This window comes from Chloroflexota bacterium (assembly GCA_014360825.1).
Classification (GTDB): Bacteria; Chloroflexota; Anaerolineae; order UBA2200; family JACIWT01; genus JACIWT01.
Genome location: JACIWT010000015.1, coordinates 1 through 53,734 on the forward strand (window position 1 = coordinate 1; position 53,734 = coordinate 53,734).

Genomic DNA, 53,734 nt, shown 5'->3' on the forward strand with positions numbered 1-53,734 from the left:
CACCAAGACTACGCCGTAACGACCGTACTCTTCCAACAAGTCGGTCAAGGGCTTGATGTAAGGCCGGCTGAAGGCGAATACTCCGTTGCTGACGGGTACAGACAGAGGGTAGGCGCGCCAAAGGCCCTCTTCCTGACTGGAGAAGATAACCACCCCCTTACTCTGCCAGTCATATTCAAAATCGAAAAACCTTTCCACACGCTGACGGTCTGCCTCATGAATGCGGTTGCTGACGCGATCCAACAGGTCGCGGAGCACGAGCCTGACCCTTTCCTTTGCTTGCTGGGATAGGTCCGTATCCAGATAGAGGCTCAAGATTGTCCCGCCTTCTGTTTGGAATTCCAGCAGTTCTTGCAACTCAGCTTCTGTGATCATTCTTGGCTCCTTATTCCAAGGTAGTTTTGCTTTTCAGTTCTCATTCTGACCCTTCCAATTGGGCCTGTAAACGGGCGATTTCTGCCTCCATCGCCAGGCGCATCTCTTCCATCTGGCGACGCATCTCCTCCATGCGCTCGGTCATATTGAGGATAACCTCTACTCCGGCCAAATTCACCCCGAGTTCGTCGGTAAGACGGACGATTTTCCGCAGTCGCTCGACATCTTGCGGAGAGTAGAGGCGCACGTTCCCTCTGGAGCGCGACGGCCTAATGAGACCAATCCGTTCGTAATAGCGCAGCGTCTGGGGGTGCAACCCCACTAGTTTGGCAGCTACGCTAATGATATAGCAAGGTTCGTCAGGCGGGTCGTGTTGAAGAACCATTAGACTGCTCACCTCCACCAGACCACTTATTCTGTCTGAGGCCTCTCGCCCAAAGTCAAAGTTACGGTTCTCTCGCGGCCATCGCGCAAGAACGTTACCTGCACCGTCTGGCCCACCGTCGTCCTGGTTTCCAGAAACTCGATCAGGTTATCCATGCTGTTTATAGGCGTGTCGTTTATCGCAACGATGATATCGCCCCCAACCGGCACCAGGTAGTTACCCACTTGCACTTGATGGGTAGCGCCTCGTAGCCCGGCTTTGTCTGCAGCACTGCCCCTTGAAACTTCGATGATCAGCACACCGCGATCCACTGAGAGGTTCAGTTCCTGTGCTAAATCTGGGGTGATGGAAAGAGCACGGATACCCATCCAAGGATGGCTATAGCGCCCCTTGGCAATGAGTTCAGGTATGACGCGTTTCACTGTGTCTATCGGAATAGCAAAGCCCAAGCCCACCGAGCCACCGCTCGGTGAATAGATAGCGGTATTGACACCGATAACGCGACCTTGCGAATCGAGAAGCGGACCACCTGAGTTGCCGGGATTGATGGCAGCATCCGTCTGTATGACATTGTAAAGGCGACGGCCATTCTCCAGGTCTAAAGGTCGGTTCAGGGAACTAATGACACCGGTCGTTAGTGTACGGTCCAGGCCAAAGGGATTGCCGATGGCGATAACCCGTTGGCCTACTTTCAGGTCGCTCGATGTGCCGAGTTCGACGGGATGAAGTTCTTCGGCGGGCACATCAATTTTCAGGACTGCCAGGTCGTTGGCTGGATCAGTACCCACGATCCTGGCATCGGCTTTCGTGCCTGTAGACAACGTTACTTCGACTGATCGCGCGCCTTCAATCACGTGATTGTTGGTAACAATGTGGCCTTCTTTATCAATGACGAAGCCCGAGCCAGTGCCTTCCTGTGGGTAGGGCCCGAAAAAACCCATCACCACAGTGCGGCTCGTGATGAAGACCACCGCTGGGCTCACGCGTTCGTAAGCGCTGATGACGAGTTGCTCTTCGATGTCCACTATCTGGCCCGTCACAGGTGGCGAAGAAGACAGCGGCCCCGGCGTCGGTGTAACGACGATGATCCACGGTGTTTGGGTGGGTTGTGGTGATAGTTCTTGACGCGGTAGCAAAAGGTTAGGCAGATAGCCACAGCCCACGAACAGTAACAGCACCATCATGGCCACTCCCACGAGGATGAGCCTCTTCGTATTGTTCATCTTCGCCTCCTCTTCATATCCAGATTCAGGCCAGCAAGCGTTCGCATTCCCTTCACTGCCGGAGTGCTGCTAGCTGGCGGAACAACTCTTTCTCTTTGCCACTCAGGTTCTGGGGCAGCATAATCCGCACCTCGGCATATAAATCGCCGAAAGTATTCGGATCATGAAGTTTGGGCATTCCTTGGCCTCTAAGTCGGAAGGTGCGGCCACTCTGCGTCTCTGGCGGGATTTTCAGCATCACCGAGCCCTTCAGGGTGGGCACTCGCACTTCGCCCCCCAGCACAGCGGTATAAAGGTCAACTGGCACTTGGACGTGTAAATCATCGCCCTGGCGTTGGAACGTGGGATGGGGCAACACATTGACCACTAGGTACAGGTCGCCCCTAGGACCGCCACCATAGCCAGGCCCGCCTTGACCAGCCATGCGTATCCGCAGGCCAGAGTAAGCACCGGGTTGAATCCTGACTTCCAGGCGGCGCCCGTCACCCATCTGCAGAACACGAGTGGTGCCACGATATGCTTCTTCGAGAGTAATATCCACTGGGTGCTCAATGTCTTGCCCTCGCTGGGACATAGTTCGCCATGTTGTCCGCCCAGCGCCCATGTCGCCGAAAATAGCGCGGAAAAAGTCGGAGAAGTCCCCCCCACCCAAAATGTCGCCTAGATCAGCGTATTCGACGCGTACTCGGCCACCGCCAGGCTGACCCGCAGCATACCAACGACTCCAATCAAAGCCACTCGGATCGCCCCCCATACGCTGCCAGCGCTGCCAGTCGGCACCAAGTTGGTCATATTTTCGCCTTTTCTCCGCGTCCGAAAGCACCTCGTAGGCCTCATTGATATCTTTGAACCGTTCTTCCGCTGCTTTGTCGCCTGGGTTCACATCGGGGTGGTATTTGCGGGCCAGTTTCCGGTAAGCGCTCTTTATTTCCTTCTCACTGGCATTCCGGCTCACACCAAGGATCTTGTAATAATCCTTATACTCCATAGCCTTCCGCGCTCCAGTCAACTCTAGTTTAAGGGACTTTCGCTCACGACCGATTATTGCTGTGCGTCACCTGTACACGGGCAGGACGCAGCAGCCGGTCTCCACACAGATAACCCTTGCGATATTCCTCCGTAACCACCAATTCATCGCCTTGACCGGGAATGATCTCGACAGCCTCATGCACATTAGGATCAAATGCCTCTCCGACGGCAGGGATGGACGTGATACCTTGCTCGCGCAAAAAACTTTGGAGTTGTGCATATGTGGCCCTTAAGCCCTCTCTCAACCCAGTGGGAGAATCTATATAAGAGAGGGCCCTCTCGATATTGTCCGCTACCTCCAAGAACCGGCCCAACAAGGAGCGTTTCTGCTCCCACATCCGCTCTTCACAGAGGCGCTCCAGGCGCTTGCGCATATTCTCGGACTCGGCAAGGGCGCGCAAGTACTTATCATGCAACTGTGCTGCCTCCTCTCGAGCGGCCTGTAACTGGGCCTGCAAGTCTTCGGCAGATGCCCCGGTTTCTGATGAGATACTGGCTTCATTGCCCATAACAGTCAACCTCTTTATGAAAATCACCTAACAACATTATATTCTTTGAGTCAACATTGTCAAGATTTTTGAGTGTTATTTCGCAAATATCTAATAGATGTCTAACGCTGCGGAAAGGGAACCGCTCTGAGGAGTGAGGACGCGGTGAACTTCCACTGTTCGTTCACCCGTTTATGACAGTGATCGAGCCCTCATAGAATCAGTCGATAGGGATCAGAAGCATTGTTCGCATTCGCTAAAACCCACAAGGCCATGACAAAATAAAAGCCCCCTCAACGGAGGGGGCCTTTATTTCTCGGCATAATTTAGTACTCTGGCATTGGCGGCGTGGGGGTCTTTTCTTTCTCCGGGATCTCGGTGACCAATGCTTCGGTGGTCAGGATCATCGCCGCGATCGAGGCCGCGTTCTGCAAGGCAGAACGGGTCACCTTCGCTGGGTCAATGATCCCTTTCTCGTACATATCACCAAAGTCGTTCGCGATCACATCGTAGCCGATATTAGGGTTATTCTTCTCCTTCTGGAGGCGACGCACCTCCTGAACGATCACCGCACCATCCTGGCCCGCGTTCTCGGCGATCATGCGCATAGGCTCCTCTAACGCACGACGCACGATAGTCACGCCGGTCTGCTCATCCGGCAGTCCCATTTTGATGTCGTCGAGCGCGGGCATCGCGTTGATCAGAGCCACGCCACCGCCAGCCACAGTGCCTTCCTCGACAGCGGCGCGGGTTGCGGAGAGAGCATCCTCAACGCGGTGTTTCTTTTCTTTCAGTTCCACCTCGGTCCCTGCGCCAACTCGGATAACCGCTACGCCGCCAGCCAGTTTGGCAAGGCGCTCCTGCAGTTTTTCCTTATCGTAGTCAGAGGTCGTGGTCTCGATCTGGGCCTTGATTTGCTCAATGCGGCCTTTGATCTCTTTTTCGCTGCCCTTGCCTTCCACAATGGTCGTGTCGTCCTTGGTGACAACAACCTTGCGGGCCTGGCCTAGATCGGCGATAGTCGCGGTATCCAGTTTGCGGCCCATCTCCTCGGTGATCACTTGCGCGCCAGTGAGGACAGCGATATCACGCAACATCTCCTTACGGCGGTCTCCAAAGCCTGGAGCTTTCACCGCGCACACGTTCAACATGCCACGCAACTTGTTCAACACCAGCGTCGCCAACGCCTCGCCGTCCACATCTTCTGCAATGACAAGCAATTCACGCTTGCCAACTTGAACCAGTTTCTCTAAGATGGGGACGATGTCGGTCACAGCCGAGATCTTCTTGTCGGTGACCAGGATGTAGGGATCTTCCAGGACGGCCTCCATCCGCTCGGGGTTGGTAATGAAGTAGGGAGAGATGTAGCCGCGATCCAACTGCATGCCTTCCACGTACTCGGTTTCGAAAGCCAGCCCTTTGGACTCCTCCACCGTAACTACACCATCTTTGCCCACTTTGTCCATGACTTCAGCAATCAGGTCACCGATCTCCTTGTCGGCTGCTGAAATTGCCGCAACGTGAGCGATATCCTTTTTGTTCTTGACTTCGCGGGCTGATTTCTTAATCGCCTCCACAGCGACCTCAGTGGCCTTTTCGATGCCGCGTTTGATGAGCATGGGGTTTGCCCCGGCAGCCACGTTTTTCAGCCCTTCATTCACGATAGCCTGGGCCAACAGGGTAGCGGTGGTGGTTCCATCACCGGCCACATCGTTAGTCTTGGTTGCCGCTTCTTTGAGCAACTGGGCGCCCATGTTCTCATAAGGGTCTTCCAGTTCGATCTCCTTGGCCACGGTCACGCCGTCATGAGTAATCGTAGGCGGACCGAATTTTTTGTCTAATGCTACGTTGCGCCCCTTGGGCCCAAGGGTAGTGACTACAGCGTTGGCCAACGTATCCATACCAATCTTGAGCCTCCGACGGGCATCCTCAGAAAAAACTAACTGCTTAGCCATGTTCCTTCAGACCTCCTTCAATCTAGGGATTGTTATTTGGTGATAATGGCGAGGATATCCTTTTCGCTCAACACCAGGTATTTCTTGTCATCCATCTTGACTTCTGTCCCAGCATATTTGGCGAAAAGGACCTTGTCTTTGACTTTGACCTCCATGGGAGCGCGCTCGCCATTGTCAAGCAATCGGCCAGGGCCCACCGCCAAGACAACACCTTCTTGCGGCTTTTCCTTGGCCGTCTCTGGCAGAACAATGCCACTGGCTGTGGTCTCCTCTTTTTCCAACGGTTCGACCACAACGCGGTCTGCGAGGGGTTTGAGTTTGATCGCCATATTTGGTGTACCTCCTTTGTGAATTTTGGGTGATATGCTTCTGATTAGCACTCTCAATCATAGAGTGCTAATCACGTGCATAAATATAGCGCAAATCGTTCGAAAGTGCAAATTCGCAGAAACAAGAAAAAATCCGATTTTGAAAAAAATTCTACTGTTTTTCTTTATTTTCTCTTAATCTTTCGAGTTTTCATTTGCTATCGTGAGAACACAAATTGCGACGAACTATCGCCCGGCCCTTGCAAAAGGAAGACCGTGGTCAGCACGCACCAACCACGGTCATCGGACGCCCAAAATCATTCTCTTAACCACTACTCATACCGCAAGGCTTCGATTGGGTTTAATCTTGCTGCACGAGTGGCTGGGTAGATACCAAAAAATAGCCCCACCGCTACAGAGAAACCCACGGCTAGGAAAACCGCATTTGGCGATACTCTCGTGACCAAGACGCCAGTTCGATTGACCATAGCCGCTGCGAGTACGCCAAAGATAATTCCTAATAACCCGCCGATCACACTGAGGACCACTGCCTCAATTACAAACTGCACCAATATGTCACGGCGCTTGGCTCCTACTGCTTTGCGGATGCCAATCTCGCGCGTCCGTTCTGTGACGGAGACCAGCATGATGTTCATGATGCCAATGCCACCTACCAGAAGTGAAATGGCAGCAACTGCCCCTAGGAACAGGGTGAGAATACTGGTCACTTGATCCAGCACACCCAGGATATCCTTCTGGCTGGTGACCGTGAAATCATCTTCTTCGGCAAACCGAATTTTGTGGCGCTGACGCAAGAGGTAGGTGATTTGTTCTATTGCAGCATCCACACGTTCCTCGCTCACTGCCGAGGCGTAGATCAACGTCACCCGTCGCCCACGACTAGAGGTGATGTCACCAAATAGACGATTTTGTGCTGTGGTGATGGGCACGAATACCGAAGTGTCCACCCCACCACCGCCATGACCGCCGCCACCTCGTTCTTCCAGAACTCCAATGACCCGAAAGGGCACGCGGTTCACGCGGATGGTCTGGTCCAGTGGATTCTCACCAGCGAACATCTCTTGGGCCAGACGACCTCCTAGAACGGCAACGCGAGCGCCAGAGAGCAAATCCTGTTCAGTGAAGAAATTTCCATCTCGGATGCTCAATCTACGCACGAAAAGAGCCGCTGGGGTTGTGCCGGATACAGTGGTGTTGCTGTTTTGGTTGCGGAAAACGACGGTGCCAGAGCGCGATAACTCCGGAGCCACGGCATACACATCTGGGCAGTTAGTCGGATCAGCGATAGCTTCGGCGTCCTCCAGGGTTAAGATGGCGCTGGCCGCTGTCCCGAAAGAACTTACTCGGCCTGGAACGAGTCTGCCTGGCAGAACGAAAATGAGATTAGAGCCGATGCCTTGAATCTGCTCGGTGATGGCCGCTTGAGCGCCCTCACCGATAGAAACGAGCGCGATAACCGCACCCACGCCAATGATGATGCCCAACATAGTCAAACCAGCGCGCATCTTGTTTGCGGAAAGACTGTGCAAGGCTACGCGGATGCTTTCCACTAGATTCATATACCCCCGCTACCTTTCTGCTACTGCTCGTCCGAAATTGGGGAGGTCAATTTTGGCTCCGCCTCGAGAAAGGCACTCTGTGAACCCACCGTCACAGAGAACACCATACATACACCCCTCTGCACGACCCATTTGACAGGGATCGCGATGCCGTTCACACATTCAATGTTGACCCTGATCCCCTCATTGCCCAAAAAGGCGTATCTCGCTCGAAAAGAGGCCTGCTCGCGGCACGCTCGTCACAACCCAATCTCCTTCACGCACACCGCTAACAACCTCCGTCATCTTGTCATCGCTCAGCCCAGTGGTAACATCTCGCTCCTCGATCGACTGGCCGATCACGACTTCAACGTATTGTCGATCTCGATCACGCCGGATAGCACGATTGGGTACCAAGAGCACGCCCTGCTTCCGGGCAACGATAATATCCACAATAGCCGTCATATCTGGTCTGACCGGTTCGGCTGGATTCACGAGTTCCACGCGGACCATATAGTTCACAACACCCTGGCTGATTGTGCCAATGGGCGCTACAGCGGTAACCATACCAACAAACGAGGCCCCTGGAAAGGCATCGAGAGATACACGGGCCTCTTGCCCCACGGCTACGTGGCGGATATCCGTCTCGTCAATAGCGATGTCAATATGGTAACCACTTAGATCTGCCAGAATTATGGCGGGTGTAGTACTGGAAACCAGTTCGCCTTCGGCAATATGAATCGCGCCGACCGTCCCGGTGAAAGGCGCAGTAATAGTCGCCCCCTCCAAACGCAGCCGCGCTAATTCCAGCGAGGCCCTGGCCTGGTCCACCTGGGCTTGCAATATGGCCAGGCTCTCGGTGGTGGGATTGTTCTCCAGTTTGGCAAGAGCAGCCTTGGCCTGAGCCAATTGGGCTTCCGCTGCCTTGATCTGCGCTTCTCTGGGCCCTGCAGCGGTTTGTTCGTATTGCAATTGCGCGATGCGTACGGCTACTTCCGCTACAGCGACCCGCGCGTTGGCAGCGTCATATTGATGCCCCCCAACGGGACCTAGCCCGTCGCGGTCAATCTGCGCTGCCCAAAGCGAATTCTTGGCTTGTTCCCAATTGAGTTTCGCCAATTCCAACTGACGAGCGTCCGGGGTGTTGCGTAGTTCGTCCAGACTTGCTTGAGCGCTGGCGAGCGCAGCCCGCGCCGAGGCGAGTTCCTCTTCGGTTGCACCAGCCTTAGCCTGCGCCAAGTTCGCCTCGGCGATAGCCAAGGCAGCCTCCGCCTGGCGCACGCCCAACTCTAATTCCCGCTTGTCCAAAGTAGCCAAAACCTGTCCCTCACCCACGAGTTCACCCTCGCTGACGAAGATGGATTGCACTCGTCCCGCTACCAAGAAAGTGAGATTGATGCGGCGATTAGGTGTAAGGTTCCCTGATGCACTGACTGTGGCCTCGATGTCACCGCGTGTAACTTGAGCGGTCTCCAACTGGGCCGCGATGGTAGCGCTACGGCGCGCTTGCCAGGCGCGAAAGCCCAAAAGAACCAAAGCAAGCAAGACTATAGTCGTAGCAGTGAGAACATATTTCCTAATGCTATCACTCACGCGTGATGCTCCTTTCACACATTTCGAACCTGCACGCAAAACTCGTGAATAAATTATTTAGCAGTGCTAATTATATGACCTTGCGAGGATTTGTCAAATATGTGACCCGCGTTTTGTCGAATGGGCCACTTATTGGCTCGGGAGCAAGTCTGACATCTAATTTGCTCTCCGCGCACAATTGCTGCGAGTTGCGTAAACAGGTGCACCGTGATTAATATAGTATTATTGGTAAAGAAGGCTTGGACAAGGGGGTATTCCAGTATGACAGTAAGGGAAGTCCCTGATATTGTAGTTCGCCGACTGCCACTCTACCTGCGGACTCTGGCTCACTTTGTTGAGGAGGGGTACGCCATCATATCCTCGCAGGAACTGAGCGACCGGTTAGGCGTGCCTGCGGCTCGAATTCGCAAGGACTTCAGCCACTTTGGCGGATTTGGAAAGCAGGGTTCAGGATATAACATCGCCTACCTCTGCGAGCAATTACAGCGCATCCTCCAGGTGGATCGGATTTGGGACATCATTTTAGTTGGCGTAGGCGACCTGGGCCACGCTCTTCTGCGTTACAATGGCTTCCACAACCGCGGTTACCGCATTGTGGCCGCTTTCGACCAGGACCCTGCTAAGGTGGGACAGCAGGTCGGCGCTGTAACCATACAGGAAATGTCGCAATTAGCCAATGTCACCCATGATAGAGAAATCCAGATCGCCATTATTGCGGTCCCCGCTTCGAGTGCCCAGCAGGTGGCTGATCAACTGGTAGCAAGTGGCATCCGCGCCATTCTCAATTACGCACCCATTACACTTCAACTGCCCCCAGATGTACAAATACGTTATATTGATCCCGTCGTCGAATTACAAAGTATGACTTACTACCTGAAAACTGGTCGATGATCGTCAGCATAAAAGGCGTATAGCCACATTGGGCTGTACGCCTTCTGATTTACCTGGCATTCAAAACTAAAGGCTCGGCAGGCTGCGCTTCAGCATACCCAAATTGTCGAGTGCCCGTCCAGCACCAATAGCAACACAACCTAACGGGTCATCGGTTACATAGCAAGGAACGCCAGTTTCACGGGTGAGAAAGCGGTCAATGTTCCTCAACAGAGCTCCACCCCCTGCGAGCACCATGCCCCGATCTATAATGTCCGAAGCCAATTCAGGCGGTGTTTTCTCTAGCACGGCCTTCACCGTGTTAGAGATGGAGTCCAATGGCTCCACAATAGCCTCGGTGACCTCATCAGATGTAAGGCGAATGATCTTGGGCAGCCCTGTTACTTGATCACGGCCACGCACCTCCATGGTGAGTTTCTCTTCCAACGGCAAGGCGCTACCAATGCTGATCTTGATATCCTCAGAAGTCTGTTCACCAATCATAAGGTTGTATTTGCGCCGGACGTAGGCAGCGATGGCCTCATCAATTTTATTCCCACCAACGCGCACTGAACTGGAGACTACAATGCCACTCAAAGAAATCACAGCCGCTTCACAGGCGCCGCCACCAATGTTCACAATCATGTTGCCGGTGGGGGTATGGATAGGCATATTGGCGCCTATCGCGGCGGCCAGGGGTTCAGGAATCAAGTACGCAACCTTGCCACCTGCCTGGATGGCCGCGTCGCGCACAGCACGGCTTTCCACACTGGTGACTCCCACGGGCACACTGATCATGACCTCGGGTTTGAAAAGTCGCACCCGCCCGATCACCTTGCCAATAAAATAGCGTAGCATGGCTTCGGTGACCATGTAATCAGCAATGACGCCGTCGCGCATCGGTCGCACCACCTCAATGGTGTCGGGTGTGCGTCCCATCATTGTTTTCGCTTCCTCGCCGACCGCCAAAATTCGATTGTCGTTGAGAGAGATGGCCACGACTGAGGGTTCCCGCAGAACGATACCCCTGCCCTTGACAAACACCAATACGTTCACAGTGCCGAGGTCAATGCCAATCTGTTTTGCGATCATCGATCCTCCTGAGATGCCGGGAAGGCGGGCCGCTCTTCGCGCCACACTCGTGCTCCCAGGCAACGCAATTTCCCATCAATATTCTCGTAGCCGCGATCCACGTAAAGGATATCCGAGACAGTAGTAGTGCCTTCGGCAGCAAGTCCGGCCAGGATGACCGCCGCCCCCGATCGGATGTCCAGTGCCCGCACCTCCGCACCACGCAGGGGTGTGGGTCCTTGGATGATCGCCGTCTGGCCGGCAACGGTGATTTGCGCCCCCATCTTGCGTAGTTCGCCTACATAGAGCAGCCGGTCATCGTACATTGTCTCGTGAATGGAACTGATGCCGTTGGCCTGGGTCATCAGCGCGCCAAAGGGGGCCTGCAGATCTGTAGGGAAGCCAGGGTAGGGGAATGTCTGAATATCTACGGGTTTCAGGCCTTGTGGTACCGAGATTGTATAGTGATCTTTCGCGGCCTCCACTTCTGCCCCAGCCTCGATTAACTTGCTCGTTAACGCGCCGAGATATTGGCTCACGCGGCCGCAGATTGTTATCTGGCCATGGGTGATAGCCGCGCCGATGGCAAAAGTGCCGGCTTCGAGCCTATCGGCCATCACTCGGTAGACAACCCCATGCAATTTAGGCACTCCTTCGATGTAGATGGTGCCGGTCCCAGCCCCGTAGATCCGGGCCCCCATGGCACGCAGAAAATTCGCCAGGTCCACGACTTCTGGTTCCACCGAGGCGTTCTCGATTACAGTCGAGCCATCGGCCAGACACGCGGCCATCAGCAAGTTTTCGGTGCCAGTGTGACTGGGGTAATCCAATGATAGTCGTTCGCCTCGCAGACGACGCGCGCTGAAGATGTAATTGCCATCGAGCCGGGAGACATCCGCGCCCATAGTCTCGAAGCCTTTTAGGTCCACACTCACCGGGCGTGTGCCAATGGCGCAACCACCTGGATGGGGTGTAGTTACTCGACCGAAGCGGCTTAGCAGGGGTCCAACTACCAGAAAACTGCCTCGCATTCGGGTGGCCAGGTCAGGGGGCACAGCATCGGAGGAGATTTCCTTGGCCCTGACGGAGATGCTGTGGGGTCCTTCGACCCGAATCTCGACACCTAATTGCTCGAGGACCTTCGTCATAGTTCTGACATCCTCGATGCAAGGCACATTTTCTAGCAGACACTCATCGTCCGTGAGCAATGTCGCGGCTAATATCGGGAGAGCGGCGTTCTTTGCGCCGCCAATTTCGATCTCACCTTGAAGAGGATGACCCCCCTCGAGAAAAATCCGCATAGTCCGTCCAAATAGAGTCGAATATATAGTCCCTCACCCATAACGCCGGGAGGGGGTTTGATGTTCCTTTGCTATAGCCAGATCGTCATCTATCTGACGGGGCAACATACGCTAACGAAACTCCCCCGTCTCATTCCAGCCACAATTGCCTTGCGGCTGCCCAAGTATTAATATTACTTGCACCCAGAGCGTTTGTCAAAAACTGCAGCACAAAGATTTCGGATGACTCCGAAGATGGCATTACTGCGTTAGATGCGATTATGAACTTACCTGACAGTCTTGTCCGAGCAACTTTCCTGAGCCGACCCAATCGGTTCCTGGCCCAGGTGCGCACCCCGGGTGGCGTAGAGTTCGCTCATATCCCGAACCCCGGGCGCATGCTGGAGTTATTCCTCCCCGATGTGCCAGTGATGCTTCAGCCGCGATGTGGGCGACGGAAGACCCGCTATGACCTTCTACTCGTATGGCATAACCAGACCTGGGTCGGCGTAGACTCCCGTCTGCCGAATGCCCTATTTGCCGAGGCACTCGACGCTAGGCGTCTCCCACCTTTTGCTCTGTATATGCACAGGCAACAGGAAGTGCTCTTCAACTCAGTGCGCCTGGACTACCGGCTCTATGGTGAGTCGCAGCCGGATTGCCTGGTCGAAGTGAAATCGGTCAACCGTGTTGACGACGGCTGGGCACTCTTCCCAGATGCGCCCACAGTCCGTGGCGTCCGACATCTGCTTGCATTGCAGGAGGCAGTCAACAGAGGGTTGCGTGGCGCTTTGGTTTTCGTCGTACAGCGCCATGATGCGAGAGCAGTGACACCTTTCGGATCCAACGATCCACTGTTCGCACGCACGCTAGAGGAAGTCGCGCAGGCTGGCGTTGAAATATACGCCTACGTCTGCCAAGTCTCGCCGCAGGCTATCGGCATCGAGCGAGAGTTACCCGTAGTGTTGGGACCTCATTAGCAACACAAATAGAGACTCTTGGTTCAGAGGGAGGAGCAAGAGAGCGCCCGCTTCTACTAAACGGACTCTATTTCGGCATTGCCTTCAACGCCTCGTAGGCTGGTCGTGGGCTGAAGGTCGGGTAACTTGGGTTGCTGATGGCCCACCAATACTGCTCGTTGGCCTCAGTCCAATCTGGATCACAGATATAGATCAGGCTCATCAAGCCAATCCAAGGTGACCAATGTTCTTTGGCCCACTTATACGCCCGAACAAAATAGTCGGCTTTGGTTTCCTCACTTACCGCATGCCAGTGATAAGGCGAATCGGGGCGTGGATCAGAAGTCCACCCGAATTCAAGGACAGCAATCTGTTTACCGCCGTCGCCATATTTCTCCATGATAGCCCGCAAATCTTCCACTCGGCGGAAGCAGTTAAAACGGTGGCCGCCGTACTCAGGTCGGCTTGCCGCCTCGTCCGGGCTCATCTCTGGCGGCGCTTTGTAGCCAGCAGCGTGCGCACCCAGGACGTCGAAATAACCATCGCTCCTGCCGCCCATGGCAATGTACATTTTCTCAAGATAAACATCATCGGGCATAGCTTCGGGCGAGTAAGTCTCGGTCGGTGTCAACCCAGCGCTGATGACCATGGCATCAGGGTCAGCCTCTTTGATGCGCCGGTAGGCAATGCGTAGCAAGCGGACATAGGCGTCGGGGTCAGGTGGTTTGCCGCCCCACTCGCGAGCGAGGTTGGGTTCATTCCAGATCTCGTAGGCTCGGATACGGCCTTTATAACGACTCGCCATTGCGTACAAGAAATCGCCGAAGTCCTCATAGTTGTCTGGCGGGCCGTTCGTGGGGAATCCGCCTCCTGCCCATTGCGGCTGGTGATCAATGCGGGCCAGTAAATCCAGTCCCCGTTTGTTGCACTCGGCCACGATCCAATCCACCCGGCTCCAGTCGTATTGACCTTTAGCGAACTCGATATCACGCCACCCAAAGCCCTGTTTCACCCAGGTGAAGCCTGCGTCGAGGATGGCCCCCATGTCGCGGGACGCTACTTCAGGCCGCCACCACAAAAACGCCTGCATCCCGTATTCTGGCGAGTTCATACGCAGCGGCTTGCGGGGTGGCAGAGGGGGCCAAGGGGTGTCGGTCGGCTGGGGCGTATTAGTAGGCGAGGCCGGTATAGGAGTCGAGATGGGCGTACTCGATGGCTCCACAGGAGTATGGGTAGGAACAATACTAGGAGGAGGTAGCGTAGCGCTGGGCTCGACGAATCCACTGGCTGAGGTAAACGTCGGCTGGGGTGTGCGAGTGGCGATGCTGACAGTGGGGGGTACCGCAGGCTGGTTGAAGATCAGTAGCCAGGCCAGCCCAATGATCCCGACTGCCACAAGCCCGATCGCAATGCCAAGCAGGATGGATGAGTTGCCTTGGCCGGATGGCCTATTTGTTGTCATGTGAGATCTCCACTTAGATACCAGATTGCAGAAACAGAGCACGGGGACATCCCCGTGCTCTGCATACCACGTGAGGCGTCAATTTCACTTTGGCATATTACGGATAGCATCGTAGGCAGGGCGAGCACTCCAGTTGGGTCGGAGGATACCAAAGGCTGCCTTTTCGTCGGCAGGCCCACACAGAGGCCCGAAGTTCAGGTTCCACAGGAACATCGGCCCTACCCAACCCCAATTCTTAGCCATCTGAAAGGCGCGGGTGATAAACTGGGCCTGTTCGGTCTCCGTGTTATCGGCGGCGTATTCGTAGCCTGGTGCGGGTGCCACGCCCAATCCCTCCACGCTTGCCCAACCGAACTCGGTCGGCCAGATGCGCTTGTTACCATCGCCGTACTTGAGCATGATATTCCGGTAACCTTCCATCGTGTCGCGGAAGAACCAACTGGGGTGACCTTTGGCCGCGTTGGTAGCTGGATCCGACCACGATTGCCAGGTCGCGTCGGGTGGGTTGTTGTAGCCACTGGGATGTGCACCAACGGCATCGCAGTAGTTCTTTAGCCCAGCCTGATACATCTGCTCCAGATATACGCGGTCATCAATAGCCGTGTCACCGTCATTCCAGCCGGTTGGGGTCAGCGCTCCGGAGACTACGATAGCATTTGGATCCACGGACTTGATGGCTCGGTACGCGACTTTGAGAAGTTCTACGTATTTGGCTGCGTTCAACTTGTGTCCTTTGCCACCCCATTCGTAGTACAAGTTCTGCTCATTCCAGATCTCGTACGCTCTGACTCTGCCTTTATACCGTTCGGCCATAGCGCGCAAGAACTCGCCGTACACGTTCGGATCGGCGGGAGGGCCTTGGTCGGTATCGCCAGCAGGACGAGACCATTGCGGCGCTTTAACCACGCTGAACAATACGTTGATGCCATAAGCATTGGCCGCGTCCACGATGCGATCCAACGCCCCCCATTCATACTGTCCGGGGGCAGGGTGGTAGCGGAACCATTCCACCTGTTGCTTAACCCAGGTCATGCCCAGTGCCCGGACATGTTCCATGACTTGTACAGGGTCACCCATGATCATATCGGCCTGGATGCCATAGGCGAAGCCAGGGCCCGCAGTGGCTTTTGCTGTTACCGCTGGCGCTTGGGGCTTAGGGGTCGGCGTCGGTGTCGGGAGGGGTGTGGGCGTTGGCGTGGGCGTTGGGACCACCACGTCCACACGGCCGCCCCGAGCGCTCACTGTCCGGCCGCCGTCATCAGAGACAGCCGCTGCTATGGTGTAACACCCGTATTGATCGGGAGCAGTCCACTCCAGATGTGGTTCATCGAGCGGTAGGACTTGGGTGCTGATCTGTGTGCCATCATCACACTGCACTGACCATACAACCGTGAACTCACACGAGATGGGCTGCGTTGCCCTCTGGCGGTATTGCTCGAGCACCGTCCAGATGCGCGGGTCATTCTGACTGCCAATGAGATTCTCGACGGTCACTCCCCCCAGGCCATAATTGAGGCATTGCTGCAACTTATGGGCAACACTCGTAGCGTTCTCCAGCCAGAACTGGGTCTCTTTGCCCTCCGCATCGGTGATAGTGAGCCAATACGTATGACTGTCTTCATGGTACTTCACGCCCGTCGAAGTCAGCAGCCCGGATAACGCAGCAGTGACCTCCTCGCCAGGGTTCACCATGGTTTTGTCAACGGTTACCTGACCAGCCTCCGCGAGTGCATCGGAATAAGACAGTTCTTGCACTGTCCCACCGCTCACCTTGCGGCTGTTGGCCGAGATAACCAGGCGCAATTTACTGCGATTCACCTCGCCTACGGCCCACTGAAGCAATGCTTCCATCTGTCCGCCAGGCCCGTAGGCTGCTGGATCTGCCAAGGCAGGTATTTCTACCACGTCGGCAGCGAGCCCGATGGCCCGCCAGTCATAGGCACCCGTTTCCCAGCGGTCAGCGGCAATCTGTTTTGGCAGGCCTACACGGACGGTGAGCGACTTGTCCTGATTATGTAGAGCGACCGCCAAATCCGAAATAAAGGCTGAGAACGAGTCGCGTAACTCGGAATCCAGCCCACGATAGTCTATGCAAATGCCAGGATAACGAAGTTGCACCGTCGTGGTAACAATCTCCGAGATATGCCTATCCCGCAACACAGGATCAGTGAGGATACGACGTATCACGTCGGTGCGCAGTGCTCCACCTTCCTCGTTACGAATGACGGGTAGAATGATATAATTCCCCGTTAGATCTATTTCATCAGCGTGAGAAGTCCCACCGATGGTCCCATCCTCCTCAGGATACAATCCTAACGGATTTAGCTCTGCGAGAGTGGTCTTAGCCTCCGCGTTCACGGTTGCGTTCACCGGCATAATTGCCGCGACCACACACGCACTGGATTCAGGCTGTGCTACCACAGCCAAGGATGGGATCTCAGACAAAACGGCCTCCATTACCTTCTCCTCGGCGATGATGTGCGCCGGCAGCCAGACCCAATCTTTTCCAGTCCACCCGTAAAGGTCTATGGTGCGTAAGATATCACCTTCAATCTGGACGGGTATGCTGAGAATCGATTCAGCGGGAGACGAGCCACGCAATTGGAAACGATAAAGCGGGCTATGTAGAATGAGCCCTGATGGTAATGATTCAACAGCGCTTTGGACTTCTTTATCGCCCTGGCCGCTAACGACGTCGAGCGGCTTTAGGGAGGTCATCTTGAGGCGAAGGTTATTGGTCAGCGCTCCTGCCGGGATAAGCAGTTGGACTCCATCCTCTGTGGTCAATGCTCCGCCAGTTTTGCCAATGACTGGATAATCCCAATAGAAGAAGCGGGCACCAGCCGATATAGGGGGCAGCCATACACTGATAAACAACAGCAACGCTGATAGCACGTAGACGGCTTTTTCAGCCCGGCCGTCCTGTACTAGGCGGCGCAGTGTCTGGCTGATTTGTTGGGTCCCACTTTCCATGCTTACTTCGCGATCTCCTTTCATCTTCGGATTACGTATGGAGAATGGTGCGCTGTTCGTCCTGGTTTAGTGAAAGCAGTTAGGGGCCGAGATACCGCCAAAAGGGGTATCCAGCCCCTTTCACACTGAATTCTATAGTGAGATCTGGTGTTCCAACGCTGGGCCGAATAAATGAAAATGAATATGGACGAATCTGCGCCAGACGAGGTACGTTTGAAACGGATCTTCAGCACACCCCATCCCACAAGTGTATGCTTTTAGAATCAACATACCGATATTTTAGCACATGCTTTGGATTTTGGCAAACTATAACGCACTCGTTCAAATTGACAGGGGGCATTCCTCAAAGTATCATATCAACATCCAGTTTCGGGAATGTTTTGCCATAAAACGAACGTGAAATGAGCGAGATCATACCTTCAAGGCCCCTGGCACGAGATCCCCTCGACGAGTTGTGGCGGATGGTAGGCTCAGCCCGGCTGACAGCATTCCTGCTCCTCGCCCTGGCGATGACGGTTTTCATAAGCCTGCTCGTCCCACAGGCACCGCCCCAAGCAGGGGCCGACCCGAATATCTATGCCCGTTGGTTGGCCGACTTACGCGCGCGTTACGGCCCATGGATGGATGCTCTCTCCTTCGTTGGCTTGACCAATGTCTACAGCACGTTATGGTTCCGCATTATCGTGGCTCTCCTGGCATTCAACTTAGCCATCGTTCTCCTGGATTGCATCCCGGCACTGTGGCGGCTGTATCGCGGAACAGTAGATGCACCACCTGACCCGGTTTTCGGTCCCTTCCGCCAGAGAACCATTGCGTTGTCCTTGCCTATTGGGGTGGTTTTTGATACAGTAGCCCACGCCCTCCGTGCAGCGGGGTATGTGCGTTCTGGCATCATGCGCGGTGACCAAAGATTCGCTCTAATCGCCATGAAAGGACTGCCACGCATGTTGTTTGGCATGATAATTCGAGCGGGGATTTTGATTGTCTTAACGGGCCTGCTCGTCAACGAACGAGTGGGTTGGCATGCATCCGACATCCTTTTTCGTCCCGGACAGGTGTATTTAGTCGGGCATGGGAAAGACCTGGCCGTGCGTGCTGATTCCTTCCGCATTCTGCCCTCTACCACTCGAGCCGCCGGGATAATGAGTTTCCTTCACGGCGGGACAGTCATCCACACAATTGAGACCAGTGATCGGACAGCAATCCATTATGACGGTATTTACCTCACCCTCAAGTCGGTGGGCCCCGCATTGGAAGTAACGGCCGCAGATGTGAATGGCCGAACATTACTCCTGCAAAGTCCGGAGACTGGTGCATCCTCTCACGCACGACTGATGTTACTATTTTTTGGCGCGAGCGATGAAAAGTTTGTGATCGTGCCAGAGCGCAACCTCGTCCTACGCCTGGTCTACACGCCGGGCTTGCCCGTCGGCGGGATAAGCGAAGCACCCTATTTCCAACTGGAGGCCTTTCGGGGTGAAGAGACCACACCCTTCATATCGAAAACCGTTTCGGGAGACATGTCAGTCGTGATAGGATCCGATGTCTTCCACCTCTTATACCAACCTTTCGGTGTCTTGGAGATCGGGCAGGAGCCAGGAGTATGGTTGCTGGGGGTCGGCCTGGTGCTTGTGCTTATTGGAGTGACAGGAGCATTGTGGCTTCCTGGTCATCTTTTATGGGTGCGCGGGGATGCTCTCAGAGATGGCATGTGGGTTACTCTCTACGAAGTGTTGCGGCGCGATGCGATGGAATGGGGGCCGCAGCCAGCACCGGTAAACGAAATCGAACAGGCTTTGCAACGTGCAGCAGCCATGCAGCCCAAAGGCAAGGGCAAGCCATGATCGCCACCTTGCAGGCAGTGAGAATGATCGCCACCGCAATGGCCACTATCTCCTTCGGACTGGCCGGGTTAACGGGGCTCGTTTACATCATGCAAATAACATGGAGGCAATCCCCCCTCTTCCCCAAGGTGCCGCCGGCAGAACGATTAGACAGATGGATGGAGCAGGGGCTTGCCTTTGGGATGCCCTGGCTAACACTGAGCATGGTCTCGGCTATCGGGGAAGGATGGCTATCCACCGGTCGGGTGTGGCCAGGCGATCCACAAACTTCATCTCTCCTGGCGCTCTGGCTTTACTACTCAGCGTTACTCAGTGGTCGTTTACGGCTGAACTGGGCGGGAGTAGGACCCGCCTGGATGACACTGGTGGGGGCAGTCAGCGCCGCGCTTGCGCTGGCAGTTTCTCTGTCATAGGAATCGGTTATCGTGCAGCGGAGGCAGGGATACGCGGATTGGCATAGCAGTATCGGCACCCATTCGGGCAGCGCATCGTATATGCGCCTATATCCACGCTAGGAGTGCAGCAGCACTCTGTTCGCTGGCCGGGGTCCTTTCCGGTAGCAGCGGGCAGGCCCAAAGGGTGTAGAAGCGATAGCAACTCGCCGTCAATGCAGCGGCTGGGCATTGCGCCGGCGGGGACAAGACTCGCGTTACTACAGGCATACAGAGTGATGCCTAAAGGTTTCGCTAGTTCTACCAGGCGGCTTGTGATTTCCAGCCGCTCTTCTATCGATGGGTCATACCAGTGCCATCCCCGTCGGCCCCGTACTTTACCGTAAAGTGTGGCAAAGGAGATGCGCACAGTCGTGATCCCCGCGGCAGCGCTGGCACAGAAGATATCCTTTGCATAGACCAAGTTGCTGCGCACCTCGCCGCCCTCCCACCAATGGACAATGGGGTCAAAGCGCAAAGTGACGCGGCGAGGATCACCAGTGAAGGCAATTAGTTCTGGCAGTTGTGCGATGACTTGATCCCAGGGCCGAATGCTTGGCTCCAGCGGTGTGCCTCCCAAACCTGTCACCGTGAGATGACAGAAGACTTGGTCATAACGGTTCAATGCGTCGCGGACTCCGCCCTTATTGGCCAGTAACGGCGCGAAATCTTTCGACCACAAGACGATGGTGTGCACATCTTCCGGGCGGAGGGAGACCACCCGCAATTTGCCGCTGTAAGGTTGGGGTACGTCGGCTGCGCCCCGTTGGATGACCGCCGCCAGCCAAGTTGGATAGTGCATCGGGATGTCTGTCCGTCGCGACGCCGATATAACTTGTCGCACTCTCTCTTTCGCGCTCATCGTCCTCGATGAATATTATACATCCCCCGTCGCTGCAAAATGAACTCATTGCTCATTCCCGCCGGTCAGAGTTATAATGTAAGTCAAGTCTAGGGAGTGAGAGGCCAATAGATGCCAGTGGAATATCCTTCAGCCCCAGTTGTTGCCGTTGGCGCAGTAGTGCTGCGCGATGAACGGGTTTTACTCATCCAGCGTGCCGAGCCTCCTAATACAGGTTGGTGGAGCATTCCGGGTGGTATTGTCGAATTGGGCGAAACATTGCGAGCAGCAGCAGAGCGGGAAGTCCGTGAGGAGTGCGGCATCGAAGTAAAAGCCGGACCCGTGATCAACGTCACGGAACTTATCTTGCCCGACATCGAGGGGCGCGTGCAATATCACTACGTGCTGATCGATTTATTGGCTTCTTATATAAAAGGGGAAGTGCGGGCCAGTTCGGACGCTGCCGACGCGCGTTGGGTGGCGCGTGATGATTTGATGGATCTTGCTATTATCCCACGTCTCCGACCGCTGTTGGAAAGGGCCTGGGAGATGATCTGAAACACACCTGCGCGCAGAAGATATTACCCTGCCACTAGGAGAAGGAACAAGATATGGGACTGGAAATCGGCATCGTAGGGCTGCCCAATGTGGGCAAATCGACCCTTTTTAACGCACTGACTCGGGCCAAGGCCCTCGTCGCGGATTACCCTTTCACCACCATCGAGCCAAACGTAGGCGTGGTCGCTATCCCTGATACGCGTTTACATGATATCGCTGCCCTTGTGAAACCGGAGAGGGTGACGCCAACTACTCTCCGCCTGGTAGATATCGCGGGCCTGGTGAAAGGTGCGAGTCAAGGTGAAGGGCTTGGTAACCGTTTCCTAGGCCATATCCGCAATGTGGACGCGGTGGCCTTGGTGGTACGCTGTTTCGAAGATCCAAAGATACCTCACATCAGCGAGCATATTGACCCAATTGGTGATACTGAGATAGTGGAACTCGAGCTCATCATGGCGGACTTGGAGACCATCACCCGGCGGAGGGAGAAAGTTCGCTCGCAAGCCAAAGGCAAACACGGTGAGTTCGATGCCGAACTGGCAGCATTGGACATTTTGGAGAAGCGCTTGGGAGCGGGCAAAGGCGCACGCGGGCCAGATATGCCGCCAGATTTAGTGCCCTGGGCAAGGAGTCTGAACTTGCTTACCGCGAAACCTCGACTCTATGTAGCGAACGTCTCTGAAAGCGATTTGCCGGATGGTGGGGCAGCCGTCAAGAAGTTGCGGTCTCTGGCAGCCACCGAGGGAGCGGAGGTCGTAGTGATCTCAGCACGCATGGAATGCGATCTGGCCGAGTGGGATGAGGAGGAGAGCAAGGCTTATCTTCAAGAAATAGGGTTAAGTGAATCTGGATTAGTGCGCTTTATAAAGGCGGCATACCATCTCCTCAACCTCATCACCTTCTTCACCGCTACGGGTACTAAAGAGGTTCGGGCATGGACTCTTGTGCGGGGGACACCGGCGATCGAGGCTGCTGGAATGATACACTCCGATATGGAGAGGGGCTTCATCCGAGCCGAAGTGGTAAACTATGCCGATTTCGTATCTGCTGGCTCTTTGGCAGCGGCCCGGGAGAAGGGATTGGTACGTTTAGAAGGCCGTGACTACGTGGTTCAGGATGGCGATGTGATCCATTTCCGGTTCAGTGTATGAAACAAGCCATCGCCAATTGGCTTGCTTGGGCATTGCATCAAATTTGCAGAAATAGCCTTTTGATGTATAATTGTAGAAAAGAAAAACGGTTGAATCTGGGGCAGGACATCTGAGTCCTGTACAGCCTTTCCGCCCCAGGCGTGCTTTGATTGGGCCTGCGGCGTTCCCCGGGGAAAGGAGGTGAGCCTTTGGCTACCTATGAGCTGACTTTCATCCTCCAGCCCAACTTGGATGAGGATGGCCTAGCTCAAGCCGTGCAGAAGGTCGCAGATATTGTCACGGCTGCCGGCGGTACAGTTAACGCAACGGAACCCTGGGGTAAGCGGCGTTTGGCTTACCCCATTCGGCATTTTGAGGAGGGTTACTATGTTCTCCAGCGCGTGGATTTGCCAGCGAAAGGGCCACGAGAAGTGGATCGGGCCATCAAGTTAGTGGAGGATGTAATCCGCCATCTGATCGTGCGTGTGGAAGAATAGCACCCAAGCCACAGCATAACCATCACAATTTAGGCTATGGTAATAGGAGGGTTTAGATGAGCGGCTTGAACAAGGTGATGTTGATCGGCAATCTCGGTAAGGACCCGGAAATGCGTTACACACCCGATGGAACACCGGTGACCTCTTTCAGCCTTGCGGTAAGTCGAACTTGGGTGAATAACGATGGAGAGCGACGCGAGGCGACGGAGTGGTTTAACGTTGTTGCTTGGCGTCGATTGGCGGAGATTTGCAGTCAGTACTTGCGTAAGGGGGAGCGCGTCTATGTGGAGGGCCGCCTTCAGACGCGCAGTTGGGAAGACCAGGACGGACAAAAACACTTCCGTACCGAGGTAGTGGCCCAAGACATGCTACTCCTGAGCCAACGACCCATGCGGCCAGAGGAAGAAAGCCTGAGCACAGAGCCTGGTCCAGAAGAAGAGGGCTTCTGAGAACAAACTTGCCACAAGTCGCACCAAGTTTGCGAACTTACATCATCTATTGCGTCACACTTGCAGCATCTTGGCAAATTCGTATGCCATCGAAGAACAGCAGTATAGTGATCCGGAGGTCAAATTGAGCGAAGACACAATTGTTGAAGAGCGGATTGAGGATACGGAAGCGGAAAGCGAGGCTGCGCCAGAACCAAGGCGCCGACCTAGCGAAAGTAAGGAGCAACGACCACAACGCGGCCGGGGCAGGTATGGCGCGCCGCGCCTACATCTGCAGGTCTGTACTTTCTGTGTAGATGGCGTAAAGCATATTGACTACAAGAACACGGATATGCTCGCACACTACTTAACCGATCGCGGCAAGATCAAGCCACGCCGCAAAACGGGCCTCTGCGCTAAACACCAGCGCCGTCTCTCTGTGGCGATCAAGCGTGCTCGGCACCTGGCCTTACTGCCTTTTACGGTCGAATACACGCACGTCTAAAGCCGGGGGCAGACCCACAATCCCAGCCAGTGTGTAGTCTCTTGGCCCTGCCGCGTTGAATACTGAGGTAGAATCATGGCAAAGAAAGGAAGGGAAAGGCCCGTTATTGAGTCGCGACATGTCCTTTCCAGAAAAGAGCGGGAGCAGCGTCAGATCCGGTTTTTGGTGATAGGTACGGTTGTTCTGGCCGTACTTGTAGTGGGCGTTTTGGCTTTTGGCCTATACCAGGAATACGTCGCGAAACCGGCCCAGCCAATCGCAGTCGTGAATAGCACAGTCATCTCCGTCCGTGACTACCAGGCGATGGTTCGTTATCGGCGTTTTGAAAACGCAAATTATCTCGCCCAGCTTCAGGCCCAATTAAGTCAGTTTGATCCAAGCGACGAAAACCAGCAGTTCCTTATCTCGTACTTCCAGCAGCGGATCCAAGAGGTGCGCAGCGAGGCCACAAACCTGCCCATGACGGTGCTGGATGAACTCATTGATAACGAAATCATCCGACAAGAAGCGGCACGGCGGCAAATCACTGTAAGCCCCGAAGAGGTGCAGCGAGAGATCGAGCTCCAGTTCGGATATGACGCTAACCCCCCGACACCTACTCCTACGCCCGTCACCACCGCAGTGGCCATCACGCCAACACCGAGGCCTACGGAGACCCCAGTCACTCGCGAGGAATTCGAGCGACGCTATCAGACAACCCTGGCTGCCATCCAGAAAAACACGGGGCTCACTGAGTCCCAGTTTCGGGCTCTTTTTGAAATCTCGCTCTTGACACAGAAGGTACGCGAAGCCATCCAGTCCGAGGTGCCCACATCTGAAGAACAAATACATGCGTATCACATCTTGGTGGAAACAGAAGAAGAAGCCAAGGTTGTGCTCAACCGTCTTCAGGCTGGTGAAGACTTTGCGGCGTTGGCCAAGGAACTTTCGAAGGACACCGGTAGTGCCGAGAAGGGCGGCGATTTGGGATGGTTTCCGAAAGGCGTGATGGTAGAGCCATTCGAGCAGGCAGCCTTTGCTCTCCAGCCAGGTCAAATCAGTGAGCCGGTGAAATCGGACTTTGGGTATCATATCATTAAGGTCGTTGAGCGCGATCCCAATCGTCCTCTAGACCCAGATATGTTGGAAACGAAACAGGCGGAGGCTTGGCAGAAGTGGCTGGAAGCCCAGCGCACGAGCGAGGGTGTAAAGCGTTATTGGTCCTCAGATAAAGTGCCACCTTCCCAAGAAGGTGCTTGAAATAAAGAGGTAGCCCCGGCCCAATGCTGGGGCTTTTCTTTTGGCAGTGCGTCTGCTGTTTGCTATATTGGTTTTGTGAGGAGATGGACATGACCATGGGCTACGCGCCCGGCAAAGTAATACTTTTCGGCGAACACGCCGTGGTTTATGGCAGACCCGCGATCGCCATCCCGGTGACGCAGGTGCAAGCCCAAGCCGAAGTGCAGGATGTGCCTACTGACAAAGGGATTGTGATCGTGGCTGAGGACCTTGGTTTTACCCATCGTGTTGGGCCTGAGCCCACGATAAACGAGCAAGCACGTCCTCTCGAAACCATCGTGCTGAAGACCCTTGAGTGGCTACACATCACGCCCCGGCCCGCCATTTGCATCACCGTCCGTTCGACCGTGCCCTTGGCCCGCGGATTAGGCAGTAGCGCAGCCGTTTCAACAGCGATCGTCCGCGCGCTGGCTGCCCATTTCAGCATCGCAATCACACCTCAGGAAGTGTCCGAACTCGTGTACCAGACGGAAATCATACATCACGGCACACCCAGCGGCATTGACAACACAGTGATTGCTTTCGAGCAACCAGTCTACTTCGTGCGTGGGAAGCCAGTCGAGCCCTTCCAGGTTGGTCGACCCTTTCACATCGCCATTGCTGATACCGGAATACCAAGTTCCACCAAGGTTGTCGTGGGCGATGTGCGAACTGCATGGGAAGCAAATCCCGAGCGATATGAAGCGCTTTTTAACCGGATAGGGGCAATTGTCCAAAGAGCACGGATCATCATTGAGAGGGGCGAAAGCCATTTGCTCGGCCCTCTCATGGACGAAAACCACCAGTTATTGAGAGCGCTCGGTGTCTCTTCACGCGAACTGGATCTGCTTGCAAAGGCAGCGCGAAAGGCTGGTGCAGGTGGAGCCAAGTTATCCGGCGCAGGCCGAGGAGGAAATCTGATCGCCTTGGTGACACCCAAGACAGCCACTGCTGTGGAGCGCGCACTGCGCGAAGCGGGGGCTCGAGATGTACTCATCACCGCTGTTTCTTAGTGCAAGCAAGAACGGGGGTAACTCAACTTTTTTCCTCAGTTGGGAGAATTAGATGCGAATCGGCATTGATGCCAGCCGCGCCGCTACCGTCAAGCGAAGCGGAACTGAAAATTACTCTTATTACCTGATAACCGCGCTGCTTGACATAGATTCACGAAACGAATATGCGCTGTACTTTAACCACCCTCCCAGAGACGGGGCACTGCGCGCCCCGAACGCTCGATGGATCGTAATGCCTTTCCCTCGCCTTTGGACACATGTGCGCCTATCGCTGGAGATGCTACGTGCCACCCCCGACATTCTCTTTGTCCCTGCCCACGTCCTGCCCATCATCCATCCTCGGCATAGCGTCGTCACCGTGCACGATCTGGGCTATCTTTATTACCCAGAGGCTCATCCCAGGCTCTCTCGCCTTTACCTCGACTGGTCAACCCGCTACAATGTTTGGTCGGCAACCCATGTAATCGCTGACTCCGAATGCACCGCCATGGATTTATCACGCCACTACAGAGTATCACGCCAGAAAATCACTGTGGTCTATCCTGGTTTGAACCCCAACATGCGCCCGATAGAAGATAGGGAATCTCACCGCGTCGTCCGTGCGAAATACGCCATTCCTGGCGACTACATTTTCTCTTTGGGGACACTGCAGCCACGAAAGAACTGGCTACGACTGATAGAAGCCTTTGCTCCTTTGGCTATCGAGAGGGAGAACCTCTTCCTCGTCATTGGGGGAAAGCAGGGTTGGCTTCATAAACCCATTATAGAACACGTACAGGCCTTAGGACTGGAACAACATGTGATCTTACCTGGCTACGTGGCCGAGGAGGATTTGCCAGCGCTTCTAAGTGGGGCAATAGCCTTCGCTTTTCCGAGCCTTTACGAGGGTTTTGGCTTCCCGATCCTGGAAGCGATGGCTTGTGGAACGCCGGTCGTATGTTCCAATACTTCGTCGCTGCCCGAGGTGGCGGGGGAAGCAGCATTGACTTTCGACCCTCTGGACGTGGGGGCAATAACTGCGGCATTGAATCACATCTTGGACGACGCCACTCTGCGGTTCGAACTGGTAGCCCGCGGGTTCGAACGGGTCAGGTTATTCACTTGGGAGAAAGCGGCACGTCGGGTGTTAGAGATCTTGAGCACGATTGGCGGGAGACAAGCATGAGGGAACCCCGTCGCATCCTGGTGGTGAAACTGTCAGACATTGGTGATGTGCTAACAGCGACGCCTGCCTTGCGTGCAATACGCGAGACCTTCCCAACAGCAAGAGTAGACGCTCTTGTTCCCCCTAATTCTGCACCAGTGCTCGAAAGCACCTCGCTAATAAACAACGTGCTTATCTTCGACAAGTTCCGCTATGATCGAATCACCAGCGCCCTACGCCCTATGTCCATCGACACAGCGTGGCGCTTAGGTCTTGACTTGCGCCGGCAACGCTACGATTGGGTTGTTATTTTGCACCATTTAAGTACTCTGTGGGGTACGCTCAAATACGCTGCCTTGGCCTGGTCATGTGGTGCGCCGATACGCTTAGGACTGGACAATGGGCGGGGGTGGTTCCTTACTCACCGCATTGCCGATGGTGGCTTCGGCGCACGCCATGAGGTGGAGTACTGGCTTGACGTGGTGTCTGTCTTGGGAGCGCACACCGATAATACTCATTTGGAAATCACTTTCGGGCCAGACGATGTGCACTTCGCCAGGACTGCCTTAAAGGCCCTGCCTGGTGACGGGCCCCTGGCAGTCATTCACACGGGCTCGGGAGGCTATAGCCTAGCCCGGCGTTGGGATGCCGCACGTTTCGCTGCAGTGGGCGACGAATTGGCAATTCACGACGGGGCGCGCATCGTGCTGGTCGGCACGGCCTTAGACAATGTGGACGATGTGGCCGCCCAAATGGAAACCGCCGCCTTGAACCTCTGCGGGCGAACCACGGTGAAGCAACTGGCGGCAGTCTTGGCACGTTGTAATCTATTTATTGGCGTAGATTCTGGCGTAATGCATTTGGCTTGTGCAGTGGGTGTGCCTGTAGTGGCTATCTTTGGCCCATCCAACGAACGCGCCTGGGGGCCATGGCCCAGAGATGAAAAGCACATAGTGGTACGCGCATCACTCCCGTGCGCACCGTGCTCTTACGTAGGGCACGGCGTTGGCCATCGGGAGGGATGCCTAGAGCGAGCCTGCATGGATGCAGTGACAACGGAGATGGTGCTCTCTGCTGCGAGAGGGTTGTTGTATGGCTGATCGCAAATCGCTATACATCCTGGGCGTCCGAGTAGATGATGTTACATACAACGAAGCAGTAGTAGAAATAGACTGTTTCGTGCGGAAAAGGACCCCACACCAGATCGTCACCGTTAACCCGGAGTTCATCATCGCCGCTCGCCGCGATGTCGAATTCCGCCACATTATTAACCATGCGGCGCTTTCTCTGCCGGATGGTGCGGGCCTGCTTTGGGCATCCAGGTTACTGGGACATCCGCTGCGCGAACGTGTGACTGGTGTAGACATGTTACAACACCTGGCAGATTTGGCAACCCAGCGAGGATATGCTATATTCCTTCTGGGCGCAGCACCGGGTGTGGCGGCAGAGGCTGCACGTCGGCTGGCAGAACGCTTTCCAAGACTCATGATAGCCGGCACACACGTGGGTTCTCCCGAGCCGACAGAAGAACCTGAAATAATCGAAATCGTGCGGTGTGCCGCGCCGGATATGCTTTTTGTAGCCTACGGCGCGCCTAAACAAGATAAGTGGATCGCGCGTAATTTGGATCGCTTGGGCGTACCTGTAGCGATGGGCGTCGGCGGAGCGTTCGATTTTATCTCCGGTAGAGCGCAACGGGCGCCAATGTGGATGCGCCGCGCCGGACTAGAATGGCTGCATCGGCTTTATCGAGAGCCATGGCGTTGGCGAAGGATGCTCGCCCTACCCGCTTTCGCGTGGCTTGTCATCACGGAGAGGATAGGCCTCGCGCTGAGGAGGGGAAGATGAAGAAAACGGCTCTTATTTTGGTTGTGATAGTCGGTTTGCTGGCAGCTGGGTTAGTGCCCGTGCACGCCCAAACCCCGGTCACGATAAATAAATCCGAATCCTACGTCCGGGTATTAAGTGACGGGCGTTTAGGTATCACCTATAGCCTAGTCTTCACGGAAATGGAGGATGGTCGAAACGGAATACGCGAGATCGGCCCCTTTGCTGAGCCCCACACAATCTATGAATCTCGCGGGGATGGTCCCGATGGACCGTTCAGTGTCACACTCAGCCCGTTGTCCAAAGCAGGCACTTACACAGCACAATTTGACAAGCCCACCCGACGCGGAGGGCAGTACACCATTACTATTTCTTATAGCGTAGACCGGACGGTTTTTGAGCCCACTACTGTGAACGGCAAGGATTACTGGGCCTTGGGTTGGGCTCCTTTCCAATGGGCGTTGCCCATTGAGAGGTTGATAGTGCAGTTTATCCTCCCGATCGAAATCTCCTCGGATATCCAAACGCCCGAACAAGTAACTGAGGCTGTAGTGGATGCTACCGGCTTGGTGGTCACAGCCGATGCAGATCATTTCGACCGTTGGGAGTACTTCCCAACACCCGACGAAGCCACGGGCAAGACCTGGCTGTCCATTTATGTCGAGAAAAGAAACGCCCCTGAGGCTTACGTTTTTCGGCCCGCGTTCTACGTACCCGCTTCGGCGATCGTTGCTCCTCGGCAAACTCCCATTTTGGGTCCTACTAAGGCGCCTTCTGGTCTCCCAACGACTACGCCACTGCCTTTCTGGGGAGGTCTGAGCCCTCTGGCGCTTCTCTTACTCTGCGGGGTTACTGTGAGTGTGTTGCTGGTGGTGATCGCATTGGTGGTAGTAATGTTGCGACGGCGACGCAAGCCAAAGGTCTATGAGCCGCCGGAGATCGAGATCGAAACCTTCGAGATGCCGGGCGTGGTTCCCGACCTAAATGCCATCGAGGCCGCTTTTTATATGGGCAATTCTGCCAAGACTATCACGCTCATCGTCATGGGTTTGGTGCAGCGCGGTGTGCTGACGGTTATTAATCGCAATCCGCTGCAGTTAGAAGTTACTAACCCCGATTTGCCTATGAGTGCCTACGAAAGGGCATTGGTGGATGCTATCCTGTACGATGGCACCATTGACCAGGAGAAAATACCGAGCATCCTCTCCGCAGTAGCAGCAGAACTGCAGCCCAAGATGTGGAACGCCGACCCCGAGGCCACGAGAAAGACCTATCAACGAAAGACTGAAGAAGCCTGGCAAGAATATGAGCAGGAGCGCAAAACCGTGGTCAAACCCAGGCCGGCCTGGGAGTGGTGGGAACGACCTTATGCACCTTGGGTGATTGTGAGTGAGCGCTATCAGCCGGTAGCGGCAGAACCATCGGAGTTCGGTAAGGGTCTGCGCGAAGTGGTGTCGCCAGTAGCCCAGGCCGCTGAGCAGATTGTGTCGCCCATCGAAAGCCTGGCCGGGGATATTACACGCGGGGTTGAGCGTGTGCTGACCGAGACCGCATCGCGCATCGAGGGGGCAGCGGCACGGCTCACTGGCCGCTCCGCAGAGGGCATGGCAGGATACGACGCCTGCCATTCCGCATGCCACTCGGCTTGTCACAGCGCCTGCGTCCACGATGCCTGCCACTCCGCTTGCGTCCACGATGCCTGCCACAGCGCCTGTCATTCAGCCTGTGTGTGCCACTCGGCGTGCCATTCGGCCTGCCACAGCGCATGTGTAAGCCGGTTTTAGACCATGATGCCCGACCTACAGTCTTTTGCCGAAGAACTCGTTTCTCAGACGAGAGATTACATCTATATACGCTCGGAAGATGGGCTGATCATCCTGCGCCCGAACCGTGTCCATTACCTGAATGCAACAGCAAAGGCCATGCTCTCACGGCTTTACACAGGGGATGTGCCAGACGTTGAGGCCACCGTGCGCGAGATAGCCGCCGAATATGAGGTAGACGAGGCGCGGGTACGCGAGGATCTGTATCAGTTGCTCGTTGGCATAGCCGCATTGCTCCGAGATGATGTGTGCGGAGCACCTGCTGTCCGGAGTACCACCTTTGGCAGCCATCGCCGAGATCTGCCGGTCCTTTCCGAGGTGGCATTGACCTATCGTTGCCAGAATCACTGCGTCTTTTGCTATGCCGATTCGCCGGCTCGTGGGTCGACTGTGAGCGAGATGACAACGGACCAGGTAAAACTGGTGATTGACCGCATCTTTGACGAGGCCCACTGCCCAACGGTCTCCTTCACCGGCGGTGAGCCTACGTTGCGCGCCGATTTGCCAGAGCTGGTCCGTTACGCGAAAGCCAAAGGAATGCGCGTCAACCTCATCACCAATGGGCTACGCTGCTCCCAACCGGCGTATGTGGCAGCCTTGGCTGAGGCGGGGTTGGATTCCGCCCAGGTCAGCCTAGAAGGCGGCAGCGCCGAAATACACGATGCTGTAGTGCGCCACCCAGGTGCTTTCGAAAAGACAACGCGGGCGGTGAAGGAACTGCGAGCAGCAGGCATACATACTCATACCAACACCACCATCTGCGGCGGTAACCGTAACCACCTGCTCGAACTCGTGGATTACATAGCCGAAGAGCTGAGATCGGAATATTTTTCTATGAACATGGTCATTCAGACGGGCACAGCACTGGGACACCCTGAGGAGGAGATCTCCTACCGAGAGATTGGCCCCATTATCGAGATGGTCCAGACCCACGCTCGCAAAAAAGGGGTCCGTTTTGTCTGGTACTCTCCCCTGCCCTACTGCATATTCAACCCCATAGCCCATGGGCTGGGCTCCAAATCCTGTGCAGCAGTGGATGGACTGCTTTCAGTGAGCCCGAGTGGGGAAGTGCTACCCTGCTCTAGTTTCGAGCGAGGCATTGGCAGCCTGCTTCGCAATAGTTTCGCTGAGGTATGGTTCAGCCCGACGGCACTGTACTGGCGACGGAAGGAATTCTTACCGCCGGTGTGCCAGAATTGCGAACTCAAGACTATTTGCTGCGGTGCATGTCCCCTCTACTGGGACCAGCGCGGCAACTTCGACGAGCTGGCCAATGTCGCTACACCTGCTCCGACCTGGCGATCTCTGCTGTGGCAAGTTAAGCGAAGGTGGTGGGGCCGCACGCAGGGCGTTGGCCTGTCAACCCAAAGAAAGTAGGAAGGATGCGACAGCATGGGTGAGAAAATGAACCTGGGGCAGTTCTACAATTTTCTGCGCACAGCGCGCCGTCGCATCGCCGACGTGTATCGCGAGATCGAGGAAGTGCAATATCAATTCAATGATCTCTACGCTTCGGTAATGCAAAATTGGCAGGAACAAGCAAGCGCTTGCTTGACAATACTGCAACAGCAGATCGAAAAAAAGTCATTGCCGCCCTCGCTGGCAGCCCAACTCGAGGGGCGCCTAAAAGAGGAACGGGAGAAATTCGACAAAGAGGTCGCTGATCTATGCCAGCGGGTGGCTGCCCAGCGGGATACAGCACACGCGGCACTCATGAACGCTCAAGACCAGATCGCGGCTTTGCGCAAATCCAATCCGGAACTGAATGCACGCGAAGAGGAATTGAAAGCCCGGCGCGTATCGCTGGAGACAGAATTGGCTGCCATCCAAAACAACATCAACCGATTGAACTCATTTCCAGTTGGTTGGATCCGAAATGCAGGGGCCATTCGCCAGTTGCGACAACAACACGCTGCGCTGCAAAAGAATTTAGAGGGCGTGATCACCGAATTGCGTGCTGTACGCCAGGAATGGCAGGAGCGCAAAATGGAAGCGGAGCGGCAACAAGCACAACTGAAGGCCGATTGGCAGGCCGCTAGTATTGAGGCGGCCCAACTTCAGGCCCAATTGGATGCCCTCGTTGCCAATCAGGAAGCCATTGTCCTACGCCGGGCAGCAGAAGCGCTGCTGGTCGAGATGAAGGAGGTTCCGCCAGATGCCGGTGAACTATCAGAACCTCTGCAAAAACTGGTGGAACTGAATACATCCCGCGAAGGCTATCAACGTGGTCTAACCAGCGTAGCGGAAGTTCTAGGCTTGCTCAAAGGCTTAGGCGAGGGAATGGACCGCTTTATCACCAGCGTTAGCACGGTTTTCGAAGAGCAGCGCCGCTATCAGCTCCCAGATCTGGAGGTGGACATATCCAAGACAGTGGCAGATTTTCACAACATGTGGGGGGAATTCCAGAGCAAGGTAAAAGATGAGAAGTACTTGGGAGCACGCCCGTTAGAATTCAGCGAGCGCATCCACTATTTCATAAAAGCCAAATTAACGGAAGAGACTATCGAACGAATGTTTGAGGACCTGGGTGCATCGCTGAACGCAGCGACGAAGGCATGGGACTCAAAGGATCTTACAGGACGGAGGAAGAAACGCGGACGATGAACAAAATGCTCGCGATAATAGCCGTGGTCCTAGCCATTTTCTGCTTGATCCTCGGCATCATTTTCTTGATCGCCGCCATCGACGCAACTAGCCGCATCCTAACAAGTGGTGCGTTTCTCATCACGGCTGGGCTGCTTCTGGCCTATGGCTTATCGACTCTGCGACGCATTGCCGAGACCAGCCCCGAACATTTAGAGACAGGCGCGGTGGAATTGGCCAAGCAGTTAGAAGGCGAGGTTACTGTCGAACAACTACAAGTGGCCTATTCTATCCCGGCCGCCTTGGCAAAACAGACCCTGGAACGACTCCGAGCGAAGGGCCAATGCCAATTGGAACAGCGGGGTGATTACGCTGTCTATTTGTTCAAAAGTGTTTTGCCAGCCAAAGCGGTCAAGCGATGTCCCTACTGCGGCAGCGAATTCGCGGTGCGCAGTGCGGTGCGAAAGTGCCCCAATTGCGGTGCTGCATTGGAGATCACGAAAGAATAGACTGTCCCAGACGCAGAGATTGATGAAAAGAATAGCCCTCTTTGCGGGCGTATATGTTGTTATAACAGCAGTATGCCAGATTAGTTGCAGATTACATCCACTGTCCCCTATCCAACCCCAGCGTTCCACGCCGACGCCTCAGCCTCTCCTCGAGAGCCCAATGCGAGATTTGCATGATGTTGCCCGCCGCCTGGACCGCGTGGACGGTGGGGCTCTTGCCTCAAGATCGGCGTCTCGCATCTACAGAGTAGGTGATCACGAGTTATTTACCGTGATGGATCTCGACTCAACTGGTGTCTTCACGATCACCGCAGAACTGCAGGCGATCGGCGAGCACATTTATTTGTGGGTGCAAGATGACCTGGCAACCTTGCCTAACGACGTCCAACAGGCAGTGGAGTTCTTCGATGAACACATTTATCCCACAGATCACTACTACTTTGGTTGGGAACCAAACCCCGGCCTGGACGAAGATCCGCGTATTCATGTGCTGTGCGCCGACTTATCCGGGGCTTCGGGTTACTTTTACAGCGCTAACCAGTATTTACGTGCTGTCAATCCATACAGCAACGAACGGGAAATGCTCTATATCAACATCCAGGGCCGCTCGCCGGGCAGCGATGCATTCAACGCCACGCTGGCACATGAATTTCAACATCTGATTCACTGGGCCCAGGATGCGAATGAAGATGCCTGGGTGAACGAAGGTTGCTCCGAATTGGCCATACAACTCAATGGCCTGCCCACAAGTGGACATGAGCGTGAATTTGCTCGGCAATCAGATACTCAACTTAACGCCTGGGGCACAGTAGAGAGCACAGCACTGCCACATTATGGAGCATCGTACCTTTTCATGCGCTACTTTGCTCGCCGCTTTGGGCCAGATGCAATACGCCTCCTCGTGGCACGGCCCGAAAACGGCATCGCCGGGTTCAACGCAGTGCTCTCCGAGTTGGGAACAGGCCTGATTTTCGAAGATGTATTCGCCGATTGGGTCATCGCCAACTGGCTTGATGACGCAACGCTGGCCAATGGTGCCTACGGCTATGGCGAACCGCTTGGGATAACCCTGGAGCCTTCAGCGGTCATTAGGGACTATCCCAATGAGGGCACAGGCACAGTACACCAGTACGCTGCCGATTACATTGTGCTGCAGGGCATCACCAGCCCCCTGGAGATCGAATTCCAAGGCCAGACTACAGCGAAATTGATCCCGACTGAGGCTCCCAGTGGACGGTACCTGTGGTGGTCTAACCGAGGTGACGCAATCGACAGTACGCTGACGCGGGCTTTTGATCTCACAAGCCTGACCACGGCGACCTTAGAATTCTCGATGTGGTATGACATCGAAGCAGGGTGGGATTACGCCTACGTCGAGGTTTCAACCGATGGAGGCAACCGGTGGAATGTACTAACGGGGACACACACAACCATGTGGAACCCCGTCGGCAATAGTTTCGGCCCGGGCTATACCGGCACATCCGGCCGCGACTTTGATGCATGGGATAAGCCTGCCTCGGCAAGATGGGTGCAGGAGCGAATAGATCTGACACCCTATGCAGGGAAACAAGTGCTCATCCGCTTCGAGTATATCACCGATGACCAAGTAAATGGCCATGGCTTTTGCTTAGATGACATCCGGATTCCGGAATTGGGCTACAGGGATGACGTGGAGGATGAGAACAGCGACTGGATCGCTCAAGGATTCATGCGCACCGACAACACTGTGCCCCAGCGTTATCTAGTACAGGTCGTTATACCTGGTCTTAAGATGCCGGTACAACGGGTATGGGCAGAGAATGGACTGGCCCATCTAGCACTTGAGGGACCAGAATCGAGTGTGCAAGAAGCAGTATTGGTTATATCAGCCCTGGCCCCGTTCACAGTGGAGTCAGCGCCTTACTGCTATTCTGTGCAGAGGCGCTGAGATCGGGCATTGCTATCCGGAGCGGAATCCCGAAGCGCAGGAATGTGAAAGAGCGGAAGCAATGCTTCCGCTCGCATTTTTCATCGCAGATTATCAGACGCGACCGAGATATTCCCCGGTCCTGGTGTCCACACGGATAACGTCGCCGATGTTAATGAACAAAGGCACCTGCAGCTGCAACCCTGTCTCCAGAGTGGCAGGCTTTGTGCCACTCTGGGCCGTGTCGCCCCTCACCCCCGGCAGGGTCTCTGTCACGGTCAAATCAACAGTGACCGGCAATTCGACATCCAGCGGCTCACCCTCATAAGAGGAGATTTCCAGTTCGACGCCCTCTTTGAGGTAATACACGGCATCGCCCAACATAGCCGCTGATAGAACCGGCTGTTCAAAGGTCTCCACGTCCATAAAATAGTAGAGATCCCCCTCATGGTACAGAAACTGCACCGTGCGGTGATCCAGGCGAATTTCTCGGACACGGTCACCTGATATGAAGTTACGGTCTATGATGGTACCAGTGCGCAGATTACGCAATTTGGTGCGGATAATAGCATTGCCGCGCCCCGGCTTGTAATGTTGGTATTCTAACACCTTGTAGATTTCGCCATCTAATTCAAATGTAACGCCTTTCCTCAGATCATTCACATCAATCATTTTTCTTACAACCCTCCCTTAGACTCCAGCGCTCAAGAGTCTTGTACATTCTATCCCGGGTAACAAAGAACTCAGATTCTCCTCAGTGGCACGTCATCCGGCACCACCGCCACCACCGCCTCCGCCTCCGCCGCCACCACCGCCGCCGCCGCTGAAGCCACCACCGCCATGTGAACTGGGCGCGCTGGACAGAGTGCTTGATGCCGAGTTCAGCATGGCAAAAAACCCATCACTCATGCTCTGGAGACTGCCACTCAAACCGTCGCTGATGGATTGTAACAACGGGATGCCCCCACTCTCAACACCCCCTCCGCCACTGCTACCCACACCAGTGCCACCATAGTGGATAGGACGGTAGGGATAATACCAGGTAGGTGCTGGAGTGCCCACGGCAGCGAACTTGTTCACCCAACTGCGCTCCAAGCCGAAGGCGATAGCATAGCCCAGATACTTCTCGAAGATATCCTGCGCTGTTTTCAGGTCCGTATAGTGTTCGATGTGTTCGAGATAGCGCTTAAAGGCCCTCCACTTGGCAGCGGCCATTGCGCCCAGTTCTGTTTTGCGAGGCATGAAGCGCCCCAGGATGATCATAGCCACAGCAACAACACCTAAGCCAAGGGAAGGGCAAATGCCCGTGTCCATGTAATCAGACAACAACAAGATCGCGCCCAAAACCATCGCACTGGCAACTATGAATAACCCAATGCCTAATCCCGTATATAAATTACGGATATTCTGTGGGCTCTCTAGGAAAAACCCTGCTTTCACGACAGCCCGGTACATCTTTTTCTGCAAGCCCGGGATAGCAGTATAGAATTTTTCCTGTAGATCCGAGAGATACACCCATTCCCGCCCACGAAACAGCCTGGAGAGCAAATCTTCCTCGTAGTCACGCAGTTCATCCTCGCCAGTTGTGCGCTCGAACAAAAAATCTCGCTTCACGCCAAGGCCAAGGAAGCCTTTTTCTTGTTCCTCGGTGATCTTAATATGGCCACGACGCGCCAGATCCACAATGGTAGCCACGATGTCCTGCATATCTGCCCTCTCATCCAGGAGAGCCCCAGCCAAGCCAGGTGGCAACTCGTCAGGCGGCTCAGAGAGATATTCGGCAACGAGGCCGGCCGTTTTGTCGCGTCCCCGGGTGTACCAGAGAACCAGTAACAGTGCTAGCCCAAACACTGGGATCAGCACGCCGAGGAACACGCCGATTAAATTGACCAAAGGTCGGTATTTTTCATCGTATTCGGCCTTGCGATCCTCTGCTATCTGCCAGGATGGCGCCTGTCCCTGTACTACACCATGCGGGAACTGCACGCGTACTTCCAGTTCTTGTCCTGGAGGGATCTGTCCGGCCACAAAACGCACTGTGCGCCCATCTATAACTTCGTATTTGGCATTGGCTCCATAACTTGCTACTTTCAGCAAATCGGGTTGAAAGTGGGATGGTAGATGCACAGTCACCACTGATGAGTTCACTGGAAAATCGCGGTCTGGGAAGACCGCCTTCCACCACAGTTGATCGCCACCAGGGTAAAAGCGCAACCCACCCTTCACAGTGTAGCCGATAGTGAATGTGCGTGAGGCATTGGAAGTGTAAGGGTAATACCAGGTGATGCGGAAGTTGCCATCCTCCTGTCCGGTTTTGAAGGTGTACTCAGACTCCTCGCCGGGTCGATATTGCGCGCTACCCTCGCTTACTGACACATCCGTGATATCCTCCAGTCGGTTGGTGGGAATATTGCGGTAAGCGAAATGAAAGGATCCCTGGGTGAAAACAAACTTCTGCGTTTCTACGATACGGATATCAGAGTTGGGCAAAACAGTAATATCAACGTTGATATACTCCCAATAATATGTCTTACCTTGGGCACGTGCTAATGGCACAAGGGTCACAAAAAGAGCCCCTGTGATCAAGAGAAGCTTGAGCAATTTATACGGGCTCATGTGCGCCCTCCTTAGTTGAGAAATATGGAATCGGAAAACACACGTAATTGTATCCTGAATCATTTCTTTCCACAAACGGCCAAGGGTTGCTTCAACCCACGATCTGCCGAAACACCCGCAACCAGTTGCCACCCAGGAATTTGCGAATGTCTTCTTCGGAGTAGCCCCGTTCGGCCATGCCCAACGTGATCAGGGGTAGCGAGGCCGCATCTTTGATCTCTCGTACGCCTTCCTCATAGCCGTCGAAGTCTGACCCCAGCCCCACGTGATCAATTCCGGCTACCTTGACGATATGGTCCACGTGGTCGAGCAGTTTTGCCAGAGTAGCCTGTTCCTTATCTTCGGCCACAAAACTGGCAACGAAAGTGACGCCTACGACCCCACCACTCCTAGCGATACCCTCCAGTTGCTCATCAGTGAGATTGCGCTGGTGCGGGCAAACGGCATAGGCATTGGCATGAGAAGCTACCACTGGCCCTTGGCTGATGGCCAGCACGTCCCGCACGCCCGCAGGGGCCAAGTGCGCTACGTCCACCATAACGCCCAGGCGGTTTAATTCCTCAATCAGTTTGACGCCAAACTCAGTGAGCCCCCCGCCAGTGCGTTTCTCTCCTAGACCGTCGGCGGCTTGGTTGCGGAAGTTCCAGGTGATCCCTACATTGCGCAAGCCAAGTTGATACAATAAACGCAACACACCCAAGTCACCTTCTAATGCCTCGGCGCCTTCGAGGCCTAGAACTCCTGCTACTTTACCCCTCCGCTTGGCCTCCTCGATGTCAGCAGCGCGGGTAGCGAGAAGCAGGCGATCGGCATTCGCCTCGGCTTCGCGTTGGAAGAGGTCGATCAAGCGCAGCGCTTGCCAGGTAGCACGGGCGGGCAAATATTCGGGAGCGATGTACAAGGCGAATATCTGTGCAGTTACACCCCCTTCCGTAAGGCGCGGCAGATCCACGTGACCTCTCTCCGATCGCTCACCCAATTTCCAATTGCCTTCTTGAATCTCAAGGAGAGTATCACAATGCCCATCGAAGATGATCGCGTCCCGATGCAGTGACTGTGTGTCCAAAGCGTCCTCCCTTTCGTAGTTAGCGGCGATATTATAGTCCCCTCGTGCACATGGGCAAGTTTGGCAGTGGCTGTTTTCGCAAAGAGCCAGGCTTGTGGTAAGATGTATATTAAGACCCGGAGGTAGTCGCACCGACGTGCGTATCTTAATGGTGGTACACAAATTCCCTCCTGAGAGTCTTGGGGGGACAGAAATACATTCCGAAAGCCTGGCCCGTGAGTTAGCCGTTCGCCACGAAGTCACGATATTCTACCGCCAGTACGTCAATACAACACAGGAAGCTGCTGCCATACAGTCTTCTACCGACCTGCGCCTTGCTCCGGTGAGGGTCCAAGCGACGGCCCGGCTTAGCACCCTTATAGGGGAGTTCTGGTATTCCTTTCGCAATAAGGCAATCGAGCGGCGCTTCGGTGCGCTTCTGGAAGAGGTGCGCCCCGACATCGTGCACGTACAGCATGTGATGGGCCTTTCGGCAGAATTGATCCCCATCGCCAAGAAATACGGATTGCCGGTCGTGCTCACGCTGCACGATTACTGGTACATGTGCGCCAAGTCGCAACTCATCCGGCCAGATGAGCAAGTTTGCGAAATGGTGGATACAGGTCCTGACTGTGTCCTCTGTGCTGCGGCACGGGTTGGATTATCGGCCTTGCGTTGGGTGACACCTTTAGCGACCTGGCCTTTCTTCTACCGCCGCCGAGTGATGCATCGCGCTCTGCAATTCGTGGATCGTTTTATCGCACCTTCTCAGTTCCTTATCACCAAATACATTGCCCATGGACTCCCCAGGGACAAGATCGTCTACATAGAAAATGGCATTCGCCTGCCAACAGCGTTACCAAATGATATGAGCCGACGAAATGACAGGCTATGCTTCGCTTACCTGGGCGCCATAGCCCCACAGAAAGGCGTGCACATTCTGATAGAGGCCTTCAATGGTCTATCGCCCGACTCCGCGGAGTTACGTATCTATGGGGATCTAGAGACCTTCCCGGACTACGTGGCCAAGTTGCGCCGGGATTGCCGGAACCCAAGCGTGCACTTCCTGGGTTCGGTACCCCACGATAGAGTACTTGAAACCATTGCCCGGGCTGATGCATTAATTGTACCCTCGCTATGGTTCGAGAACTCGCCTTTGGTCATTCAGGAAGCAGCCGCTGTTAGGGTACCAGTGATTGCTTCTCGAAATGGGGCGCTGGCGGAGAAAGTGCAGGAGGGGAAAAACGGTTTTCTCTTCACCGTTGGGGACCCGCTGGCACTACGTGCCATTATCCAAACTATCGTGGAGAACCCTGTGCAACTGGAGTGGGTTCGTGCGCACATCGAGCCACCCAAGTCCATTGCCGAAACAGCCACACAGGTTGAGGCAGTGTACTGGGAAGCGCTCGCAGTGAACAGATTAGAACCCGCGGAGCCAGATTCTCGCTAACGGACGGGTATGATTATAATCCGATAAGTCTTCAAGATGGGCATGGAAAGGCGTCCATGAGCGCTGCGGTCATTTTTGAGGGAGTTTCCAAGCGATTCATACTCGAACACGAGCGGCCTCGTTCTTTTCAAGAGGTAATGCTTCGTTTGGTCCGTCCCGGCTCAAAGAGCAATCGCGAGGTTTTCTGGGCCTTAAATGACGTGAGTTTCACCCTAGAGCACGGCCAGACACTGGGCATCATAGGGGCCAATGGCTCGGGCAAGAGCACGGTCCTAAAACTCATCGGCCGGATCATCCAACCCACCTTAGGTCGCATCACAGTGAACGGGCGGGTCTCCGCATTATTGGAGCTCGGTGCAGGCTTCCATCCCGACCTGACTGGCCGAGAGAATATCTACCTCAACGGGGCAATCATGGGCATGTCACGGCGGCAGGTGGATGAACGATTCGACGATATCGTCTCATTCGCTGAGTTAGAGCGTTTCATCGATGCGCCGGTCAAGCACTACTCCTCGGGCATGTATCTGCGCCTAGGGTTCTCTGTCGCCGTTCACTCCAACCCCGAGATCTTGTTAGTGGACGAAATTTTGGCTGTGGGCGACATAGAATTCCAGCGCAAGTGTTTACAGCGCATCGACGAATTGGTACGTGGTGGTGTGACCATTGTCTTCGTATCTCATAACCTCGCTGCGGTGCGAAATCTCTGCCAGACAGCAATCTGGCTGGATGAGGGCATTGTCCGCGCCCAAGGTGATACTCAGACAGTTACCGATGCTTACATAGAAGGTTATCGCGCTGCCCATGCGGCTCAGCTGCGCGCTACGGGCCGCAGCTCTGCACTCCGCGGTCGTTGGGGTTCTGGCGAAGTGGAGATTACTATGGTAGAGTTCGTAGATGAAGCCGGCCGACGGTGCAGTGAGTTTGTCACCGGCGCTCCCTTCCGAGCGCGAATCTACTATCGCGCAGAGAAGCGTGTAGAGAATCCAGTGTTTGGCATCGCTATTTTCCGTAACGATGGCGTACATATCACTGGTCCCAACACCCGAGTAGCAGGTTATCCAATCCCCCATCTTGAGGGTAGCGGCTACATAGAGTACATTGCGTCCTCGCTGCCGCTCCTGGAGGGCTCTTATGATGTCACAGTCGCCGTGCATGATGAAATGGAATACGTGATGTACGATTGTCATCCGCAGATGTATTCATTTAAAGTGCGCGGGGGTGGCATACACGAACGACAAGGCATTGTGCACATTCCTAGTTCCTGGGTGCTCCACGCGGCTAGTTCGGATAAAGTAAACTATGATTAACAGGCTGCGAGAATTATCTCAATACCGAGAACTTGTCTATAATCTGGTGGTGCGCGACCTAAAAGTGCGTTACAAAGGTTCCATCTTTGGTTTTTTCTGGTCGTTCCTGAACCCGCTACTTATGATGCTGGTACTGACCTTTGTCTTTACCATCATCATGCCTAACCCCAATATCCGGAACTTCCCGATTTTTCTTCTGTGTGGTCTGCTACCTTGGAATTTCTTCACCTCAACGGTTAACAGTTCGGTCACCAGCATTGTGGGTAATGCTCCGCTGGTCAAAAAGGTCTATTTTCCTCGCGAGGTGCTTCCTATTTCCACCGTGCTCTCCAATCTGGTCAATTTCCTCCTGACGCTGATCGTTTTGTTCGCCATCATCGCCCTTTTCCGCGCACGCATCACAGTCTGGGTACTGATGTTACCGTTGGTCATCCTAATCCAGGTGATGTTCACCTTAGGTATCTCCTTTATCCTAGCGACGCTTAACGTGTTCTACCGGGATACAGCGGTGATTATTAATGTGGTGTTGATGGCTTGGTTTTTCCTCACGCCCATTTTCTACCCCATCAACGTTATCGGACAGACCAAAAGTATCCTGGGCTATCAGATAGACGTTCATCGACTGCTGCGCATATTGAATCCTATGGCCTCGCTTGTGGCCTCGTATCGCGACATTCTATACTGGGGTTCGCCAACCGGTCTGGACTTTCTGTTCCGGACTTTCGTGACGGCATTGGGGATCATGATTGTCGGCTACTGGGTTTTCTGTCGCTACAGCGCGATCTTCAGCGAAGAAGTCTGATGTAGAGGCCAAGGTGAGTCAGGCGAAGCCGTTGGTTTCAGTTGTCATCCCAACCAGGAATGCAGGCCCCGAGTTCCGGGTGGTGTTAGAGGCCGTCTTCGACCAGGTAGTTCCCTTCGAGTTCGAAGTGATTGTGGTGGATTCAGGCTCGACAGACGGGACGTTGGATATTTGCCGAACCTTCCCTGTCCTTTTGCAGACTATTTCTCCCCAGGACTTTGGGCACGGCACAACCCGTAACCTGGGATGCCAATTGGCACAGGGCAAATATGTCCTATTCTTAGTGCAGGATGCCAGGCCCGCGGATTCGGACTGGATGTATGCCCTGGTACGTGCGCTAGAAGAGATGCCAGAGGCTGCGGGGGCTTACAGTCGCCATCTGCCTCGTCCTAATGCCGACTATCTGAGCCGTGCCATAGCCGAGTATTGGAGCCGCCGCCACCCCGAGCGCATGGTGCAAACCCTCGGCAGCGAGGCGGAATTCGCCGCTCTCAGCCTAGAAGAAAAGCAAGAACGCTGTACTTTTAATAATGTGAGCGGCATGATACGGCGCACAGTCTGGGAGAAACACCCTTTGCCAAACATACCCTACGCCGAGGACCTAGCCTGGGCCCATGCAGTCATGCAGGATGGGTGGCACATCCTTTACGAGCCACAATCGCGCGTGTTCCATTCGCACAGCCGTAGCCCTGCCTATGAATTACGGCGGGCGTATGTGGACGGATTGATTGTGCCCAACATCTTTGGAGAGCAGAGGCCAGTGATGAGTGTGGGACAGGCTATGAGTCTGCTGCGGCACTGGCTACAAGAATGCATCACCGCTTATTTCGACCTTGCGCTGAGAGGTAGGATGTCTTCTGTCACACCCAATGAGATCTCGGCTTACTTAGATATCAAAGGCTGGTACCGAACGCGCTTCAGCCCCGAAGCCGCATGGCAGATGCTCGGGCTACAATCTCCCCATCCTGAATCGGTCCGCAAAGACCTATGGAGGAGGATAGGGTATCTCGAATGGCTACATCCGTGTCTGACAATGCGGCGCTTGGTGACGGGGCACGGGCTAAGACAAAGGGCAATGACCGATCGAGGCCGCACATTATCTCGGAAGGACGCGCACTTCATATTCTGGGCTACGTGGAACGTAGGCAAGGACTATATTAAACGAGCGGTGCTCGATGCAATGAGACCGGAACAACGCCAAGAGCCCGAGACAACAGTGTTTGAGATCGGCCAATATGCCGGGGGCCTCATCAGAGGTGCAATGGAGGAGGGTGTCTTGAACAGAGCCCTTTTCTGGCGCATCCGGCTTTACGCCGCCAGCCACGTGATCGGCAAGCGGCTGGGATGGGGAGCCTATGCCTGTGGCGTGAATGGACGTCTCTGGCGGGCTCTGAACTATGTTCTAGGAGGCGGGGTATGAGATGGCCATTGGTCAGCGTCATCATACTCAACTACAACGGCAAGGCCATCCTCGACCTCGTCCGGCGCAGTGTGCAGACTATCCTGGATGGCACGTATCGGAATGTGGAAATCATCTTGGCCGACGATTGCTCCACTGATGGCAGTGCGGAGGAATTGTCTAAACTCTGTGACAGTGATCGAATTCGTTTGACCCATACACAAAAGCACAGTGGTGTTGGGGCAGCACGGAATGCGGGACTAAGGCTAGCGCGAGGAGCGTACATTGCTTTCCTCGACAATGATGCACTACCAGAACCAGATTGGCTCTCGGCATTGGTGATGCGGATGGAAGAGAACCCCCAGTGGGGTAGCTGTGCGTCGCGGCTGATGTTCGCTGACCGACCAGATATCGTGAATGGTATAGGGTCTGTGCTCAATGAACTCGCTCACGGCAACGGAGTGTGTATCCACGAGATGTACGAGTTCGCCAGTGCACCGACCGAGGTGATGTACGCCACCGGAAACGGCATGATCATCCGCCGGCGGGTGTTGGACGAAGTGGGCCCCTTCGACGAAGGGTTCCGTTTCTACGGCCATGATGATTCAGACATCGGCATCCGTATCCGCAATGCTGGATACGAGATCGGTGTCGCTCCAGAAGCAGTGGTCTGGCATCTCCACAGTTACAGCAAGCACGACCCAACGATGTATTACTGGGATGAACGTAACCGGCTACGCTTTGTGCTCAAGCATTACCACTGGTCAGAGATACTCGGCTTCATTGTGCGAGATGGGATCTTTCACCTGAAGCCAGGTCGTGTTCACCCCTACGTCCGCGCCTGGTGGTCAGCACTGACTGAGGAGCCGAGTTTGTGGCCTTACCGTTGGGCGAACCGCAGATTGGGCCCATTCTTGCGCCGCTATGCACGCTGGTTCGAGAAAGATCACCACCTACTCATCGCACCAGATAACCGCCAACACGCCGCTGCTTTCGCACCGCTTACGGAGATGCACGTAGGCAGCAATGAGGAGGATTATCTCTACCACGGGTGGTTCTGGCGAGAACGGTGGGGCGAGATACCCATACGCTGGGCAGCACGCGTAGCATCCATTCGCTTCTCGCTGAACGAGCACAAAAGCAAGTTGCTGGTCCAGTTTGTCGCACATCGAGGGGTGCCGGGTGTTGATTTGACGTTACATCTGCGTAGGATGGATAATGGCCAAATCACCTCTGCTCATAAGATAAGGGCAAGATTGCCTGATCAGCCAGGATTATTCAACTTGCGTGAGCCCTGCCCTTTGGAGCCAGGTCGTTACCATCTTATCTTCGAGGCCAACCGGGCGTATACCGAAGAGGGGCCTTTCCCTCGCCGCATCGCTTTCGGGTTATCTGCTTTACGTTTCGAGGGAGCAGGGAAATGAGAATACTGCAAGTGGCCCATACTTTCTTGCCAGAAAGTTCCGGTGGAACGGAGATACATGTTTACCTGCTGTGCAAAGATCTTCAGCCTCGCCACCAAGTAGCAGTGTTCTACCGTATCTATGCCCCAAACCAGCCCGAGCATAGTCTATTGTCCAGCGAATATGACGGCATCCCAGTGTACAAGGTGGTCAACAATTTCACGGCTTCACCGCCTCCGCTGGTGAACTATTTCGATCCGCGAGTGGAGGCACGATTTGACGAGGTGCTGGACGAATTTCGGCCTGACGTAGTGCACTTCCACCACTTGGGTGGCGGCTTGAGCACCTCAATGATCTCGGCCACGAAGAGACGCGGCCTGCCCACTGTCCTGACACTGCATGATTTCTGGTATATGTGCTATCTTTCCACTTTGTTCACCCGGGACTATCAGCGTTGCCCTGGACCTGAGGGGGGCTTGCGATGTCACCGCTGCTACCATTTGCCAGCGCCCGAGTTCGAGCGCCTCCCTCCCCTAATCCACATGCAGCGAGTGGGTGTCTGGGGGACAGTGGGCTACGCAAGACGTTTCATCACTGGCCTTCTCAAAATGCCGGCCCACAATGATCAGCAGCGACATGCAGCGCTCCTGATGACCCGCGACACTTACTTCCGACATCTGCTGAGTTTACCTGATGTGCTCATCGCGCCCTCTAATTTCCTGAAAGAGCGCTTTGTGGAGTGGGGCATAGCGGGCGATCGGATCATCCATCTGCCAAACGGAGTGAATTCGGCAAGTCTCGAGTCAGGCTCTGATATCGCATCGCGGGGCGAGAGGCTGCGATTCACTTACATCGGCTCCATCACTCCTCACAAAGGGGTGGATTTGCTGGTAGATGCCTTCAACATGCTCGCCGATGCACCGGTAGAGTTGCATATCTACGGCGATGCGGAGGCGAATATCCTCACCAGCCGCTATGTCGCTAAACTGCGCGCCCGGATCACGAACTCTCGCATATGCTTCGAGGGGCCTGTACCTCACCAGGAAGTTGGGCGTGTCTTGGCGCAGACGGATATGTTCATTTTGCCATCTCGTGTTTACGAGAATTGCCCGATGTCTATCCTCGAAGCGCTGTGGGCGGGCGTGCCCGTACTGACGGCAAATATCGGCGGCATGGCGGAGTTGATCCGCGATGGGGAGAACGGCCTGCTTTTCCGCGCCGATGATGCTGCACACTTGGCTGCACGAGTGCGTGAGGTAGCCTCAAATCCAATCCTATTGGACAAATTGCGGGCCGGGATCGTAAGGCCTCGCACGTCAGCGGAGGTAAGCCGAGACCTCGAGGCCATATATGAACGCCTGCCATCGAGGCCAGGTTCATGAACGCACGAGGGCTTCAGGCGCTAGCGCTATCTTTTTGTTTGGCTGCGCTGACCACTGGCTGCATTCCGACTAAGAAGCAATTAGATGTTTACCAACCTGTAGCCACAGAGCCAGTAGGCGAGATACGCCAGGACCGCACTATCGGCCAAACCTTCCTATCGCATTACTCCGGACTATGCCAAGTTGACGTGCTCTTGGCCACCTACGCCCGCCAAAACACACAACCGGTCGCATTTCACCTGCGCGAGAGCCCCCAAAGCACTACAGACCTGGTAACCATTATTTTCAATGCCGCAGATGTTCAGGACAATGCCTACCGCTCTTTCACCTTCACTCCCATCCCGAACTCCGCTGGACGTTCCTATTACTTCTTTTTCGATTCGCCCACTTCCACACACGGTGATGCCATTACTGCCTGGGCCACGCCGGAGGAAGTTTATAGCGAGGGAACATTTTACAAGCGCGATGAAGCCCAAACTGGTGACCTGGCTTTCAGGACACATTATTCCTACTCTCCGATCGTACTCGCTTCGGTGGCGGCAAGGGGGTTGCCACGCAGCGTGGTGCCATTATTGATAGGCGCGCTCTTACTGATAATGCCTGGTTGGGCACTGTTGAGCCTAGGTTGGCAAGGACTGCATCGCCTTGGCGACAAATTGGTACTGGCTGGCGCACTGAGCCTTTCCCTCTACCCAGTGCTTCTGGCGTTTTGCAAAGTGGTTGGGTTGCACTTGAGCGCGCCTTGGGTGTGGGGTTTGCTCGCCGGCAGTATGATGCTTGTAACCTGGAAGGAATGGGCAAAGTGGCGGAGATCTGGCGACCCAAGACCCAAATTGCAGTTCCCCGACGTCCTGTTTCTGCTCCTTGCCCTCTTCGTTCTACTCAGCCGCCTGCTCACCGCTCCTGAACTGCGCATCCCTCTGTGGGCCGACTCCTATCAACACAGTGTTATCACTCAACTTATTGCCGAAAATGGCGGCCTATTTGACTCTTGGGAACCTTACGCTCCGCTGCGCAGTTTCACCTACCATTTCGGGTTCCACGCTGTCGCCGCTTTCTATCAATGGCTCTCTGAGTTTGGCGCCCTGGAGTCAGTCTTCTGGATCGCCCAGGCGATCAATGCCCTGGCTGTGTTGGGCCTTTACCCACTGACCGTCCGTCTGTCGCGCAGCCACTGGGCGGGATTGGTGGCAGTCACGGCAGCGGCATGGCTGTCCCCCACGCCGGCATATTATGTAAACTGGGGTCGCTACACCCAGTTGGCAGGACAATGCATCTTGGTTGTCGCCCTCTGGCTCACAGTGGAATTCCTGGAGGCAAAGGAGCGCCACCTGGCGCAATTGGCACTTTTGGGACTACTGCTGGCTGGCTTGTTTCTCACTCATTATCGTGTTACCTTGTTTTGCGTCGTTTTCTTGATTCCCTACCTGCTGTGGCAAACGTGGCGACAGCGCAGGGATAGGCTTGCACTCTACGAATTGTGGCTACGGGCAGCGCTGATCCTGCTGATAGCGTTTTTACTAGTGGCATCATGGGGTATCCCGCTTATGCTGCGGTATTTGCCCAGTTTAGTGCGTAACTACGCTGCAGGCGGGGGCGAGACCCGGCATGTAGAAGGCTACAACATACTGGGGGACTCTCTGCGCTGGATACCGCTCCTCTTCCGTGTGCCTGCCCTGGTTGCCCTGGCCATTGGGCTGTGGCGCAGACAGCGCGGAGCGATCTTCATGGCAGTCTGGGTAGTAGGTCTATTCTTCCTCGCCAACCTGAACCGACTGGGGCTGCCGGGGCCAGGCATCGTCGACAACTTCGCGGTAGTCATCGCCATGTACATCCCTGGGAGTGTAGCCATCGGTATTGCCGTGGCCTGGGTAGAGCAGATGGGGCACCGTTGGCGCTGGGCACACGCCACACTGACAATCATCCTGGTACTCGCAGCGCTCTTAGGAGTCGCCCACAGCCCAGATATCACTGACTTTTCGTATCAGTTGGTGACGCCGCAGGACGAAGCAGCCATGGCTTGGATCCGGGAGAACACACCGCCGGACGCTGTCTTCGCCGTCAACATGATTTTCACTTACTGGGGCTCGCTCGTATCGGGGTCCGATGCTGGCTGGTGGATCCCTTTGCTGGCAGGGCGTCGTACTACATTGCCACCACAGATCTACAATACCGAGGATCAGCCCTATCCAGGCTATCGACAAGATCTCCGTACCTTGACGAAACTATTATTAGAAGAGCCTCTCGATGCTCCAGAGGTGCTCTCAGCCCTCCAAATGTGGGGCGTCACTCATGTGTATGTGGGTTTGCACCGCGACCAGTTGCCTTTCGGCTGGGCTCGAGGCGGATTGACCAACGAGAGGCTATTAGACAGCGCTCACTATCGCCCGCTCTACTTGCGTGATGGGGCCGGTGTATTCGAGGTAGTGTATTAACCGGCTTTTACTCGGCATCTCCCCGCAAACGTTTGATGGCCAGGGGCAAGCGGGGCAGAAGATCCCCTGCTACCACCCCTGCGTCGCCTAAGTCTTGACGCGCCATCTCCCCCGCCAGCCCGTGCAAATATGCACCCAGAAGCGCGGCCTCGTAAAGCCCCAGTCCTTGGGCCAGCAAGCCGACGATTGCCCCCGCCAGTATATCCCCTGTGCCCGCCGTAGCCAGGGCGGGGTTGGCGAAGGGAAGAATGGTGATGTGCCCTTCGGGTGAAGCCAGCACGCTGCACGCACCTTTCAACAGGACTACTTGCCCCCATTCGGCGGCCGCGTGGCGGGCTATGCCGATGCGATCTGCCTGCACATCCGCAGTCTCCACTCGGAGTAGCCGAGCCATTTCCCCAGGGTGGGGCGTTAGGAGACAGGAGCCTCTTAGTTCTTTCCACCAGTTTTTCTTCTGGGCCAGGATATTGAGTGCGTCGGCATCTATCACCATAGGCAGCGATGCAGGGATCTCGATGGCCATCTTGGATTCCAAAAACCCTATGCGCGTCTTTCGGTCGGGTCGCTCACTGCCCAACAGTCGCCACACCAACTCGGCCGTGCCAATTTCCTGCCCAATGCCCGGCCCTAGGAGCAAAGCCTGATACCGGCTCATCGGCTCTATTAACACCTTCACGGCATCGGGAGCGAGAGCACCCACATCATCAGGCAGCACCAGGAACGTGGCTTCATGTATACTAGCCGCAAGAACAGGGTAAATCGCCCCTGGCACAGCCAGGGTTACCAAGCCTGCGCCAACACGTGTCGCTGCAGCGGCAGCCAAGTAAGGTGCGCCGGTGTAATTTGCTGAACCCGCCACAATCAGCGCCTTGCCAAAGGTTCCTTTGTTCGCGTTACGCGGGCGGGCAGGGAGCAAGGTCCTTGCTTCCTCAGCAGTAGCGACTTCGAGATCCACATCGGCGGCCAGATCAACAGGGATGCCAATATCCGCCACTACGAGTTCGCCCACGTATGCTACGCCTGGGGGGAGAAAAAGACCCACTTTCGGGAAGGCAAAGGTAACGGTGAGGTCAGCCGGTGGCGTCACCGGGTCAACGGCACCGGTGTCACTGTTCAGACCAGAGGGCAGGTCTATTGCTACCACGTAGGGTTTTTTGGCCCGGATGACTGGATTGACCAGGCGACTGAGTGGCCCATCTTTAATACGCGCCTGGCTCGTGTACTCGCAGACCAGGCGCAAGATTTCTTTCAGTATTCCTTCGACGGGTCGCGTCAACCCCGTCCCCAAGAGAGCATCCACAATAGTGTCCGCTTTATCCAAGAGGCAGCAGAGTGTCCCCATCCCAGGGTCATCTGAGGCCCACACGAGGGGAATGCCGTCGGCTTGTACTCTCGATAGATCGTCGTCATCCCTGACCTTGCGCACAGACACGTAGACCATAACGTTATATCCCGACTCATGGAGATAATGAGCACAGACCAACCCATCTCCGCCATTGTTGCCCGGGCCCACCAACACAAGCACTGGCCCTTGTTCAGGTCGGCGTCGCTCACGGATCGCTTGAGCGGCGAGTCGCCCGGCATTTTCCATCATCTGAGCATACGAAAGGCCACTGCGATCCGTGGCCGCCTCAAACTCGCGCATTTGCTTCGCGGTAACGACCTTCATTTGCCCCCCAGACTTTCGATACTCTGACTTTCATTCTAAGGCGAATGGACACTGCTGTCAAAGCGCCCCAAGAATTCGCCCCTTTGCCAAAAACATATAGATTTTGACACTTGATGGAAGTATCATATCATACCAACCCGGATAGGGGGACAGATCTTGCGTGAATGGAAGGTGCGCCAGGCGACGTCCGCTGACGAGTCATTGATCGCAGCGCTTTTGGAAAAGGGGGCGCGCGTTTACTGCAATCTAGACGAAGATCGGCTGCCTGGGCTACTCTATGAAGGCCTGAACGTCCTCGCATTTCGGGAAGAACAGCCGGTGGGCCTGTTTCTTGCAGGGCCAGAGACGACTACCCGCTTCCGCGTGCATGGTTTTGCGGTAACCAATCGGTCTGAGATAGATACCGCATTGGTTACCATGCTCCCTCTGGTCTGCCAATTGGCTGCCGACCGAAAAATACGCCATATCATGTACCTGGACAACGTAGATTGGTTCACCCGTGCTCTGCAATGTACGGCTTTTGTCCCCCGAGGTGCAGTCATAGACCTCGAAAAATGGGGGCATCGCATACCCTCGTCTGGCAACTATCGCGTTCGGCTACGGCCTATGGAATCGACTGACATCGCTGCTTTAGTGGCTCTGGATGAGGTTGCCTTCGTGGATATTTGGCGGCTGGATGCATCTGCCTTTGAGCGCATTCGGACTGAAGCGCCATATCTCGCAGTAGCAGACTTGAGCGGCCACATTGTGGGCTATCAATTCAACTGGATTGGCGCCAGCGGCTACCTGGCCCGCCTCGCTGTACATCCCAATTACTGGGGACAAGGCATTGGCACCCGGATGCTGGCTGAAGCAATACGTTTCTTCGAGCGCCAGGGTGTGGAACACATCATTTTAGACACCCAAGCAGATAACGAGCGCTCCCAGCGCCTTTACCGTTGGTTCGGCTTTACCCCCACAGGGCGGGCTCGCGACGTGTTGGTATTAGAGATCATGAGTGCTCGAAATGTTTCCGTGCGGGCACTCATCACTGATTTTGGTGGTGTACTGACGCGGACAGAGAAACTTCAGGCCTTGATGGAGCGCTATGAGAGAGAATGGGGCTTGGAGAAGGGCACGCTTCAGAGTACCCTTTTTGCCGGAGAAGCATGGGAGGCATTTTCTACGGGGCGCATTTCATATGAAGACTATTGGGCCGATGTTTGTGCCCGACTCGGACGGCCTATCCCGCCCGAGTTCGAATCATTGCGGGACAACCCCTTCGCCCTCGATGAACTCAACGAGCGCATGGTGGCACTGTTCCGCAAATTGCGCTCGAACTATAAGATCGCTTTACTCAGCAACGCCACGCCGGCTCTCGAAGGCCTGCTTGAACGATATGGTATCGCCAATTTGTTCGATGTGATCATTAACTCCTCGCGGGTAGGCTTGCGTAAACCAGACCCCCGGATTTATGCCCTCACTGCCGAGCGCCTGGGCCTGTGCCCGGAGGAATGCCTCTTGATTGACGACAAAGAACGGAATACTTCGGCGGCGCGCGAGATCGGGATGCACGCCATCACTTTCACTTCGCACGAAGACCTCAAGCGTCACTTGGAAAAGGTGTTAGGACGATCTGTAACAGCGCAGGAGTGAATCTTGACAATTACATTGCCCACGAAAGCATTTAGGGAGGCTCTAATGTAAGATCTTGCTCAGGAATATTTTCGTGCGTTCCTCCTTGGGGGAGGTGAATAATTCCTCAGGCGTGGTTTCCTCGATAATACGTCCTCCGTCCATAAAGATCATGCGTTGCGCTGCTGCCCGTGCAAAACCCATCTCATGAGAAACCACCACCATCGTCATTCCCTCGCGGGCCAGGTCCAGCATCACGTCCAGCACTTCCTTGATCATCTCGGGGTCTAGAGCCGATGTGGGCTCATCGAAAAGCATGATTTTAGGGTTCATAGCCAATGCCCGCGCGATAGCCACTCGCTGCTGCTGGCCGCCGGAAAGCTGGAGGGGATAAGCATTTGCTTTCTCTGGGATACCGACTTTGCGTAAGAGTTCATGGGCAATGGCCTCGGCTTCCTCTTTTGAGCGCTTACGCACCACACGCTGGGCCAGGGTGATGTTTTCCAGCGCCGTCAAGTGTGGGAACAGGTTAAACTGTTGGAAGACGATGCCGACCTCAGCGCGAACCCTGTTGATATTCTCTGCCTCGGTCAGGGGGATGCCATCCACGACGATAGTGCCTTTGTCCAATGCTTCCAGATGGTTGATGCAGCGCAACAGGGTGGTCTTCCCCGAGCCGCTGGGACCAATAATGACCACTACCTCGCCCCGGTAAACGTCCAGGCTGACATCAATCAGCGCTCTCACTCGCCCGAAGTTAAAACTTTTGTAGGCGTGTCGGATTTC

Annotated in this window: 46 protein-coding genes; 27 read left to right on the forward strand and 19 right to left on the reverse strand. The window is 55.0% G+C overall.

Translation table 11 applies throughout. The features are described 5' to 3' along the window. The 9 genes from H5T64_10005 to H5T64_10045 all read right to left on the reverse strand — a co-directional run. On the reverse strand, nt 1-375 hold a 375-nt coding region (locus tag H5T64_10005; protein ID MBC7264667.1), incomplete at its 3' end, for a hypothetical protein. A gap of 40 nt (nt 376-415) precedes the next feature. Next, on the reverse strand, nt 416-760 hold the full coding sequence (locus tag H5T64_10010) for a helix-turn-helix transcriptional regulator (protein MBC7264668.1): 345 nt from the start codon (nt 758-760) through the stop codon (nt 416-418). 26 nt (nt 761-786) lie between these two features. Further along, nucleotides 787-1,983, reverse strand: coding sequence for a trypsin-like peptidase domain-containing protein (locus tag H5T64_10015; GenBank protein MBC7264669.1), 1,197 nt, complete (start codon nt 1,981-1,983; stop codon nt 787-789). A gap of 52 nt (nt 1,984-2,035) precedes the next feature. Beyond that, nucleotides 2,036-2,971 (reverse strand): J domain-containing protein, encoded by a 936-nt coding sequence (locus H5T64_10020; protein ID MBC7264670.1) that lies wholly within the window; start codon nt 2,969-2,971, stop codon nt 2,036-2,038. Nucleotides 2,972-3,014: 43 nt separating this feature from the next. Continuing rightward, nucleotides 3,015-3,521 (reverse strand): nucleotide exchange factor GrpE, encoded by a 507-nt coding sequence (locus H5T64_10025; protein ID MBC7264671.1) that lies wholly within the window; start codon nt 3,519-3,521, stop codon nt 3,015-3,017. A 305-nt stretch (nt 3,522-3,826) separates the two neighbouring features. Further along, nucleotides 3,827-5,455, reverse strand: a complete 1,629-nt coding sequence (gene groL / locus H5T64_10030) for a chaperonin GroEL (protein ID MBC7264672.1) — start codon at nt 5,453-5,455, stop codon at nt 3,827-3,829. Nucleotides 5,456-5,487: 32 nt separating this feature from the next. Continuing rightward, entirely contained in the window at nt 5,488-5,784 is a 297-nt protein-coding gene (gene groES, locus H5T64_10035) for a co-chaperone GroES (protein MBC7264673.1), read from the reverse strand. A gap of 311 nt (nt 5,785-6,095) precedes the next feature. Further along, nucleotides 6,096-7,343 carry an ABC transporter permease gene (locus H5T64_10040; protein ID MBC7264674.1) on the reverse strand — a complete coding sequence of 416 codons (1,248 nt, stop codon included), beginning with the start codon at nt 7,341-7,343 and terminating at the stop codon, nt 6,096-6,098. Nucleotides 7,344-7,526: 183 nt separating this feature from the next. Next, a complete protein-coding gene (locus H5T64_10045; protein ID MBC7264675.1) occupies nt 7,527-8,915 on the reverse strand; it encodes an efflux RND transporter periplasmic adaptor subunit in 1,389 nt (462 codons plus the stop codon). A 261-nt stretch (nt 8,916-9,176) separates the two neighbouring features. On the opposite strand from H5T64_10045, the gene H5T64_10050 reads away from it, so the two are divergent. Beyond that, entirely contained in the window at nt 9,177-9,806 is a 630-nt protein-coding gene (locus tag H5T64_10050; protein MBC7264676.1) for a redox-sensing transcriptional repressor Rex, read from the forward strand. Between the two features lie 66 nt (nt 9,807-9,872). Here the strand turns inward: H5T64_10050 and H5T64_10055 are convergent, their stop codons facing one another. Both H5T64_10055 and murA read right to left on the reverse strand, forming a co-directional pair. After that, on the reverse strand, nt 9,873-10,877 hold the full coding sequence (locus H5T64_10055; GenBank protein MBC7264677.1) for a rod shape-determining protein: 1,005 nt from the start codon (nt 10,875-10,877) through the stop codon (nt 9,873-9,875). Continuing rightward, nucleotides 10,874-12,157: a UDP-N-acetylglucosamine 1-carboxyvinyltransferase gene (murA, locus tag H5T64_10060; protein ID MBC7264678.1), complete on the reverse strand. Its 1,284-nt coding sequence runs from the start codon at nt 12,155-12,157 to the stop codon at nt 10,874-10,876. Before murA ends, H5T64_10055 begins: the two co-directional genes overlap by 4 nt. Nucleotides 12,158-12,417: 260 nt before the next feature. Between murA and sfsA the strand changes: the two genes are divergently transcribed. After that, nucleotides 12,418-13,116: a DNA/RNA nuclease SfsA gene (sfsA, locus tag H5T64_10065; GenBank protein MBC7264679.1), complete on the forward strand. Its 699-nt coding sequence runs from the start codon at nt 12,418-12,420 to the stop codon at nt 13,114-13,116. Nucleotides 13,117-13,183: 67 nt separating this feature from the next. Here the strand turns inward: sfsA and H5T64_10070 are convergent, their stop codons facing one another. Together H5T64_10070 and H5T64_10075 are read right to left on the reverse strand one after the other, a co-directional pair. Then, a complete protein-coding gene (locus tag H5T64_10070) occupies nt 13,184-14,557 on the reverse strand; it encodes a cellulase family glycosylhydrolase (GenBank protein ID MBC7264680.1) in 1,374 nt (457 codons plus the stop codon). 84 nt (nt 14,558-14,641) lie between these two features. Further along, nucleotides 14,642-17,530, reverse strand: coding sequence for a beta-galactosidase (locus tag H5T64_10075; GenBank protein MBC7264681.1), 2,889 nt, complete (start codon nt 17,528-17,530; stop codon nt 14,642-14,644). 401 nt (nt 17,531-17,931) lie between these two features. Between H5T64_10075 and H5T64_10080 the strand changes: the two genes are divergently transcribed. After that, nucleotides 17,932-19,374 (forward strand): cytochrome c biogenesis protein ResB, encoded by a 1,443-nt coding sequence (locus tag H5T64_10080; protein MBC7264682.1) that lies wholly within the window; start codon nt 17,932-17,934, stop codon nt 19,372-19,374. After that, a complete protein-coding gene (gene ccsA, locus H5T64_10085) occupies nt 19,371-19,787 on the forward strand; it encodes a cytochrome c biogenesis protein CcsA (GenBank protein MBC7264683.1) in 417 nt (138 codons plus the stop codon). Before H5T64_10080 ends, ccsA begins: the two co-directional genes overlap by 4 nt. A 7-nt stretch (nt 19,788-19,794) precedes the next feature. On the opposite strand, the gene H5T64_10090 is transcribed toward ccsA, so the two are convergent. Then, nucleotides 19,795-20,667 carry a DUF1848 family protein gene (locus tag H5T64_10090; protein MBC7264684.1) on the reverse strand — a complete coding sequence of 291 codons (873 nt, stop codon included), beginning with the start codon at nt 20,665-20,667 and terminating at the stop codon, nt 19,795-19,797. Between the two features lie 111 nt (nt 20,668-20,778). Here H5T64_10090 and H5T64_10095 point away from each other — a divergent pair, with 111 nt between their 5' ends. The 15 genes from H5T64_10095 to H5T64_10165 all read left to right on the forward strand — a co-directional run bounded on the left by H5T64_10095 (nt 20,779) and on the right by H5T64_10165 (nt 35,847). Further along, nucleotides 20,779-21,204, forward strand: a complete 426-nt coding sequence (locus H5T64_10095) for an NUDIX hydrolase (GenBank protein ID MBC7264685.1) — start codon at nt 20,779-20,781, stop codon at nt 21,202-21,204. Nucleotides 21,205-21,257: 53 nt separating this feature from the next. Beyond that, nucleotides 21,258-22,355: a redox-regulated ATPase YchF gene (gene ychF / locus H5T64_10100; GenBank protein MBC7264686.1), complete on the forward strand. Its 1,098-nt coding sequence runs from the start codon at nt 21,258-21,260 to the stop codon at nt 22,353-22,355. Nucleotides 22,356-22,543: 188 nt separating this feature from the next. Continuing rightward, nucleotides 22,544-22,831 (forward strand): 30S ribosomal protein S6, encoded by a 288-nt coding sequence (rpsF, locus tag H5T64_10105; GenBank protein ID MBC7264687.1) that lies wholly within the window; start codon nt 22,544-22,546, stop codon nt 22,829-22,831. A gap of 56 nt (nt 22,832-22,887) precedes the next feature. Continuing rightward, nucleotides 22,888-23,280 (forward strand): single-stranded DNA-binding protein, encoded by a 393-nt coding sequence (locus H5T64_10110; protein MBC7264688.1) that lies wholly within the window; start codon nt 22,888-22,890, stop codon nt 23,278-23,280. Nucleotides 23,281-23,404: 124 nt separating this feature from the next. Continuing rightward, nucleotides 23,405-23,764, forward strand: coding sequence for a 30S ribosomal protein S18 (locus tag H5T64_10115; GenBank protein MBC7264689.1), 360 nt, complete (start codon nt 23,405-23,407; stop codon nt 23,762-23,764). Nucleotides 23,765-24,223: 459 nt separating this feature from the next. Next, nucleotides 24,224-25,003 (forward strand): peptidylprolyl isomerase, encoded by a 780-nt coding sequence (locus tag H5T64_10120; protein MBC7264690.1) that lies wholly within the window; start codon nt 24,224-24,226, stop codon nt 25,001-25,003. Between the two features lie 95 nt (nt 25,004-25,098). Then, complete coding sequence (mvk, locus tag H5T64_10125) at nt 25,099-26,034, forward strand: mevalonate kinase (protein ID MBC7264691.1); 936 nt, start codon at nt 25,099-25,101, stop codon at nt 26,032-26,034. A 52-nt stretch (nt 26,035-26,086) separates the two neighbouring features. Next, entirely contained in the window at nt 26,087-27,199 is a 1,113-nt protein-coding gene (locus H5T64_10130; protein ID MBC7264692.1) for a glycosyltransferase family 4 protein, read from the forward strand. Next, nucleotides 27,196-28,278: a glycosyltransferase family 9 protein gene (locus tag H5T64_10135; GenBank protein MBC7264693.1), complete on the forward strand. Its 1,083-nt coding sequence runs from the start codon at nt 27,196-27,198 to the stop codon at nt 28,276-28,278. The genes H5T64_10130 and H5T64_10135 overlap by 4 nt, the downstream gene beginning before the upstream one ends. Then, nucleotides 28,271-29,026, forward strand: a complete 756-nt coding sequence (locus tag H5T64_10140; GenBank protein ID MBC7264694.1) for a WecB/TagA/CpsF family glycosyltransferase — start codon at nt 28,271-28,273, stop codon at nt 29,024-29,026. The genes H5T64_10135 and H5T64_10140 overlap by 8 nt, the downstream gene beginning before the upstream one ends. Then, nucleotides 29,023-30,789, forward strand: coding sequence for a DUF2207 domain-containing protein (locus H5T64_10145; protein MBC7264695.1), 1,767 nt, complete (start codon nt 29,023-29,025; stop codon nt 30,787-30,789). The genes H5T64_10140 and H5T64_10145 overlap by 4 nt, the downstream gene beginning before the upstream one ends. A gap of 3 nt (nt 30,790-30,792) precedes the next feature. Further along, entirely contained in the window at nt 30,793-32,205 is a 1,413-nt protein-coding gene (locus H5T64_10150) for a radical SAM protein (protein ID MBC7264696.1), read from the forward strand. Between the two features lie 15 nt (nt 32,206-32,220). Continuing rightward, complete coding sequence (locus tag H5T64_10155) at nt 32,221-33,432, forward strand: hypothetical protein (GenBank protein MBC7264697.1); 1,212 nt, start codon at nt 32,221-32,223, stop codon at nt 33,430-33,432. Further along, on the forward strand, nt 33,429-33,920 hold the full coding sequence (locus H5T64_10160) for a hypothetical protein (protein ID MBC7264698.1): 492 nt from the start codon (nt 33,429-33,431) through the stop codon (nt 33,918-33,920). Before H5T64_10155 ends, H5T64_10160 begins: the two co-directional genes overlap by 4 nt. A 160-nt stretch (nt 33,921-34,080) precedes the next feature. After that, nucleotides 34,081-35,847, forward strand: a complete 1,767-nt coding sequence (locus H5T64_10165; GenBank protein ID MBC7264699.1) for an immune inhibitor A — start codon at nt 34,081-34,083, stop codon at nt 35,845-35,847. Between the two features lie 93 nt (nt 35,848-35,940). Here H5T64_10165 and efp read toward each other — a convergent pair whose 3' ends face one another. The 3 genes from efp to H5T64_10180 all read right to left on the reverse strand — a co-directional run bounded on the left by efp (nt 35,941) and on the right by H5T64_10180 (nt 39,508). Next, on the reverse strand, nt 35,941-36,498 hold the full coding sequence (gene efp / locus H5T64_10170; GenBank protein ID MBC7264700.1) for an elongation factor P: 558 nt from the start codon (nt 36,496-36,498) through the stop codon (nt 35,941-35,943). Between the two features lie 93 nt (nt 36,499-36,591). Beyond that, nucleotides 36,592-38,442, reverse strand: coding sequence for a DUF2207 domain-containing protein (locus H5T64_10175; protein ID MBC7264701.1), 1,851 nt, complete (start codon nt 38,440-38,442; stop codon nt 36,592-36,594). A 91-nt stretch (nt 38,443-38,533) separates the two neighbouring features. Continuing rightward, entirely contained in the window at nt 38,534-39,508 is a 975-nt protein-coding gene (locus H5T64_10180; GenBank protein MBC7264702.1) for a membrane dipeptidase, read from the reverse strand. A 136-nt stretch (nt 39,509-39,644) separates the two neighbouring features. Between H5T64_10180 and H5T64_10185 the strand changes: the two genes are divergently transcribed. Genes H5T64_10185 through H5T64_10215 form a run of 7 tightly spaced genes read left to right on the forward strand, consistent with a single transcriptional unit; the run spans nt 39,645 to nt 49,665 of the window. Then, nucleotides 39,645-40,937 carry a glycosyltransferase family 4 protein gene (locus tag H5T64_10185; protein MBC7264703.1) on the forward strand — a complete coding sequence of 431 codons (1,293 nt, stop codon included), beginning with the start codon at nt 39,645-39,647 and terminating at the stop codon, nt 40,935-40,937. Between the two features lie 56 nt (nt 40,938-40,993). Next, nucleotides 40,994-42,244, forward strand: a complete 1,251-nt coding sequence (locus H5T64_10190) for an ABC transporter ATP-binding protein (GenBank protein ID MBC7264704.1) — start codon at nt 40,994-40,996, stop codon at nt 42,242-42,244. Beyond that, nucleotides 42,237-43,046, forward strand: coding sequence for an ABC transporter permease (locus H5T64_10195; protein ID MBC7264705.1), 810 nt, complete (start codon nt 42,237-42,239; stop codon nt 43,044-43,046). Before H5T64_10190 ends, H5T64_10195 begins: the two co-directional genes overlap by 8 nt. A 13-nt stretch (nt 43,047-43,059) precedes the next feature. Continuing rightward, nucleotides 43,060-44,466, forward strand: coding sequence for a glycosyltransferase family 2 protein (locus H5T64_10200; protein ID MBC7264706.1), 1,407 nt, complete (start codon nt 43,060-43,062; stop codon nt 44,464-44,466). Then, the gene (locus tag H5T64_10205; protein ID MBC7264707.1) at nt 44,463-45,869 is read left to right on the forward strand and encodes a glycosyltransferase family 2 protein; all 1,407 of its coding nucleotides are present in this window, start codon (nt 44,463-44,465) and stop codon (nt 45,867-45,869) included. The genes H5T64_10200 and H5T64_10205 overlap by 4 nt, the downstream gene beginning before the upstream one ends. Next, nucleotides 45,866-47,230, forward strand: a complete 1,365-nt coding sequence (locus tag H5T64_10210; protein ID MBC7264708.1) for a glycosyltransferase family 4 protein — start codon at nt 45,866-45,868, stop codon at nt 47,228-47,230. The genes H5T64_10205 and H5T64_10210 overlap by 4 nt, the downstream gene beginning before the upstream one ends. After that, entirely contained in the window at nt 47,227-49,665 is a 2,439-nt protein-coding gene (locus tag H5T64_10215) for a hypothetical protein (protein MBC7264709.1), read from the forward strand. The genes H5T64_10210 and H5T64_10215 overlap by 4 nt, the downstream gene beginning before the upstream one ends. A 7-nt stretch (nt 49,666-49,672) precedes the next feature. Here H5T64_10215 and H5T64_10220 read toward each other — a convergent pair whose 3' ends face one another. Further along, entirely contained in the window at nt 49,673-51,334 is a 1,662-nt protein-coding gene (locus tag H5T64_10220) for an NAD(P)H-hydrate dehydratase (GenBank protein MBC7264710.1), read from the reverse strand. 156 nt (nt 51,335-51,490) lie between these two features. Here H5T64_10220 and H5T64_10225 point away from each other — a divergent pair, with 156 nt between their 5' ends. Continuing rightward, nucleotides 51,491-52,969: a GNAT family N-acetyltransferase gene (locus H5T64_10225; GenBank protein MBC7264711.1), complete on the forward strand. Its 1,479-nt coding sequence runs from the start codon at nt 51,491-51,493 to the stop codon at nt 52,967-52,969. A gap of 42 nt (nt 52,970-53,011) precedes the next feature. On the opposite strand, the gene H5T64_10230 is transcribed toward H5T64_10225, so the two are convergent. Next, on the reverse strand, nt 53,012-53,731 hold the full coding sequence (locus tag H5T64_10230; protein ID MBC7264712.1) for an amino acid ABC transporter ATP-binding protein: 720 nt from the start codon (nt 53,729-53,731) through the stop codon (nt 53,012-53,014). Nucleotides 53,732-53,734: the final 3 nt, after the last annotated feature.

What these genes read in the sequence shown, in the direction of transcription:
- H5T64_10010 (MBC7264668.1), bottom strand. Translation starts at nt 760, where the DNA reads ATGGTTCTTCAACACGACCCGCCTGACGAACCTTGCTATATCATTAGC.
- H5T64_10015 (MBC7264669.1), bottom strand. Translation starts at nt 1,983, where the DNA reads ATGAACAATACGAAGAGGCTCATCCTCGTGGGAGTGGCCATGATGGTG.
- H5T64_10020 (MBC7264670.1), bottom strand. Translation starts at nt 2,971, where the DNA reads ATGGAGTATAAGGATTATTACAAGATCCTTGGTGTGAGCCGGAATGCC.
- H5T64_10025 (MBC7264671.1), bottom strand. Translation starts at nt 3,521, where the DNA reads ATGGGCAATGAAGCCAGTATCTCATCAGAAACCGGGGCATCTGCCGAA.
- groL (MBC7264672.1), bottom strand. Translation starts at nt 5,455, where the DNA reads ATGGCTAAGCAGTTAGTTTTTTCTGAGGATGCCCGTCGGAGGCTCAAG.
- groES (MBC7264673.1), bottom strand. Translation starts at nt 5,784, where the DNA reads ATGGCGATCAAACTCAAACCCCTCGCAGACCGCGTTGTGGTCGAACCG.
- H5T64_10040 (MBC7264674.1), bottom strand. Translation starts at nt 7,343, where the DNA reads ATGAATCTAGTGGAAAGCATCCGCGTAGCCTTGCACAGTCTTTCCGCA.
- H5T64_10050 (MBC7264676.1), top strand. Translation starts at nt 9,177, where the DNA reads ATGACAGTAAGGGAAGTCCCTGATATTGTAGTTCGCCGACTGCCACTC.
- H5T64_10055 (MBC7264677.1), bottom strand. Translation starts at nt 10,877, where the DNA reads ATGATCGCAAAACAGATTGGCATTGACCTCGGCACTGTGAACGTATTG.
- murA (MBC7264678.1), bottom strand. Translation starts at nt 12,157, where the DNA reads ATGCGGATTTTTCTCGAGGGGGGTCATCCTCTTCAAGGTGAGATCGAA.
- sfsA (MBC7264679.1), top strand. Translation starts at nt 12,418, where the DNA reads ATGAACTTACCTGACAGTCTTGTCCGAGCAACTTTCCTGAGCCGACCC.
- H5T64_10070 (MBC7264680.1), bottom strand. Translation starts at nt 14,557, where the DNA reads ATGACAACAAATAGGCCATCCGGCCAAGGCAACTCATCCATCCTGCTT.
- H5T64_10075 (MBC7264681.1), bottom strand. Translation starts at nt 17,530, where the DNA reads ATGGAAAGTGGGACCCAACAAATCAGCCAGACACTGCGCCGCCTAGTA.
- H5T64_10080 (MBC7264682.1), top strand. Translation starts at nt 17,932, where the DNA reads ATGAGCGAGATCATACCTTCAAGGCCCCTGGCACGAGATCCCCTCGAC.
- ccsA (MBC7264683.1), top strand. Translation starts at nt 19,371, where the DNA reads ATGATCGCCACCTTGCAGGCAGTGAGAATGATCGCCACCGCAATGGCC.
- H5T64_10090 (MBC7264684.1), bottom strand. Translation starts at nt 20,667, where the DNA reads ATGAGCGCGAAAGAGAGAGTGCGACAAGTTATATCGGCGTCGCGACGG.
- H5T64_10095 (MBC7264685.1), top strand. Translation starts at nt 20,779, where the DNA reads ATGCCAGTGGAATATCCTTCAGCCCCAGTTGTTGCCGTTGGCGCAGTA.
- ychF (MBC7264686.1), top strand. Translation starts at nt 21,258, where the DNA reads ATGGGACTGGAAATCGGCATCGTAGGGCTGCCCAATGTGGGCAAATCG.
- H5T64_10110 (MBC7264688.1), top strand. Translation starts at nt 22,888, where the DNA reads ATGAGCGGCTTGAACAAGGTGATGTTGATCGGCAATCTCGGTAAGGAC.
- H5T64_10120 (MBC7264690.1), top strand. Translation starts at nt 24,224, where the DNA reads ATGACGGTGCTGGATGAACTCATTGATAACGAAATCATCCGACAAGAA.
- mvk (MBC7264691.1), top strand. Translation starts at nt 25,099, where the DNA reads ATGGGCTACGCGCCCGGCAAAGTAATACTTTTCGGCGAACACGCCGTG.
- H5T64_10130 (MBC7264692.1), top strand. Translation starts at nt 26,087, where the DNA reads ATGCGAATCGGCATTGATGCCAGCCGCGCCGCTACCGTCAAGCGAAGC.
- H5T64_10135 (MBC7264693.1), top strand. Translation starts at nt 27,196, where the DNA reads ATGAGGGAACCCCGTCGCATCCTGGTGGTGAAACTGTCAGACATTGGT.
- H5T64_10140 (MBC7264694.1), top strand. Translation starts at nt 28,271, where the DNA reads ATGGCTGATCGCAAATCGCTATACATCCTGGGCGTCCGAGTAGATGAT.
- H5T64_10145 (MBC7264695.1), top strand. Translation starts at nt 29,023, where the DNA reads ATGAAGAAAACGGCTCTTATTTTGGTTGTGATAGTCGGTTTGCTGGCA.
- H5T64_10150 (MBC7264696.1), top strand. Translation starts at nt 30,793, where the DNA reads ATGATGCCCGACCTACAGTCTTTTGCCGAAGAACTCGTTTCTCAGACG.
- H5T64_10155 (MBC7264697.1), top strand. Translation starts at nt 32,221, where the DNA reads ATGGGTGAGAAAATGAACCTGGGGCAGTTCTACAATTTTCTGCGCACA.
- H5T64_10160 (MBC7264698.1), top strand. Translation starts at nt 33,429, where the DNA reads ATGAACAAAATGCTCGCGATAATAGCCGTGGTCCTAGCCATTTTCTGC.
- H5T64_10165 (MBC7264699.1), top strand. Translation starts at nt 34,081, where the DNA reads ATGCGAGATTTGCATGATGTTGCCCGCCGCCTGGACCGCGTGGACGGT.
- efp (MBC7264700.1), bottom strand. Translation starts at nt 36,498, where the DNA reads ATGATTGATGTGAATGATCTGAGGAAAGGCGTTACATTTGAATTAGAT.
- H5T64_10175 (MBC7264701.1), bottom strand. Translation starts at nt 38,442, where the DNA reads ATGAGCCCGTATAAATTGCTCAAGCTTCTCTTGATCACAGGGGCTCTT.
- H5T64_10190 (MBC7264704.1), top strand. Translation starts at nt 40,994, where the DNA reads ATGAGCGCTGCGGTCATTTTTGAGGGAGTTTCCAAGCGATTCATACTC.
- H5T64_10195 (MBC7264705.1), top strand. Translation starts at nt 42,237, where the DNA reads ATGATTAACAGGCTGCGAGAATTATCTCAATACCGAGAACTTGTCTAT.
- H5T64_10205 (MBC7264707.1), top strand. Translation starts at nt 44,463, where the DNA reads ATGAGATGGCCATTGGTCAGCGTCATCATACTCAACTACAACGGCAAG.
- H5T64_10210 (MBC7264708.1), top strand. Translation starts at nt 45,866, where the DNA reads ATGAGAATACTGCAAGTGGCCCATACTTTCTTGCCAGAAAGTTCCGGT.
- H5T64_10215 (MBC7264709.1), top strand. Translation starts at nt 47,227, where the DNA reads ATGAACGCACGAGGGCTTCAGGCGCTAGCGCTATCTTTTTGTTTGGCT.
- H5T64_10220 (MBC7264710.1), bottom strand. Translation starts at nt 51,334, where the DNA reads ATGAAGGTCGTTACCGCGAAGCAAATGCGCGAGTTTGAGGCGGCCACG.